Here is a 56,619-nt window from a genome sequence, read left to right on the forward strand (position 1 = left end):
CTGGCGCTGCCCAGGCCGCTGCTGGCCGCGCAAATACGCGCTCACGGACGTAACAGGCGCCCCGAAGCGCCAACTCGGGCAAACGCGAATCGGCTACTCCGAAATTGAACCACCTAAAGCGAGTTCTGCAACAGCCACGACAGTTAAAAGGGACGGGTTAACGCGCTTTTGGGGTCGGACTACCCGCTTCGTTCTGGCGTTGGCCTCCCCCCGGCCCCCGCTCCTTCAGCAAGGGAGAGCCGAACAAATAAAAAGAGCAACGAATCGGAAACCGCCTTAAAAAAGCTGCCCGGCCTTTTAACTCTTCACTTTTAACTTTTAACTGCCCAGGAACTGCCCGGCACTAGCCCGCCGACGAAATAAAGCGGCGAATCAGCCACACTTCCCAAACGTCGGCGGCGGCCAGGGCCAGCTCCTCGTTGGTGCTCTGCCAGGAACACGCGTAGAACAGGCCGCGCTTGACATCGTGCACCCGCAAAGGGCCCACGTGGGTAACCAGGGCGCGGGCCGGCGCGGCGTCCAGGTCGCACGGGTCATACGGGTCGTCGTTGTCGCCGTAGTGGAACAATTCGGTGTACACCAGCAACTGGCCGGGTTCCAACCGGGGCCATTCGCTGCGCTTGCACGGCTGGCAAACGGCAAAGCGCGGCGGCCGGGCGGGCAACTGGTCCACGTTTTCGTCGGTCGTGAACCGGTTGAGGGCAAACACGCAGCAATTGTCGCGCTCTTCGTCCGTCAGCGTCAGCACCTCGTTGATGGATGGGTGCAGCGGGCGCAGGTACTCGCTGGTCTGCGTGTAAGAAGGCAGGCCGCCTTCGCCGGCCAGCAGCCCCGCCTGGGCGGCCTCCACGGTGGCGTGGTAGATGAACAGCGCCAGGGCGTAGGCAAAGCTGTTGGTGCATTCCAGGTTGATTTTCTGGCCGCTGGTGGACGTGTAGCGGACCGAGTAGCGGCCCTCGGCCTGGGTGGCCACGGCCCGCACTACGGCCGGCAGCTCAAGCGCGGCGGCCGCAACCGCCGAAATAAAATCGCGGGGCTGCGGGTGGGGGTCCGCGGAAGCTTTAACCTCAGTTGTACCAGCACCCAGAACCATACGTTATCCGATAAAGCGTGTGTTGCCGTCAAACAGAGCAGCCAAATGTAGACGTTTCCGTTGTCACGCCACAAGTTAAGTTTTTAATTTCCTGCTTTTTGCTCGCACGAAAAGACGAACTTAAAGAACTGCTGAACGCGGCATTCTTCGGCATTGACAGCCGAATTTCGGCCATTCGACGGGTGCGGGCAGATGCGCGCCGGGCGGCGTTTCGCGCGGCCAACAACGAGCTGCGCCTGGGCCCCTACCCTGTCCATTGCCAGTCCCCCATCAGCCGCCTTTCGGTCGCGGGCAGGGCAAGACCAACGCCCCGCCTACCGCCGCGGGCCGCGCACGAGCGGGAACAGCTTGATGCGCACCGGCTGGGTCGTGGTGTCCGTCACGAGCTGGTCCTGAATCACGAAGCCGGGCGCTTCGACGCGCAGGTAGAACGACGCCTCGGCCGGCCGGGGCAGAATAAACTGCCCCTCCGCGTTCGTGGAGGTGGCATTGCTGGGCCGGTCGCGTTGCCAGACACTGGCCCCCGCCACAAATTGCCCGCCGCGGGTCACCACGAAACCGTTCAGCTCCTCCGCAGCGGGGCGCACGGGCGCGGGGCCCGACAGCAGGAACAAGGCCGGAAGCAACAAACTCAACAATTTCATAAGCAGCAGCAAGCCACACAGGCAGCTATTCGCCGCACGAAGCTACGAGTGCAGCCGCGTTCCCTTGTTTAACAAGTGGATTTAGGACTTATGCCGCCGCCGCGCCGCGCCGCGTTGGCAGGAAAGAAGGAAAGAAGTGGGAAACAACGCCGAGCCGGCACGCGGCGTTGGCCAAAGGTGCCGCCGCGTGCCGCCGCGTGCCGCCGCTGAATATTCATCCGCAAGGGTTCACAACCAACGCGTGGCCGCGTGGCGACTGCGGCAAGGGCGTAGGTCCTCAAACCGTTTGGTTTCCGAAATCATTAGCGGGCGTGGCAGGCAAAGGACGCCGCTTTTAGCGCAGCACCTGCGCGCGCCACACGTTGTTGGCCGGGTCGGCGTCGGGCAGCAGCTTGCTGGGGTTGAGGCGGACCAGGGTGAGCGGCGTAGTGGAATTGTAGCGGAAGGTCCAGGTGCCACCGCGCTGCCAGATTTCCACCGGCAGCTGCACGCGGCTGGTTTTGCCGTTGGTTTCGGTCACCTCCGCCGTGACGGGCATGGCGGCTTGGCCGCGGTTTTCGAGGCTGATGAGTGCGCCCTGGGCCGGGTCCTGGTTGACGTAGGCCACGGTGGTCACGGCCTGGTCGAGGGCCCAGTTGTTGTACACCCACGCGCGCCAGAACCAGGTCAGGTCCTCGCCGCTGGCCTCGTGCATGGTCCGAAAAAAGTCCTTGGGCTGCGGGTGCTTGAAGGCCCAGCGGCGGATGTAGGTCCGAAACGCGTAGTCGAACCGCTCGGGGCCCAGCACTTCCTCGCGCAGCAAAAACAGGCCGTAGCCCATCTTGCCGTAAGCCGCGAAGCCCAGGTTGCGGGGCTGCGTCACGTCGGGCACGGTGTAGGGCGGATCGGTGGCCGGGTCCGAGATGCTGCGCACCAGGCCCTCGACCAGCCGCAGCGTGTCCAGGGCTTTGTACTCGCCGTTGTTGAAGTTTCGGGTCGAGAGGATGTTGAGAAAGGTGTTGAAGCCCTCGTCCATCCACGGGTACTTGCGCTCGTTCGAGCCCACCACCATCGGAAACCAGTGGTGGCCGAACTCGTGGTCCGTCACGCCCCACAGGTTGGCCTTGCGGGCCTTGGCGCCGCAGAACACGATGCCCGGATACTCCATGCCGCCCACCACGCCGGCCACGTTGGTGGCCACCGGGTAGCTGTACTCGTACCACTGCTTCGAGTTGTACTCAATGCTCTGCTTCACGTACTCCGTCGAACGGTTCCAGGCCGTGTCCTGGGCCGATTCGGTGGGGTAGAGCGACATGGCCAGCGACTTGCGCCCGCTGGGCAGCTTCATCCGGGCCGCGTCCCACACGAAAGCCGCCGAGGCGGCCCAGGCCACGTCGCGGGCCTGCTGGCAACGAAAATGCCAGGTGAGGCGGCCGCTTTTGCCCGCCGGGCGCGAGCCAGCCTGGGTCACCTCATCGGCCGAACGCAGCAGCACGGTTTTGTCGGAGCCGGCGGCCTGGGCCAGGCGGCTTTGCTGGACGCTGGTCAGCACCTCGGCAGGGTTCACCAGCTCGCCTGAGCCGCCCACCAGGTAGCTGGCCGGCACGTTGAGGGTGTAGTCGTAGTTGCCATAGTCGAGGTAAAACTCGGCCGCGAGGTAGGGCAGCGTGTTCCAGCCCTCCACGTCGTCGTACACGGCCATGCGCGGGTACCACTGCGCCACCTCGAAGATTTCGCCGTGAGTGGTTTTCAGGCGGCCCATGCGGTCGGCGCCGTACTCGGGGATGTTGAAGCCGTAGGCAATGCGGATGACGAGCTTGTCGCCGCCGGGCCGCAGCGCTTCGGGCAGCCGAATTTGCATCCGGGTATCGTACACGTGGTAATCGGCCTTCAGCTTTTTGCCGTGCAGCTCAATGCTCACGGTTTGCAGGCTGTCGCCGCCGCGGAAGCCCCGGGCCGCATTGCCAAAGCGCCCGCCGGCCACGGGCGTCACGGCCGCCCCGCGCGAGTCGGCCCGGAATAGGTTCTGGTCGAGCTGCAGCCACACGAAGGGCAGGCGGTCGGGGCTGTTGTTGGTGTAGGTGATGGCGACGGCGGCCGTCACGCGGGCCGTCTTCTCATCCAGCCGGGCGGCGATGTTGTAGTCGGCCGCGTTCTGCCAATACGCCGCGCCGGGCTGGCCGCCGGCCGTGCGCGTGGGCGTGGCCAACTGCTCGATGAACGAGGGATTGAACAGGGCGCGGGCGTCGTAGGCCGGGCCGGTCGGCACGGGCGCTTGCTGCGCTTCGGCCGCGCCGGCCGTGAGCAGGGCCGCGCTCAGTAAAAAGCAAGGAAGAAAAAGTATTTTCATGCGGACCAGATAGTAAAGATTCTCTGAGCCAAAGGTAGCCGCAAGCAAGGCGCACCCGCTCGTGGTTGAACCGCATCATCAGCGCAGCGAGCTGCGTCCGTAGGGTACGGGGCTTGCCCCACTTGAAAACTTCGGTGACTGGTTCCCAGCGTCCTGCTACCCCGCCCCCGCTACCCCGGCCCGGCCGCCGCCAGGAGCTGGGCGCACTGCCGGGCAATTTCCAGCTCCTCGTTGGTGGGGACGACCAGAATCCGGGCCCGCGCCCCGGGCCCGCTCAGGTCGCGCAGGCCCGGGGCGCGCCGCTGGTTTTGGGCCTCGTCCAGTTCCAGGCCGAAAAACCCCAGGTCCTGGCACACTAGGGCCCGGACCAGCGCGTCGTTCTCGCCCACCCCGGCGGTGAAAACGATGGCGTCGAGCCCGTTGAGCACCGCTGCGTAGGCCCCGATGTACTTGCGGATGCGGTAGGCGTACACGTGGTAGGCCAGCTCGGCGGCGGCATCCCCGGCGGCCAGGGCCTGCCCAATGTCGCGCATGTCGCTGAAGCCGGTAAGGCCCCGCATGCCGCTTTCCTGGTTCAGCAGGGCGCCCACCTGCGCCGCCGAGTAGCCCAGCTCACTCTGGAGGTAAAGCACCACGGCGGGGTCGAGGTCGCCGGAGCGAGTGCCCATCACCAGGCCCGCCAACGGGCTGAAGCCCATGCTGGTGTCGAGGCACCGGCCGGCGCGGACGGCGGCCATGCTGCAGCCGTTGCCCAGGTGGATGGTGATGAGCCGGACGGCCGGGTTGCCCAGCCACGCCGCGGCCTGCGCGGCCACGTACTGGTGGCTGGTGCCGTGAAACCCGTACACGCGCAAGCGGTGCTCGGCGTAGAGGCGCGCGGGCAGGGCATAGCGGAAGGCGTGCTCGGGAATGGTCTGGTGGAAGGCCGTGTCGAACACCGCCACCTGCCGGGCCCGGGGAAACAGGCGCTCGGCCACCTCAATGCCCAGGAGGTTGGCGGGATTGTGCAGCGGGGCCAGGGCAAACAGCGCGCGGATGGCGGCCTTCACCGGGGCATCGACGAGCGTGGTGGCGGCAAACGTTTCGCCGCCGTGCACCACGCGGTGGCCCACCACGTCAATGTCGGCGGGGTCGCGGATGACGCCGCCCGGCTGCTCGGTCAGCAAACGAAGCACTTCGCCAAGGGCGGCCTCGTGGTCGAGAAAAGTGGCCGTGCGCCGTACGACCCTCTCCTGCCCATCAACCAAGGTTTTGTGGGTAACAACGGCATTATCCAGACCGATGCGCTCCACCAAACCGCTGCACACCGGCTGCTCGGCCGGCCAGCGGAACAGTTGGTATTTGAGGGAGCTACTGCCGGAGTTGACGACGAAGATGTTCATGCGGCAGGGTAAGTTTTCATAATCCAGAATCGAATGCGTTGAGGCGGCGGGCTCGTTTAGGCTCCGCTCACCCACGAAGTGAGGACCGAGCGACGTGGAGACGCGTATTCGCGTCTGGTAGTCCGCGCCGTTCGCGCCGCCATCGTTCGACGGCAAGACGCGAGTACGCGTCTCCACATCGCTCGGTCTTCGCTCCGTGGGTGAGCATCCTGCCCGGCTGCACCCACGCTGCAAACCAACTACCGCCTATCCCTGCTGGCTTTGGATGGCGGTAATCATCACCGTGTTGAACACGTCGTCCACGGTGCAGCCGCGGCTGAGGTCGTTCACGGGCTTGTTGAGCCCTTGCAGCACCGGGCCAATGGCCAGGGCCCCGGTTTCGCGCTGCACGGCCTTGTAGGTGTTGTTGCCGGTGTTCAGGTCCGGGAAGATGAGCACGCTGGCCTGGCCGGCCACTTCCGAGTCGGGCAGCTTCCGGCGGCCCACCAGCGGGTCCACGGCCGCGTCGTACTGAATGGGGCCCTCCACTTTCAGGTCGGGGCGCTGCTGCCGCACCAGCTCGGTGGCCCGGCGCACCTTCTCCACGTCGGCCCCCGCGCCGGAGGTGCCCGAGGAGTACGAGAGCATGGCCACGCGCGGCTCGATGCCAAAGGCCCGGCTGCTCTCAGCCGAGGAAATGGCGATTTCGGCCAACTGCTCGGCCGTGGGGTTGGGGTTCACGGCGCAGTCGCCGAACACGGCCACGCGGTCGGGCAGGCACATGAAAAACACCGACGACACCACCGACACGCCCGGCTTGGTTTTGATGAACTGCAGCGCCGGCCGGATGGTGTGCTGCGTGGTGTGCACCGCCCCCGACACCATGCCGTCGGCGTGGCCCTTGTGCACCATCATCGTGCCGAAGTAGGAGCCGTCGCGCAGCAGGTCGCGGGCCATGTCGGGGTTCACGCCCTTGTCCTTGCGCAGCGCGTAAAACGTCTCCACGTAGTCGGCGTAATGCTCCGACGCCACCGGGTCGACGATGCGCAGGTGGCCGGCGGGCAGGCGCAGGCCCAGCCGCTTGGCCGAGGCCGCCACCTCGGCGGGGTCGCCGAGAATGGTGAGGTCCACCACGTCCTGGTGGAGCAGCTGCGCGGCGGCGCGCAGGATGCGGTCGTCGTTGCCTTCGGGCAGCACGATGTGGCGCCGCGCGCGCTTGGCCCACTGCAATAGCCGGTACTGGAACATGTGCGGCGTGAGGCCGGCGGCCTGGAAGCTGACGAGCTTTTCTTCCAGGGCCCGCACGTCCACGTGCCGCTCGAAGGTGGCGAGGGCCAGCTGAATTTTCTTGGGGTTGTCGGGCGTGAGGCGCGACTGGATGGCCCCCACGCGGGTGGCGGTTTCGAAGGTGCCCGCGGGCACGGCCAGGATGGGCACCTCGTTGGGCAGGCCTTCGAGCAGGCGCACGATGGGCGCATCGGGCTCGGAGCCGGCCGTGAGCACGATGCCCGCCACCCGCGGGTAGCTGGCCGACAGGTTGGCCTGCAAGGCGCACACGATGATGTCGCCCCGGTCGCCGGGCGTCACAATCAGCACATTGTCTTTGAGGTGATTCAGAAACTGGGGCACCTGCATGGCCCCAATGATGTAGTTGTCGACCTGCCCGCCCAGGCCCGCTTCGCCGAACAAGAGCTTGCCACCCAGCCCGGCCTGAATCTCGCGCATGGTGGGATGCAGCAGGTTGGGGTCGTCGGGCACCACGGCCAGCAGCACGGCCGGCGGCAACTGGCTGCGCAGCAGGGCCCGCACGTCCTCGGCCTGAGCGGGCGCCACGCGGTTGGCCACGGCCAGCAGCACCGGCACCTCGCGGGCCTCGAAGGTGCGCAGCAGCGTGAGCACCGAGCTCACCACCTGGGCCGTGCTCTTGCCCGCGCCCGACACCACCAGCACCACCGGCACGCCCAGGTTCTTGGCAATCGAGACGTTGGCGTCGAACTCAATGGCCGTGCCCGGTCCCAGAAAGTCGCTACCTTCCACCACCGTGAAGTCGTAGTTGTCCTCCCAGTGCTTAAACTTGCGAATCACCGCGTCAATCAGCTCGCCCTGGGCGTCGGCTTCGAGCAGCCGCAGCGCCTCGGGGCGGGTGTAGGCGTAGGTTTCGGCGTAGGGCAGCGGCAGCCGGAAGTAGCTCGTCACGGCCTCGATGTGCGGGTCGGGCCCCTGGGCGGGGTCGTAGTCGATGATGGGCTTGAAGTAGCCCACCCGGCGGGCCTGGCCCAGCAGCATATTTACCAGGCCCAGCGCAACCAGGGACTTGCCGCTGCTGGGCTCGGCGGCGGCAATGAAAACGGCTTTCGTCATGCGGTGGGTAACGTAGCGGCCGGGCCTGGCGTTGGCCGGCTCGGGGCAGTCAATCAGCTTCTCTACCTTTACCTGCTCTACTGTACTTCATATGACCTCCTACGACTTAACGGAGATACTGCGCAAGCTTCTGGATATGCCCGCTGAATCGGAATTGGTAGAGTTTAAGGAAGCGAATGACGGTTTCGATTCGGATAAGCTGGGCAAGTACTTCAGTGCCCTAAGCAACGAGGCTAATTTGAAAGGTGCAGAAGAAGCTTGGCTGGTATTTGGTGTCAATAACGCGCGGGAAGTGATTGGAACTGCATTTCGCTCGGGCTCCACCAAGTTGCAAAGCCTTACTAAAGAAATTGCCGACCACTGCAACAATCGTCTTACCTTCCGAGGTATTCATGAAGTAACACACAAAGGCAAGCGGGTAATCCTATTTGAAATTCCACCCGCTGCAGTCGGCCATCCTACCGCTTGGAAAGGTCATCACTACGGACGAGACGGAGAAAGCTTGGGTCCACTAAACACCGACGAGCGCCATCGTATTGAGGGCCGGTTTCAATCTCAAATTAATTTTGAACGCGGCATCGCGTACGAAAACGCCAGCATTTCGCACATTTTAGAACTGCTTGACTGTAATAAGTATCTTACCCTTTTCAATTATCCAGCGCCTGCGGATGCCCAGGAAGTCGTCATGCGGCTGGTAAAAGATAAGGCAGTGGTTCGCGCGAATGGCGGCTTACACATCACCAATTTAGGTGCTATTCTATTTGCCAAAGACTTGCGGCAATTCAGGCACTTGGAATACAAGGGAATTCGTATCATTTTGTATGAGGGCACGGGCCGTACAGGTGGCAAGCGCGAACAAACGGGACAGAAAGGGTACGCTGTCGGTTTTCAAGGAGCCCTCGATTGGTTGAACGACCGTCTTCCCAGCAACGAAGAAATCAAAAGCGTACGTCGCGAAGTCGTACCCATGTATCCCACCAGAGCAGTTCGCGAGTTGGTCGCAAATGCCCTGATTCACCAAGACTTCTCCATTACCGGCTCGACCCTGATGATTGAGGTATTTGATAATAGAATTGAAATAACCAACCCTGGCACTCCACTGATTAACGTATTGGAATTTCTGAATCACATACCCGTTAGCCGCAACGAGGCAATAGCTGCTACAATGCACCTGTTCGATTTTTGCGAACGGCGCGGCAGCGGCATTGACCGCACTGTGGAGGAATGCGAAAAACATCACCTACCCGCTCCCAACTTTATTCGCGGCGACAATTATACGCAAGCCATTTTGTACGCACCCCGGCCGCTACGCGAGATGGACCGCCGCGATAAAATCCGAGCCTGTTACCAGCACGCTTGCCTGAAATACGCTAATGGTCAGCAAATGACCAACCAATCGTTTCGGGAGCGAATGGGCATTGCCGAGAAAAACTATTCCATCGCATCCCGAATTATCGCAGATGCTTTAGAAGAAGGCTTGATAAAGCCTCACGACCCGGAGAATAAATCTAAGAAGCATGCTAAGTACATCCCCATTTTTGGGTAGTTCCTGTGTGACGGTTATGTGATTTGCATCAGTAAAAACTTTGCTCATCTTACTGCGGAGGCCGTTTTTTTATGTGATGGCTATGTGATTTCAGTCCTTTAAACGTGCCAGCAAATTCTCCCCTGCCCTACCTCGTGTTCGACTTCGACTCCACCTTCACCCAGGTCGAAGGGCTGGATGAGCTGGCCGACATCGCCCTGCAAGGCCACCCCGACCAGGCCGCCGTGGTGGCCCAAATCCGGGCCCTCACCGACCGGGGCATGGCCGGCGAAATCGGCTTGCAGGAGTCGCTGAGCAAGCGGCTGGCGCTGCTGGGGGCCCACCGCAAGCACCTGCCGCCGCTGGTGGCCCGCCTGCAAACCAAGGTGAGCGAGAGCATCCGGCGCAACGGCGACTTCTTCCGGCGCTTTGCCGACCGGATTTACGTGGTGAGCAGCGGCTTTCGGGAGTTCATCGAGCCGGTGGTGGCCGAGTTCGGCATCGCGCCCGGGCACGTGCTGGCCAACACGTTCACGTTCGACGCGGCCGGCCACATCACCGGTTGCGACCCCCACAACGTGCTGAGCCGCGACGGCGGCAAAATCCGCCAGCTCGTGCTGCTCGATTTGGACGGGCCCGTGTACGTGCTCGGCGACGGCATTACCGACTACCAGATTCGCGAAGCCGGGCTGGCCCACCGCTTCTACGCCTACACCGAAAACGTGGCCCGCCCCACCGTGGTGGCCCGCGCCGACGAAGTGCTGCCGACCTTCGACGAGTTTTTGTACCAACTAAAACTTCCCATGACTCTCTCGTACCCCAAAAACCGCATCAAGGTGCTGCTGCTCGAAAATCCCGACGCCCGCGCCGCCGAGCTGTTCGCCCAGGAAGGCTACCAGGTGGAGGAAGTGCGCGGCGGCCTCGACGAGGACGAGCTGATTGCGCGCATCGAGGGCGTGAGCATCCTCGGCGTTCGGAGCAAGACGCAGGTGACGGCGCGGGTGCTGGAAGCCGCCAACCGGCTCATCGGCATCGGGGCCTTCTGCATCGGCACCAACCAGATTGACCTGCCGGCCGCCATGGCCAAGGGCGTGGCCGTGTTCAACGCGCCCTTCAGCAACACCCGCTCGGTGGTGGAGCTGGCCCTGGGCGAAATCATCGTGCTGGCCCGCCGCATCCCCGTCAAAAACCCCAAGATGCACGCCGGCGAGTGGGACAAGTCGGCCAGCGGCTCGTTCGAGATTCGGGGCAAAACGTTGGGCATCGTGGGCTACGGCAACATCGGCTCGCAGCTCTCGGTGGTGGCCGAGGCCGTGGGCATGAAGGTGGTGTACTTCGACGTGGCCGAAAAGCTGCAGCTCGGCAACGCCGTGAAGTGCCGCACGCTGGCCGAATTGCTGGCCCAGGCCGACGTGGTGACGCTGCACATCGACGGCCGACCCGAGAACCAGGACTTCTTCGGGGCCGAGGAATTTGCCCTCATGAAGCCCGGCGCGCTGTTCCTCAACAACGCCCGCGGCCACGTGGTGGACGTGCCCGCCCTGGCCGCCGCCCTGCGCAGCGGCCACCTCGGCGGCGCGGCCGTCGACGTGTTCCCGCACGAGCCCAAAACCAACCACGAGGGCTTCGAGAACGAGCTGCGCGGCCTGCCCAACGTGCTGCTCACGCCCCACATCGGGGGCAGCACGGCCGAGGCCCAGCGCAACATCGCCGAGTTCGTGCCCGAGCGCCTGATGCAGTACATCAACACGGGCAATACCCAGCAGTCGGTCAATTTCCCCAACATCCAGCTGCCGGTGCAGCAGGCCCACCGCCTCATCCACGTGCACGCCAACGTGCCCGGCGTGCTGGCCGACATCAACAACGTGCTGGCCGCCCACCGCGTCAACATCCTGGGCCAGTACCTGAAAACCAACGAGCTCATCGGCTACGTCATCACCGACGTCAACCAGGAATACGACCAGGACGTGATTCAGGCCCTGCGCGAGGTGGCGCACACCATCAAGTTCCGGGTGCTGTATTAAACGGCTGTCGCATGATACCCCGCATCCTAGTCGTGTTCTTGCACAGAATTACCCGGAGCGGCTACACCTGGGCGTTACTGGCCGGAGGCTTTTTCATCGGTTGCGGCCGGCTGATGGAACATAACGGCGTCCAAGAATTTAGCTACGCCGACAAGTATGGCAAAGCGCAAGGTGGCTCACCCGAATTATTGTATTTCTTGGGCGGCAGCATTCTGGCGGTAACATTGTTGCGCGCCCTTCTCTTTCGAATGGATGAGCTAAAGACCGAACGGGCCAAAGCTGGGGCCAAAGACACGCTGCTTCCCGACGATTAATGAGTCGCTTGCTTCCTGCTTGTCGACAGTTCCTCACATTTGAATCTTACCGTAACCGTCGCTACCCACCAACCGCGCAGCCGCCCACCACGGCGTACTCAACGCCCTCGGCGTGGAATAGGCGCAGCAGATTTAAGTACTTGTCCTCCATCGGTAGTTAGCGGCGGGTTGGCGGGGTTGGCTGCGTAGATGGCCTGGGCCTGTTGGTTGAGGCGCACGGCCAGGGCCAGCCGCTCGTACGGGGTCAGGCCCCAGTAGTAGCGGCGCTGCTGTTCGTCGATGGCAGCTTTGTCGCGGGATTTAAAGACGGGGCGCATGGCGCAAGTTATGCAGCTACCCTTGCTCACAGTTGTTCGCGCACCTGGCGCCGCTCCACTTCATTGCGCACGGCATGGGGCCGGACTCATTGCGTAACTTGCTTTCCGTAGCCAAACCCCAGTTGTCATGTCCCAGCTCACCATCAACCTCGACGATAACCTGCTGGTGGCCGCGCAAGCTTACGCCCACCAAAAAGGCCAGGACCTGGACGCCCTCGTGGCCGACTTGCTGCAAACCGCCGTGCAAGCGGCTGCGTTTTCAACGCAACCCACGCGGCCGTTGTCGCCGCGCGTACAGCGCTTGTTTGGCTCCCTCAAAGTGTCCCCCGATTTTAACTACAAAGCCGAGTTGGGCAAGGCGCTGGATGAGCGTTTCGGGGTATGAAGCGCTTTCTTCTCGATACCAATGTCGTGTTGGATTTCCTAATCCGGCGCGAGCCGTTTGCGGCCGTGGCGGCCGACTTATTTCAACTGGCAGAAGAAGGTCGCGTGAAATTGCATGTCAGCAGCCTGTCGTTCAGCCACGTGTTTTATCTGTTGCGCAAATCGGTCGGTACCACCACCACCCGCAGCCTGTTAGTTGACCTCTCGGAAGTTGTCGCCGTGGCCCTAGTTGATTCCCGTATGGTGAACGACGCGCTGCGGTCGTCCTTTCCCGACTTTGAAGACGCTGTTCAGTACTTCGCGGCGGCCGACATTCCCGACCTGGCCGCCATTGTCACCCGCGACCCCAAAGGCTTCGCAGCCGGTCAGCTACCGGTGCTATCTCCGGCCGAGGCCTTGCGGCTGATTAGCTAACCCCCGCTCCCCTCACAGCCGCGCGCGCACCTGGCGCAGCACCCGCTCCACCTCGTTGCGCATGGGGTAGCTGTCCACCACGTGGTTGTTGTTGAAAAAGCTGAAGGCCACCAGCCGGCCGCTTTTGGTGCGTAGGTAGCCGCACACGTTGAGGTTGTTGCTGAGCGTGCCGGTTTTGCCCCACACCCAGGGGCCGGCCGCGTCGTGGTAGCGCTTGCGCAGGGTGCCTTGATGGCCGCCGGCGGCCAGCAGGCTGAGCAGGCGCGGCTCAGGCACTTCCCGGTGCAGCTTGAGCAGCAAGGCGGTGAGCGTGCGCGGGGTGATGAGGTTGAGACGCGAGAGCCCCGAGCCGTCGACCCACACCACCGGGTCGGGCAGGCCGGTGAGGAACTGCTGGCGGACGTAGCGGATAACGCGGCCGGTGCTGAGCGAGTCGCGGTAGCCCACGCGCGTGGAGCACATGAGCAGCAACTGCTCGGCCAAGAAATTGTCGCTCACGCGCAGCATCCGGCGGTAGAGCGAGTCCACGCGCAGGCCGTGTAGCGTGCGGATGGAGTCCAGCCCCGGCCGCGGGCGCCACACGGCCCCGGCCATGGCCCGGCGCAGGGTGTCGCCCAGCAGCCGCAGCAACAGCCCGCGGCTGGTGATGAAGGGCGTTTCATCAACCCATTTTTTGTTGGCGCGCAGCACGTGGAAGCGGTTGGCCAGCGGGTCGCGCAGCACGTGGGTGTCCTTGTCGAGGCCGGGCGTGAGCAGGTCGGGCGTGGCCGGGCTCACCAGCGGCGCGAAGTGGCGGGGCAGCACCCGCACTTTGGGCAGCGGCGGCACCGCCGGGTGCACGGCAGCGGCCCCGCCGGCGCGGGGCCGGGCCGGCGGCACGGGCGCCGCGGCATAGAAGCGCACGGTGTGCCCGTAAATTGGAAACGCGCCCCGCTCGGGCTGAAAGTAGTAGCCGTAGTCGTCCCAGGTCCAGCTCGGGCCGAAAGGTGTGACGCACTTGATGGCGCAGTAGGCCAGCTTTTTTTCGGGCCGGGTGGCCAGAAACGCGTAGGCCCGGCGGCTGGGCACGTCGCCGTGCAGCAGGGTGGGGTCGCCGGTGCCCTGGAAAAACAGCGTGTCGCCGCGGCTGAAGTAGCGCAGGCTGGGCAGCGAATCGCCGAGCAGGTGCAGGCCGGCGTAGAGGCTGAACAGCTTCATGGTGCTGGCCGGGGTGAAGTACTTGGCGTCCTGGTAGCCGAACAAATCTTCGCCAGTGGCGGCGTCGGCCAGGCTCAGCCCCACCTGGTGCTGGCGCAGAATGGCCGAGCCGTTGAGCAGGGAGTCAAGCCAGGGCAGCGACCGGGCCGTTGGCGGGGCCGGCGGGGCGACGGGCGGTTTGTCCGGGACTTGGGCACAGGCCCGGAGTTGGGCGGCACCCAGGGTGAGCGACAACAGGTAGCAGAGGGAACGTAGCAGCACGGGACGCAACTTTGGCAACGTGGGGGGCCGACGTACTCGCGGCCCAACAAAGCTAATTGGCGGGCCGGCCTTTAAAGTCCGCTACCTTTGACTCCCGAAATGCCAGACCGCACCCCCTCCCCCACGCCCGCCGCCGCCAAGTACATTTTTGTTACCGGCGGCGTCACCTCCTCCCTCGGCAAGGGCATCATTTCGGCCTCCCTCGCCAAACTCCTGCAGGCCCGCGGCTTCCGCGTCACCATCCAGAAGTTCGACCCCTACATCAACATCGACCCCGGCACGCTCAACCCCTACGAGCACGGCGAGTGCTACGTGACCGACGACGGCGCCGAAACCGACCTCGACCTGGGCCACTACGAGCGGTTCCTGAACACGCCCACCTCGCAGGCCAACAACGTGACCACCGGCCGCATCTACGACACCGTGATTCGGCGGGAGCGCGAGGGCGCTTTCCTGGGTAAAACCGTGCAGGTTGTGCCCCACATCACCGACGAAATCAAGCGGCGCATGCTGCTGCTGGGCCAGAGCGGCGAGTTCGACGTGGTCATCACCGAAATCGGCGGCTGCATTGGCGACATCGAGAGCCTGCCCTTCGTGGAAGCCGTGCGCCAGCTGCGCTGGGAGCTGGCCGATTCCGATTCGCTGGTCATTCACCTCACGCTGCTGCCCTACCTCAAGGCGGCCGGCGAGCTGAAGACCAAGCCCACCCAGCACTCGGTGCGCGACCTGCGCGAGGCCGGCCTGCAACCCGACATCCTGGTGTGCCGCTCCGAGCACCCCATTCCGGCCGAGATGCGCCGCAAAATTGCGCTGTTCTGCAACGTGAAAATCAACTCCGTCATCGAGAGCCTCGACGCCGACAGCATCTACTCGGTGCCGCTGCTCATGCGCAAGGAAGGGCTCGACGAGCGGGTTATCAAGCGCTTGAAACTCACCGGCGGCGCGGCCCAGCCCGATTTGGAAGCCTGGAAAGATTTCCTCGGCAAGCTCAAAAACCCCACCGAGGAAGTGACCATCGCGCTGGTGGGCAAGTACGTGGAGCTGCCCGACGCCTACAAGTCCATCAACGAAGCCTTCGTGCACGCCGGCGCCCAGAACGAGTGCAAGGTCACGGTGCGCAGCATTCAGAGCGAGCACATCACGCCCGAAAACATCGCCGGCCTGCTCCATGGCTGCGACGGCGTGCTGGTGGCCCCCGGCTTCGGCGAGCGCGGCTTCGAGGGCAAGATTGCGGCCGTGCGCTACGTGCGGGAAAACAACATTCCGTTCTTCGGCATCTGCCTGGGCATGCAGGTGGCCGTGGTGGAATACGCCCGCCACGTGCTGGGCCTGCCCCACGCCAACTCCACCGAGATGGACGCCCTCACGCCCAACCCCGTCATCGCCATGATGGAGGAGCAAAAGAACGTCACCATGAAGGGCGGCACCATGCGCCTGGGCGCCTACGCCTGCGACCTGCGCCGCGGCTCCCGCGCCGCCAAGGCCTACGGGCGCAACCACATCAGCGAGCGGCACCGCCACCGCTACGAGTTCAACAATCAGTTCCTGGCCCAGTTCGAGGAGGCCGGGATGCAGATGACCGGCACCAACCCCGACACCGGCCTGGTGGAAGTCATCGAGCTGCCCAACCACCCCTGGTTCGTGGCCGGCCAGTTCCACCCCGAGCTGAAAAGCACCGTGGAAAACCCGCACCCGCTCTTCACCCGCTTCGTGCGCGCCGCCATCCAGCACCGCAAAGGGTAGGACGCTGCGCTTAATGAGGAATGAAGAATGAAGAATGAGGAATTATGGCCGTTGGGTCTGAAACTTCTCATTCCTCATTCCTCATTCTTCATTCCTCATTCTTCATTAAGCGCAGCGTACCTCCCGTACCTTTGGGTATTCGCAACCTCATTTTGTAATGGATAAAAATTCAGCAACCGGCCTATTTCTGATTTCGGCCTTGCTCCTCGTGTACCTGTTCTTCTTCAGCCCGAAGAAGCCGGAGGAAAAGGCCGCTGGCAAAACGCCCGCCGCCACCACGGCCGCCCCCGCCCCGGCCGCGACACCTGCCGCCGTGCCCACCCTGGCGCCCGAAGCGGCCCTTGACACCACGGCCGGCGTGGCCAAGGACGTGACCGTGGCCAACGCCAACCTCAACATTACCTTCTCGACCCGCGGCGGCCGCGTCACGGCCGTGCGCCTGCTCAAGTACCAGACGTTTTTTGGCAAGCCGCTCGATTTGTTCGACGCCAAGAGCGCGCGCATGGACACCCGCTTCCGCACCCTGGACGGCAAAACGGTGAAATTCTCGGACTTGGTGTTCCAGTCGGTGGCCGTGCAGGGCGCGGGCGGCGCGTCGGTCGTCACCTTCACGGCGCCGGTGGCCGGCGGCAGCATCGTGCAGACCTACACGCTGCCCGCCAACAGCTACGAGCTGGCCTACACCCTGCGCCTGAACGGCCTGGAGCGCGCCGTGGCCCAGGAGCCGCTCACCTTCACCTTCGTGGACCGCGTGCGGCAGACTGAGCAGGACCTGCAGCAAAACCGCAACCACACCACCATCAACCACTACCTGGCCGCCGGCGACCAGGGCTCGCTGGCCGAAGCCAGCGAGAACCCCGAGGAGTACAAGGCCACCGGCCCGGTGAAGTGGGCGGCCCACAAGCACGACTTCTTCGTGGCCGGCCTCATTGCCGACCAGCAGCCCTTCGCTGGTGGTGCCTTCAACTCCAACGTGAACCTGGCCGACTCGTCGACCATCAAAACGCTGAGCACCACGCTTACCTTGCCGGTGAACGAGGTGACGCAGGGCCGCGGGCAGTACCGCTTCTTCTTCGGCCCGAACTCGTTCAACTTGCTGAAAAACGTGGCGCCGGAATTCGACCGCAACGTGTACCTGGGCTGGGGCCTGTTCCGGTGGGTGAACCGCTTCGTAGTGCTGCCCGTGTTTCACTTCCTGGAGCAGTACATCGGCTCCTACGGCCTCATCATTGCCCTGCTGGTGCTCCTGATTAAGCTCGTGACCTGGCCGCTGACCTACAAAACCTATGAGGGCCAGGCCCGCATGAAGGTGCTGAAGCCGGAAATTGACGAGCTGAAGGAAAAGTACGGCGACGACGCCACCAAGGTGCAGCAGGAGACCATGAAGCTCTACCAGACCTTCGGCGTTTCGCCCTTGGGCGGCTGCGTGCCCACGCTGCTCACGCTGCCCATCCTGTTCGCCATGTTCCAGTTTTTCCCCAACGCCATCGAGCTGCGGCAGCAGAGCTTTTTGTGGGCCAAAGACCTGAGCAGCTACGACGTGTTTGCCCGGCTGCCCATCTACGTGAAGTGGTACGGCGACCACATCAGCATGTTCACGCTACTGATGACGGCCTCCACCCTGCTCATGACCTGGCAGAGCAACCAGACCAACACGGCCATGCAGGGCCCGATGAAGACCTACAGCTACCTGATGCCCATCATCTTCCTGTTCGTGCTGAACAGCTTCGCCGCGGGCCTTACCTGGTACTACTTCGTGTCGAACGTCATCACGTTCGCCCAGCAGGCCGTTACCAAAGCCTTCGTCGACGACACCAAAATCCGGGCCCAGCTCGACGCCAACAAAATCAAGAACAAGGACAAGAAGCCCGGCGGCATCCAGGGCCGCATCGCCGAAGCCATGAAAGCCGCGCAGGAGCGCGAGGCGCAGGCCAAGAAAAAGCAGTCGTAGATGACCAACAGAACGCCGGGCTCAGCTCGCCCGCTTCGGCAAGCGGACGCTGGCTGAGCCCGGCGTTTCTTTAAGACCGCGCCCCATCCGACAGAATGAGAACCCCAGGCACGGTTTTCGTTTTGTCGGTTTTTCGTTAGCCAATTTTGGTCCTCTTGTTTTCAACGCCTTTGCTTAACGCTTTTGCCATGCGCCACCTCGCATTCCTCCTGCTTCTGGTTTCGTGCGCGTTTGCACTGCCGGCCTGCGCCCAGAAAGCCACTGCCCAAAAAACCAGTAGAGCCAGCAAGAGAGAGGCCGCGGCCCGGGCCGCGAAAGCGAAGAACGACCCCGGCCCCGTGCTCACGTTCGAGCGCACGCCCTGCTTCGGTTTTTGCCCGGCATACACCATGCAGGTGTTTGCCGACGGGCGCGTGGCCTACGAAGGGCGCCGGGCCGTGCCCCTGATGGGCCAGAAAGAATTCAGGCTGCCCGCCGGCACCGTGGCCGACATGCTGCGCACGGCCAAAGAAGCGCATTTCGAACAGTTCCAGGACCGGTATTCGCGCAATACCTCCGACTTGCCCAGCACCGTGGTGGCCGTGCGCCAGCCCGACGGCCAGCTCAAAACCGTGACCGTGGAAGAAGGCGCGCCCGAAAACGTGCAGATGCTGCTGAACTACCTCGGCAATCAGTTCGACGCCCTGGCCGAGCTGAAAGCCGACAGATAGGCGCCTAAACTGCCGTTACCGAAACGGCTTAGCTGCTTAGCTGCTTAGAGCCTATCCGAAAAATAAATTGAACGTCATGCTGAGCTTGCCGAAGCATCTCGCCCGCTTCGCTGGACGGTTTTGGCGAAGCGAGCGAGATGCTTCGGCTGCGCTCAGCATGACGGGCTTTCAGCAGCAAAAATATTTTTCGGACGGGCCCTTAATATGCTTGGCCCAGTGTACCCGACTAGTCCTTCCGCACCCGCTCCAGCAGCAGCTGGTTCATGGGGTTGGGCGCCAGGCCCCGCACGTTGTTCTGGGTGAGGCGCACCACTTCGTCGTAATACAGGCTGATAACGGGGCTTTCGGCCACCACTATCCGGTCCATGGCTTGGTAGAGCGCCGTGCGGCGGGTCACGTCCAGGGTACGGCGGGCTTCGTCGTAGAGCCGGTCGTAGGCCGCGCTTTTAAAATGGGTTTTGTCGGGGCCGGCGGGGCTGAAGTTGGGGCTGTAGAACAGGGCCAGGTAGTTTTCGGCGTCGGGGTAGTCGCCCAGCCAGCTTTTGGCGAAGAAGGCCACCCGGCCGTTGTCGACCAAATCCTGCTGGGCGGCGCTCTGGTTGATGTCAATCTGGACCTGCACGCCCACATCGGCCCACTGCTTCTGCAGGTACTCACCGATTTCCTTGCGTTCCAGCACCGTGCTCAGGCGCAGGCGCAGCGGCCGCGGGGGCCCGTAGCCGGCGGCGCGCAGCAGCTGCCGGGCCCGCTGCGGCTGGTAAGTGTAGCCGGGCACCTCCTTCTCGGAGAACGAGGGCAGGGCCGTGGGCACGAAGCCCGACGTGCCCGCGTGGCCCACCCGGTTGAGGAGGTAGGTGAGCATTTCGGGCTTGTTCAGGGCGTAGTTCAGCGCCTGGCGCACCCGTCGGTCCCGTAGCGCCCGGCCCTGCACCGCCTGCTCGCCGCTCAGGTTGGCCGAATCGAGCTGAAAGCCCAGGTACTCCGTGTTCAAATACGGCACCTTTTCCACCCGAAACTTGCCCTTGAAATCTTCCCGAATGGTACCGTCCGGGTGCATAATCAAGTCGCGTGAGCCGGCCCGAATGCCCGACAGGAAATCCAGCTTACCCTGCTGAAAGGTCAGAAACTCGGTTTTGCGGTCGGCCAAAAAGCTCACGGCCACGGCGTCGAGGTAGGGCAGCGGCCGGCCCTGCCGGTCGCGCCGCCAGTAGGTGGGGTTGCGCGCGAATAGCAGCACGTTGCCCTCGTCCCAGCGCTTGAACCGAAACGGCCCCGTGCCCACCGGGTGCTCCCGGAAGTCCTTGCCGTAGCGCGTCACGGCCTCGCGCGGCACCACATAGGCGTAGTGCATGGTGAGAATGCCCAGAAACGGAATGAACGGCTCCTTGAGGTGCACGCGCAGCGTGGAGTCATTTGCCGCCACAAAAGCCGTGTCGCTGGGGCTGCCGTCGGCCTTTTCCAGCACCTTGCCCCGAAAAATCCAGCCGCCCGAGCTGGCCGTGGCCGCGTCCAGAATCCGTCGAAAAGAATACACGAAGTCGGCGGCCGTCACCACGCGGCCTTTGCCGCCGGGAAAAACCTCGCTGTCGTGAAACCGCACGCCTGGCCGCAGCACGAAAGTGTAAAGCCGCCCGTCGGGCGACACCGTGAACCGCCGGGCCAGCGCCGGGGCCGGCAGCAGGGTCGAATCCAGCTCCAGCAGGCCGTTGAAGAGCTGCTCGTCGGCCCAACGGTTGGCCTGGTTGCGGGCAAAGGCGGGGTCGAGTGAAGTAAGGGCTTCGGGCTGGTTGTAGCGGAACACCCGGCGCTCGTCGGCGGGCCGCCGGGCCGCGTCGCGGCAGCTGGCCAGCGCCAATAGCACCGCCCCGAATCCAAACGCTTTAGCCAAAAAGCCAGCCCAACGAGCCAAAAAAGGGGGCATGCGAACAGGGAAAGAATGTATCTTTGTGCAATGCTACGGCAAAAGTTATTAGTTCTTGGTTGTCAGTTATTCGTTGTCGGTTGTTAGTCGAAAGGTCCGGGAAAGGCCACTAACTGACGCTGAAGCACTGAGCCGCTGACAACTGACAACGAACAACTGACAACGACAAAGACCCATGGGAAAAATCATCGCGGTAGCCAACCAAAAAGGCGGGGTGGGCAAAACCACCACCTCCATCAACCTCGCGGCGTCCCTAGCCGCCCTGGACTACCGGACCCTGCTCGTCGACGCCGACCCCCAGGCCAACGCCACCTCCGGCGTGGGCTACGACCCCAAGGACATCCAGAACAGCATCTACGAGTGCATGGTGGACGGCATCAACGCCCAGGACATCATCCTGCCCACCAACATCCTGCCCCACCTCGACCTCATGCCCTCCCACATCGACTTGGTGGGCGCCGAAGTGGAGATGATAAACCTACCCAACCGCGAAGAGAAGATGAAGGAGGCCCTGCGCCCCCTCGCCGAGCAGTACGACTTCATCATCATCGACTGCTCGCCCTCGCTGGGCCTCATTACGGTCAACGCCCTCACGGCCGCGCACTCGGTCATCATCCCGGTGCAGTGCGAGTACTTCGCCCTCGAAGGCCTGGGCAAGCTGCTGAACACCATCAAAATCATCCAGAGCCGCCTCAACACCGAGCTGGAAATTGAAGGCATCCTGCTCACGATGTACGACGTGCGCCTGCGCCTGAGCAACCAGGTGGTGGAGGAAGTGCGCATGCACTTCCAGCAGCTGGCCTTCGACACCATCATCCCGCGCAACGTGAAGCTGAGCGAGTCGCCCAGCTTCGGCATCCCCGTCATCCTGCACGACGCCGAGAGCAAAGGCTCCATCAGCTACCTCAACCTGGCCCGCGAAATCGTGGAAAAGAACAGCGTGGAAGCCCGCCCCGAGGAAACGGCCGAGGACGAGCGGATTTAGGCTTTTGACTTTATTACGGTTCAGGTTATGATTAACCAGCATACCGACCCCGCTGCCTGGGCGCTTCTCATGTATGAGTTGGAAGATGCTGAAGACGGGCTTAAAAGTCTATTCAAGGATATTGCCGAAGACCCTGAATTTGGCGAAGTAGAATTCAGAATACACATGGCCCACATCTATGTTCATCTAAACCGTGCTTGGAATTCGCGCAACGCAACAGCAGAGCAACAGAGTGATGATGTGTTATGGAAAAAATGGGGCCGGTTTCCAGTTGACATCGAACCTTTATAAAAGTATTGTGGGATGTACACCTTTGCTAACCATCCATTAATCGGTGTTGACCCCGAAATACGTTTTGGCCGGGCGTGCATTATTGGTACCCGCATCAGTGTGGATGACGTGCTGGGCTGGCTGGGCAATGGCATGAGCAATGCTGACATCGTCAAAGATTTTCCAGAATTGAGCGAAGAGTTGATTAGGGCCTGCTTGCACTACGCGGCCAATACGAGAGCTTGATTCCAAGCCAAGCCACTCGCCCCAAACTTCCCGGCTTGCCCTTCGCCCAACAATCCGTAAATTTGGAGTCCCGTATGCGCCGACCTTTCGGCCAACCGGACCTTGCCGAGATGACCCCAGAGAAGAACGACGAGAAAAACACGCTGCCCACCCCGTCCCAACTCGTGCCCAAGCGCAAGATTGGCGGCCTGGGCCGGGGCCTGAACGCCCTGATTGAGGGTAGCTACGAGAAAAAAGGCGACCGCCAGGGCGACCGGCTCGTGTCGCACCCCGTCAACTCGGTGGGCTTTATCTCCGTCGAGCACATCGAGGCCAACCCCTACCAGCCCCGCACCCACTTCGACCAGCAAGCCCTGCAGGAGCTGGCCGAGAGCATCAAAATCCAGGGCATCATCCAGCCCGTGACCCTGCGCCAGCTCGGCACCAACTCCTACCAGCTCATCGCCGGCGAGCGCCGCCTGCAAGCTTCCCGGTTGGCCGGCCTGGAGACGATTCCGGCCTACATCCGCAAGGCCGACGACCAGCAGATGCTGGAAATGGCCCTGATTGAGAACATCCAGCGCGAAAACCTCAACGCCATCGAAATTGCCCTCAGCTACCAGCGCCTGCTGAGCGAGTGCAACCTGCGCCAGGAAGAGCTGGGCGACCGGGTGGGCAAAAACCGCTCGACCGTCACCAACTACCTGCGCCTGCTCAAGCTGCCGCCCGACGTGCAGATTGGCCTGCGCGACGCCGAAATCAGCATGGGCCACGCCCGCGCCCTCATCGGGCTCGACGACGCCAAGGCGCAAGTGGACCTGTTCCGCAAGATTGTGGCCGAGGAATTGTCCGTGCGCCGGGTGGAAGAATTGGTACGCGGCGGCTTTGGCCGGGCAGCGGCGCCCGCCAGCAACGGCGCCGCAACCAGCGGCCCGGCCGCACCACCCGCCGTGCCCGCCGCCGAGCTGCGCCGCACCGAGCGCCACCTCGCCGACCGGTTCGGCTCGCGCGTGCAGGTGCGACCCGGCCCCAAGGGCAGCGGCGAAATCAAGATTGCTTTCGATTCGGTGGAGGATATGCAGCGCATTCTGCACATTCTGCAGCCGTCTTAGCCCGTCCGCAAGTGGTGGGGTGGCCCGGCAGGAAGCGCGCTGAATGGCGCGAATTCAACGCTTCTTTCGGCAGCATCTACGCTAAACCACTGAAAATATCGTTGGCGGGTCAGCTATGAAAAAAATACGTTTTCTCTTTGCCTCGTTGCTGGCGCTGACGAGCGTGCTGCTCACCAGCCGCAGCCAGGCGCAGGTTTTTGACCCGACCGCTCCCCCCAACCCCGCCGTGGTGCTGTCCGATACGGCCGAAGCCCGGCAAGTGGTGGAGTCGCCCGAAGCCCGGCGCCGCAAGGCCGCCGCCGACTCGGCCAAGCGCACCGAGCGCATGTTCCGCGCTTTCGGCTACCAGGGCATTCGCCTCACGCGCCCGGGCAAGGCTGCCCTGCTGGCCGCCCTGCTGCCCGGCGCGGGCCAGATTTACAACCGGCGCTGGTGGAAGCTGCCGCTGGTGTACGGGTCGCTGGGCGGGGTGATATATGGAGAAGTTTTCTATCAAAAAATCTATCGTGAGTTCGCCGATGCCTACAACCTTGTCCAGGCCGACCCTACCAAACTTCAAAATCCGATTTTTTTAGGGGAGAATGCAGCACAGGTCAGAAGTCTGAATGGTCTTAACAGTAACGTAATTCGTTTCCGTGGCTACCGCGACATTTTTTATCTCTACATCGGCCTCGCCTACGGCCTGCAAATCGTGGATGCGCTGGTCGACGCCCACCTCAAAGACTTCGACGTGAGCGACGACCTGAGCCTGCACTGGCACCCCACCATGCTGGCCGTACCCGGCCGGGCCCTGGCCGTGCCCACCGCCCCGGGCGTGCTGTTCGCGTTGCGGGTGAAATAACAGTTGCTCGTTGCTGGTCGCTGGTTGTTGTTTAATGCAGAACCAAGTCGCTGGAAACGAGCCACTAGAAACAAGCCACCGGAAATCATGAACATCCTCTTGATAGGCTACGGCAAAATGGGCCAGGCCATTGCCGCGCTGGCTACCAAGCGCGGCCACCAGATTACCGGCATCGTGGACCGCAACGCGGGCGCGCTGACCATCGCCGACTTCTCGCCCGCCACCGTGGACGTAGCCATCGAATTCACCCACCCCGATTCGGCGTTTGCCAACGTCACGGCCTGCCTGCGCCAGGGCCTGCCGGTGGTGTGCGGCTCCACGGGCTGGCTGCACCACTTCGACGAGGCCCAGGCCCTGGCCCGGGAGCTGCGCGGCAGCTTGTTCTACGCATCCAACTACAGTGTGGGCGTGAACCTGTTCTTCCACTTCAACGAGTACCTGGCCGCCAAAATGCACCAGTTTGGGGGCTACGACGTGGCGGTGCGCGAAATTCACCACCTCCAGAAAATCGACCAGCCCAGCGGCACGGCCCTCACCACGGCCGAGGCCATTATCCGCCACTTTCCCAGCAAAACCACCTGGCGCAACGCCCCCGCCGAAACCCCCGCCGAGCTGGCCGTGCTCAGCGAGCGCACCGGCGCCGTAGTGGGCACCCACGTCGTCACCTACTCGTCGGCCGTCGACACCCTGGAGTTGAAGCACGAGGCCCACAGCCGCGAAGGCTTTGCCCTGGGCGCCCTGCTGGCGGCCGAATGGCTGCCCGGCCGGCCGGGCGTGTTCGGAATGAAAGAGCTGCTGGATTTGTAAACGCTCCAGCGGTTCGGGCGGCGGCGGGCCCGCCGGTGTGCTGCTGCGTTTCTTTGCCTGATTTTAAGAACCTATCCGAAAAATACTTCAGCTGTGCAGACGCCCGTCATGCTGAGCTTGCCGAAGCATCTCGCCCGCTTCATATGAGCCATTCAACAGAGCGGTAGAGATGCTTCGACTGCGCTCAGCATGACGTTCAATTTATTTTTCGGATAGGTCCTAAGTTATCGTTCCGTGGTTGTCAGTGGTTGAAGTTTATTTAAATAGCTGACTGGTAACTGACAATCAGCAACTGACAACTCGTTTACTTTTGCCTGATTTTAATTGCCAAGCCCCCGCTGGTCTTCCCCATGCCTTTGTTCAAAACCGACCGCACCGCCGCCGCCAAAGCGCCCAAGTCCAAGTCCCGCGAGTGGGCCGACTCGCTGATTTTTGCCGTCGTCGCGGCCACGCTCATCCGCTGGGCCACGTTCGAGGCCTACACCATTCCCTCGCCCAGCATGGAAAATTCCCTGCTGGTGGGCGACTACCTGTTCGTGAGCAAGCTGCACTACGGCCCCATCACGCCCCAGACGCCGCTGCAGGTGCCCCTCACCCACCAAACCGTGTGGGGCACGGGCCTCCAGAGCTACTCCGAGCTGCTCCAGCTACCCACCTACCGGCTGCCGGGCTTCTCCGAAATCAAGCGCAACGACGTGGTGGTCTTCCACGTGCCCCACGAAACCCAGTACCCCGCCGACCTGCGCACCAACTACATCAAGCGCTGCGTGGCCGTGGCCGGCGACACCCTCGAAATCAAAGACGGCCAGGTCTACCTCAACGGCCGGCCCGGCGTGACGCCCCCCGGCCTCCAAACCACTTACTTCATGCAGGTCGACAGCCCCAACGACGAGGTGCTGGCCGCCCTGCGCGCCCAGGGCGTGGTGGAATACGGCGCGCCCGACGGCGCCCCCCAGGTCCGCCCTGACGCCAACGGCAAGTTTGGCTACGAAATCAGCTGCACCAAAGCCGCGGCCGACTACTTCCGCCGGCAGCCCTACGTGCGGAGCCTGACCGTGACCGAGCCCCCGGTGCGGCTTTTTCCCGACGCCGCCGACTTCACCAACTCCGGTGCCAGCAGCGCCACCCCGCGCAACTGGTCGCTGGACAGCTACGGCCCGCTGCCCATTCCCAAAAAAGGCCAGACCATTGCCCTCTCCCCCGCCAACGCCGCCATCTACTTCAAAATCGTGGCCCGCTACGAGCACAACGAGGGCGTGACCTGGAAGGAAGGCATGATATACCAGAACGGCAAAATGCTCACTAGCTACACCATCAAGCAGAATTACTACATGATGATGGGCGACAACCGCCACAACTCCGAAGACTCGCGCTTCTGGGGCTTCGTGCCCGAAGACCACGTCGTGGGCAAGGCCGTGCTCATCTGGCTCTCCATCGACCCCAACGCCGACTTCTGGCACAGAATCCGGTGGAGTCGCCTGTTCGACATCATCCACTAAGCAGTCGTGCTCAAGTGAGCACAGTCAAATAATACAGCACGTCATTCCGAGCCTGCCGAGGAATCTCGCCCGGTTTATCCGCGCCGCCTAACAGCGCGAGCGAGATTCCTCGGCAGGCTTAGAATAACGTGCTGCTTGATTCGTTCTACATTGTGCGCGAACTTATTCAACCGCAACCGCTCCAATCCAACGCAAAACACCCTTCGTCACCCCCAAAACACTCTTTGCGTAACGCAAAACACCATTCGACACTGCCACAACGTCATTTACGCCTTCCTAAACGGCATTGCGACTAGACAAAACGTCATTTCGCATTCTCAAAACGGCATTGGGCATAGACAAAACGTCATTTCGGGCTCGCAAAACACCCTTCGTCACCCGCAAAACACCCCTTGACCGTCACCAAACACCATTGGCCTGTTCCAAAACACCCTTCGTCCTTCTCAAACACCCCTTGGCATCATCCATTCTTTACCACTCCACGGGCTCCAGCCCCTTGCTCGCCAGCCAAGCGTTGGCTTTGCTGAAGGGCTTGCTGCCGAAGAACCCCTTGTCGGCCGCGAACGGGGAAGGGTGCACCGACTTCAAAACCAAGTGCTTCTGCTCGTCGATTAGTTCTGATTTCTTGCCGGCGTAGGCACCCCAGAGGATGAACACGACGTGCTCCTCGCCTTCCGACACCTTGCGAATCACGGCGTCGGTGAATTCTTCCCAGCCTTTTTTCTGGTGCGAGGCGGGCTCGCTGGCGCGCACCGTGAGGGTGGCGTTCAGGAGCAGCACGCCCTGCCGGGCCCAGCGGTCGAGGTTGCCGTTGGCGGCGGGCGCCGTGCCGGGAATATCGTCCTGCAACTCCTTGAAAATATTGCGGAGCGACGGCGGAGCGGCTTGTCCTTCCTGCACCGAAAACGACAGCCCGTGCGCCTGATTGCGCCCGTGGTAAGGGTCCTGACCCAGAATCACGACCTTGACTTGGCCAAACGGCGTGGCCTCGAACGCGCGAAAAATGTGGGCGCCGGCCGGGTACACGGTGGCCGTGGCGTACTCGCCCTTCACGAAGGCGATAAGTCGCTGAAAATAGGGCTTTTCGAATTCGTCGGCCAACACGGGCCGCCAGCTCTCGGCTATCTTTACCATTGCGGTTTTTGAGAAAAAATAAACGAACTTCGTCGGCGTTCAATGCCCGATTTCGCGTAAAACCAATTTTGGCGGGCCGCTGTTACGCCCGCAGCTACTTCTTAGCTCCGCCGCCCATGCCCACCACCACTACGCAAGGCGTCACCGTTTCGGTTACGACCAACTACTTGCCCGATTACTCCAGCCCCGGCCAGGAGCATTTCGTGTTCGCCTACAAAATTGACATTCGCAACAACAGCGAATTCACGGTGAAGCTGCTGCGCCGCCACTGGCACATCCACGACGCCAACGGCGTGGTGCGCGAGGTGGAGGGTGAAGGCGTGGTGGGCCGCCAGCCCGTGCTGGAGCCCGGCGAGGCGCACCAGTACGTGAGCGGCTGCAACCTCAAGTCGGGCGTGGGCAAGATGCGCGGCACCTACCTCATGGAGCGCTTAGCCAACGGCCAGGAATTCACGGTCGACATCCCCGAGTTTACCCTCATGGTGCCCTATCGGCTGAACTAGGGCCTCTTGGTTGCTTGTTGTCAGTTGCTTGTTGTCAGTTGTTAGTTTGTAGCGCAGTTGTCGGTCTGCCCAGTTTCTGACAACCGACAACTAGCAACTGACAACTCCTTGTTTCAACTCCTCGCGTACTTCCGCTTCTGGCTCCGTTCGGGCAATGCCCACGGGCTGCATTCGCCGTTCGTGTTCGGCCTCTACACGGCCGTCGTTCGGCACACCGGCACTTTCGGGGCGTATGCGGGCATTGAGGCGCGGCGGCGGGAACTGCTCGCCAGTCCAGCCAGCGTAAGCGTTACCGATTTTGGGGCGGGCTCCCGCACCGGCGCGGGCCAGCAGCGCCGCGTGGCCGACATTGCCCGCACCGCCGCCAAGCCGCCGCGCCTCGCACAACTGCTGTTTAGACTGGTCAACTACTGCCGGCCGGCCACTATTCTGGAGCTGGGCACCTCGCTGGGCCTCACCACCGCCTACCTGGCCGCCGCCGACTCGCGCCACCGCGTCCTCACTTTCGAAGGTTGCCCCAACGTGGCCGCGTTGGCCCGCGAAACCTTCGCCGCGCTGCACCTGAGCAATATTGCCGTCGTGGAGGGCAACATCGACCACACCCTGGCCCCGGCCCTGGCGGCCCTGGCCGCGCCCCTGGACTTCGCTTTTTTCGACGGCAACCACCGCTACGAGCCGACGCTGCGCTACTTTGAGCTGTGCCTGGCGCACCGCACCGACGACTCCGTGTTCGTATTCGACGACATCCACTGGTCGGCCGACATGGAGCGGGCCTGGGAAGTCATCAAGGCCCACCCCGACGTGCGGCTGACGGTGGACCTGTTCCACATTGGGCTGGTGTTCTTCCGAAAGAATCAGCCCAAGCAGCATTTCTGGCTGCGGATATGACCCGCAGCAAACCTACAGGTTGGCAATTGCCTCCCTGACCAATCCTTCCCGTTCGGGCTGCTCCGCGCCCCGCATGGCCAAAATAAATTCGGCAAACCGCATAGTGTCGATGCTGACCAGGCCTAACGAAATGTTCAACTCCTGAAAACCAAACTCTTTGTTTAAGCTGGCTACTCCCTGCCTGAACTTGTTTTTCTTGCGGGAAGGCTCAAATGCTTCGTCCACCACCAAGCAGATGAATTTTTGCCGGTTCACCGCAATCAAGTAAACGTCCTGGATGATTTCCCAGTTGATGAATTCGTGGTGCGTGGTGCGGTCGAATACGCCGAATTCGTTCACGATTATCTGCGGCCGGCGGTCGAGCAGTTGGTAGAGTCCAAAGAGGAACCCGAGGCCGAAAAAGCCGATACTCAGCCAGGCTATCCCTTGCGGGGCGTCCGGGCGGCCCAGCATAAAATACCCCAGGCCGACGAATACTGAGCACAGCAGCACCATCCTGAGCACTTTTCCGCGCGACCGGTACAGGCGAACTTCAGTCATCGTTGCGGTGCTTGCGCTCAACTCGAAACGGATTTACGCCTCTAGCCCTTGCGGGTCGATGCCGCCGGTCGGCCGGATGGCGTCCCGCACCCGCGTCAGCTTCCCCAGCAGCGCTTCGAGTTGGTCGAGCGGCAGCATGTTGGCGCCGTCGGACAGGGCGGTGGCGGGCGTGGGGTGGGTTTCGATGAACAGGCCGTCGGCGCCCACGGCAATGGCGGCTTTGGCAATGGTTTCGATGAGGGCGGGCTGGCCGCCGGTGACGCCGCTGGCCTGGTTGGGCTGCTGCAGGGAGTGGGTCACGTCCATCACCACGGGCACGCCGAAGCGGCGCATGGCGGGCAGGTTGCGGAAGTCCACCACCAGCTCGGAATAGCCGAAGGAGTTGCCGCGCTCGGTAAGAATGACGTGCTCGTTACCCGACTGGTGCACCTTGTCCACGGCAAATTGCATGGCCTCGCCGCTCAGAAACTGGCCTTTTTTAATGTTCACCACCTTGCCGGTCTGCGCCGCGGCGATGAGCAAGTCCGTCTGGCGGCACAGGAAGGCCGGGATTTGCAGCACGTCGACGAACTCAGCCGCCAGCGCGGCTTCGCTCGATTCGTGGATGTCGGTGACGGTAGGCACGCCAATTTCTCGCCCAACCTTTTGCAGGATGCGCAGCGCCGTTTCGTCGCCAATGCCGGTGAAGGAGTCCAGCCGCGAGCGGTTAGCCTTGCGGTAGGAGCCCTTGAAAATAAACGGAATCTGCAGCTTGTCGGTGATGTGCTTGATGCGCTCGGCAATGCGCAGGGCCATGTCTTCGCCCTCAATGACGCAGGGGCCGGCCATGAGGAAAAACTGGCCGGAGTTGGTGTGCCGGAAATGCGGCAGGGTGTTGGCGAGGGCGGTGAGCATGGCGCGGCGTGACCCCAAGCGGGTGCTTGGGGAGTGGAAAATTCAAGGGAATTCGCACGAAGCCGGAGCCTGATGCTATTTTTTCTTCAAGCAGATAAATAACTCCCGGCCCTGCCGGGGCTGGAGCGAATTGGCGGCGGTTTCGAAATGCCTGAAATCAAAATACGGCGCGAAATAGCTCCGGTATTCTTCCTTGGAGCCCCCGAACGGCGGCTCTTGGGCCGGCCCGAAATCAGTATCGAACAGCAGCCCCATCAGCGTGCCCCCGGGCCGCAGCAGGGCCGCGCACTGCCGGGCGTAGGCTGGGCGCAGCGCGGGGTTCAGCGCGCAGAAAAACGTTTGCTCCACAATTAAGTCGTACGGCTCCACGTTGGGCAGGGCAAAGAAATCAGCCAATAACAGGTGCTCGGCCGGGAAATCGGGCACGCGGGCCGCCAGTGCTTGCAGCGGCTCCGGGGCAAGGTCGGCCACGAACACCTGCCCAAAACCCAGCCGGTGCAAGTGCTCCGCCTCGTAGGCGCGGCCGGCGCCGGGAACGAGGATGCGCGGCTGCCCGGCCACGGCCAGCTGGTCGAAATAAGCGCGCAGCGGCGGGGTCACGGCGTGGGCGTCCCAGCCGTCGCGCCCGGCCGCGTAACGGCCTTGCCAATAGGCGGAATCGAAGGCGGGTAGAACCGTTTGCATTCCGTGAAAGTATAGGGGAAACTTGCCAGGGCCCGGAAGTCCCCTATTTTTACGCCCAAAGGTACGCGCCGCCTTGCGGCAAACACCTCGAATTTTTCACCCTTCCCTCGCTTAACCACTCCCGTATGGACCCCAACGAAACCCCCGAACCCCGCTCCAACAACAGCCGTGTCCTGCTTTGGGTAGCCCTCGTGGCTGTACTGCTCGGCATCAACGGCGTTCTGTTTTACCTCAACCAGCAGAAAGGCGACAAGAACGAGGAGCTGACCACGGAGGTGCGCGCCAAGGACAGCAAGCTGCAAGAACAAATCAAGCAGTACGAAGCCCTGAAGGGCGATTTTGAGCGGCAAAGCCAGGAGCTGCAAGCGCTGGGCCTGAGCAACGACTCGCTCGAAGCCAAGATTGCCGGCGTCAACGCCGACCTGCTGCGGCTGCGCTCCTTCAAGGCCGGCAGCTTTTCCATTGCCCAGCAGAAACTGTTCAAGCAGCGCGCCCAAAACCTGGAGAGCCAGCTGCGGAAAAAGGACGACGACATTGCCCAGCTCAAGAAGGACAACGAAACCCTTTACACCGAAACCACTACGCTAAAAGAGCGGCAAAACCAACTGAGCGACACCATCAGCACCATCGCGCGCACCAACCAGGAGCTGACGGATAAAGTCGGCGTCGCGTCGCGCCTGCAGTCCGAGAACATCAAAGTGGCCATCATCACCTCCAAAAATAAGGAGAAGGACGACGACCAGGACGAGTTCAAGGCCAAGCGCGTGGAAAAGGTGAAAGTGACCTGCAACCTGGCCCGCAACGACGTGTCGCCGAAAGAAACCAAAGCTATTTACCTGCGCATTCTGGAGCCCGACGGCGCCGCCCTCTACAACCTGAGCACCGGCGGCGGCACCTTCACCGTGGAAGGCCAGGAGGCCTTTTATACCCAGAAGCAGGACGTGGTGTACGACAACAGCAAGCAAAAGCTGGAGTTCGTGTACGCCAAAGGGGCCGAATATAAAAAGGGCCAGCACACGGTGGAGCTGTACGAAAGCGGCCAACTGATGGGCAAAGCCAAGTTTACGCTGAAGTAGTCTGAACTGCGGATTCATCAGATTCAGCGAATTGGTCGGATTCTGTCGACGGCATAATTTCCGTTAACACCGACAGATTACCAACATGCAAAAAGGCCACTCGATGAGTGGCCTTTTTCGTGGTAGGCGCGGTACCGAGTCCTACGCGAGCCGGCCGCATTTCCACGCCTACTCTACCGCCAGGCGCCGGGCCGGGCCGGCGCCGCGCAGCAGGTAGAGGCCGGCGGGCAGCCCGCCCAGGTCCAGGACCGTTTCGGGTCCGGCCGGGGCAGGGTAGCGGCGCACGGCCCGGCCCAGCGCATCGGTGAGGGTGAGCGGGGCGCCGGGCGTGCCGGTGGGCAGGCGCAGGGTGGCCGTGTGGCGGGCGGGGTTAGGAAACAGGGCCGCCGGCTCGCGGGGCCCAGCGGTGGCGGTGGCCGTCAGGGTGGGGTCGGTGAGGGAGGCGAGGAAGCCGAGAATAGTATTGGTGTTCGGGTTGGAGATGGTGGTGGCGCCGAAGCTGGCGGTGGGGCTGTTAAAATATCCTGCCACGTACACATTGCTGCCGCTCAAAGCCAGCGCGAAGGCATATTCGTTGCCCGCCCCGCCGCCCCGCTGCGCCCAGGCAAAGCTGCCCGTGGGGCCCGCGTCGGCAAGCTTGGCCACGTACGCGTCGGCAGAGCCACCGGCAGTGTTCGCATTGGCCAGGGTAGTGGCGCCAAAGGCTGCTGTAGAGCTGATAAAAGCCCCCGATACATACACGCTCGTCCCGTTCACAGCCAAGGCATCGGCGCGGTCGTTGCCCGTGCCGCCGGCCCGCTGGGCCCACACGAAACTACTAGTGCTGCCCGCGTCGGCAAGCTTGGCCACGTACGCGTCGGCAGAGTTACCGGTAGTGTTCGCATTAACCAGGGTAGTGGTACCAAAGCCCGCCGTGAGCCCGCCAAAATACCCCGCCACGTACACGTTATTGCCGCTCACGGCCAGCGCGTTGGCTTGATCGTCACCGATGCTGCCGGCCCGTTGCGCCCACACGAAACTACTAGTGCTGCCCGCGTCGGTTAGCTTGGCCACGTACGCGTCGTTTATCCCGGTGTTGGTCAGGTTCGTACTGCCAAAGCCCACCGAGGAGCTGCGAAATTCTCCGGCCATGTACACGCTCGCACCGTTCACGGCCAGCGCGTCGGCGCTGTCGTTGTCTTGGCCGCCGGCCCGCTGCGCCCAGGCAAAGCTGCCCGTGGGGCCCGCGTCCGTGAGCTTGGCCACGTACGCGTCGGAAGTGAATGCAGCGGTTCTCACATTAATCAGAATGGTGGCGCCAAAGCTGGCTGTGAAGCTGCGAAATTCCCCGGCCACGTACACGCTCGTTCCTCTCACAGCCAGGGCGGTGGCGAGGTCGTTATCCAGGCCGCCGGCCCGTTGCGCCCAGGTAAAGCTGCTAGTGCTGCCCGCGTCGGTGAGCTTGGCCACGAACACATCGGCAGAGCCCGCATTGGCCAGGGTGGTGGCTCCGAAGCTGGCCGTAGGGCTGCGAAATTCCCCGGCCAAGTACACACTCGTCCCGTTCACGGCCAGCGCGTTGGCTTGGTCGTCGCTGCTGCCACCGGCCCGCCGCGCCCACACAAATTGATTACTGACGGGGCTAAACTTAGCCACGAACACATCATCGCCCCCGACACTGGTGAGCGTAGTGCCGCCCAGCACCACGCTGTTCGCGAAGTACCCCGCCAAGTACACGTTGCCCGCCGCATCGACAGCCGTAGCCCTCACATAAGAAAAATTTCCCGTTACAGCCGCTGTGGCCGCCGCTACCACGCGGGCCGATTGCCAAGCCGGGGCTTGGGCGGCGGTCGGGGAAGCCAGGGCGAAGAACAGGCCGGCCAGCAGGCCCGCCATGCGCAGGGAGAAGACGTGCTTCATACAAAGAGGGAATGGAAGTTAGACCGGCGCCGGACATCGGCCCAACCAAAGATAAGCGCGGGCTGCCGCAGCCGGTCACTCCGCCCCCTCCCCACTGAGAAGAGGGCTAGGGGGCCGCGGTCGCCGCCTCGAACTCGTCCAACCGCTTCAGCGTCCGAGCAATGTCTTCCGTGAGCAGCACCACTACTGCCCCTTCGGGCGCCGTTTTCAGCACGTGTTCCACGGCGTCCATCTCCCCCTCGATGTAGATAACGGGCAGGTCGGGCTTGTCGAGGCGCAGGCCGCGCTCCATGATTTCGCGCAGGAACTCGGCCGACTTGCCGCGCAGGTCGTCGTTCTGGCGCAGCACCACTTCGTCGAAGATGCGGCCGGCGATGCGGGCAAAGGCCAGCGTGTCCTCGTCGCGCCGGTCGCCGAGGCCCGACACCACCCCGATTTTGCGGGTGGCCGGCGTGGCGTCCATGAACTCGGCGAATTTGGCGATGCCCGCCGTGTTGTGGGCGTAGTCCACGATGACCTCGAATTGGGGAAACTTGTAGGAGTTCATCCGGCCCGGCGTCTTGGAAGCCGACGGCACGAAGGTGCGGAAGGCGGTTTTGATGTCGTCCTTGTCGAAGCCAGCCAGGAACCCGGCCAGGGCCGCCGCCAGGCTGTTTTCGATGTTGAAGCCCGCCCGGCCGCCGAAGGTGACCGGAAACTCGGCCGCCCGGTCGATGCGCAGCTTGTAGCTGTTGCGGTAAATCGTGACGTAGCCTTCCTCGTACACCGCGGCCACGCCGCCGGCCTCCACGTGCTCCAGGATGTGCGGGTTGTGCTCGTTCATGCTGAAAAGGCCCACCCGGCAGTCCACGGTGCGGGCCATGGCGTACACCAGGTCGTCGTCGGCGTTGAGCACGGCCCAGCCGTTTTTGCGCACCGTGCGGGGCAGCACGCCCTTCACGGCGGCCATCTCCTCCACGGTGTAGATGTCGCGCAGGCCCAGGTGGTCAGCGGCCACGTTGGTCACCACCGCAATGTCGCAGGTGTGGAAGCCCAGGCCCGAGCGCAGCATGCCGCCGCGGGCCGTTTCAAGCACGGCGTAGTCGATGGTGGGGTCGCGCAGCACAAACTCGGCGCTGACGCCCCCGGTGCAGTCGCCCTGCTGCAACTGCACGCCCTGGATGTAGATGCCGTCGGTGGTGGTGAAGCCCACTTTGTAGCCCTTGCTGGCCACGAGATGGGCAATGAGCCGGGTAGTGGTGGTTTTGCCGTTGGTGCCCGTCACGGCGATGATGGGCACGCGGGCCGTACTGCCGGGCGGGAAGAGCATGTCCACGACCGGGGCGGCCACGTTGCGCGGCAGGCCCTCGGTGGGCGCGATGTGCATGCGGAAGCCCGGCGCGGCGTTCACCTCAATCACGGCGCCGCGGCTTTCGTTGAGCGGCACGGCAATATCGGTGGCCATCAGGTCGATGCCGCAGATGTCGAGGCCCACGATGCCGGCCACCCGCTCGGCCAGCAGCACGTTGTAGGGGTGCATCTGGTCGGTCACGTCGGTGGCCGTGCCGCCGGTGCTGATGTTGGCCGTGCTCTTCAGGTAGAGGACTTCGTCGGCGGGCAGCACCGACTTCAGGGTTAGCTTCCGGCTCTTCAGGATGTCGAGCGTGTGCTTGTCGGCCTTGATGCTGGTGAGCACCTTTTCGTGGCCGATGCCGCGGCGGGGGTCCTCGTTGACTTTAGCAATCAACTGCTGGATGCTGCTTTTGCCGTCGCCCTTCACCGCCGCCGGGGTGCGCTTGGCCGCGGCAATGAGCTTGCCGTTCACCACCAGCAGCCGGAAATCGAAGCCTTCGATGAACTGCTCCACAATCACGGCCCGTGAATACGCCTGCGCCGCCACCAGGCCGGCGGCGGCGCCTTTCCAGTTCATGATGCGGATGGTGGCGCCCTTGCCGTGGTTGCCGTCGAGCGGCTTGGTCACGATGGGAAAGCCCAGCTCGTCGATGGCCTCGCGCAGGCCGGCCTCGGAGTACACGGTGGTGCCGCGCGGCACGGGCACGCCCGCGTCGTGGAGCATGGCCTTGGTGCGGTTCTTGTTGCCGGCCACTTCCACGCCCGCGTGCGAGGTCAGGCTGGTGGTGGTGGCCCAGATGCGGCGCTGGTTCACGCCGTAGCCCAGCTGAATAATCGACGTGTTTTTGAGCTGGATGTAGGGAATGTTGCGCGAGGCGGCCTCGGCCACGATGCTGTAGGTGCTCGGCCCAAAAAACTCGTCTTCCCGGATTTCGTGCAGCTCGGTGATGACGGGCTTCAGGTCCACTTTCTCCTTTTTACACAGGGCTTCCACCACGTCCACGGCGGCCGCAGCGGCGCGGCGGCCGGCACGCTCCTCCTGGTAGGCAAACACCACGTACTCCACGCCGTCTTCCCGCGCCGGGTAGCTCCTGCCCCAGAACACGGGCATGGCGGCCTGCCGCTGCAGCTCCAGCGCCACGTGCTGAATGACGTGGCCCAGCGGCTCGCCGTCGTTGAGCTGCTCCAGGCCCAGGGGCGGGTGCTTGGCCGCCTGCTTGCCGCTTACGCCGCCCGGTTGCACCTGCCCAATGTTGGGAAACAGCTTCATCAGCCGCCCGGCGAAGCCCGGGATGGTATTTGACCACCGGCCGGCAAACTCCTGCAAGTCAACTTTGGCCACGATGAGCTTGTGGTGTTTGACCGACCAGTAGCTCGGCCCGCGCATGGTGCGGAGGTCAACAATTTTCATAAACGAACGGAAGGGGAAAAGAAACAGCAACGGCCGCTGGTACGGCCCACCGCCCAGCTTGGCCACGAAATGTAGGCACAATGTGGCCCAAAACCCGCAGTTACCCGCGCGGACCCAAAAAAAGCCCCGCCGGCCAAATGGCGAGCGGGGCTTCCTGGTTGGTAATCAGAGGTGACGGGCGGATTCGAACCGCCGTAGGAGGTTTTGCAGACCTCTACCTAGCCACTCGGTCACGTCACCAGTAGTGGGCTTTTGGGAGCGCAAAGGTACGCAGCCCAACCGGGGCAGGCAAGGTGGGCCGCCATTAAAAGTTTACGGCACTGCACCCTGCCCCTTTTCCGCCCCCCTACCCCACTTGCCGCGCGGCTTCGATGAGGAAGCCCGCCACGGCGGTCGGCTGCGAGAAAATGGGCAGGTGGCCAGATGCCACGGAGCGCGTGGTGGCCCCAATCTGTTGGGCCATAGCCCGCTGCAGGTCCGGGTGCAGGGTCCGGTCATTTTCGGTAACGAGGTACCAGCTGGGCTTGGTCTGCCAGGCCGCGGCCCCCACTGGTTCGCCCTGCGAAGCCGCGGCCAGCGGGTGCTGGGTCGCAAACAGCAGCCGGCGCTCGGCTTCGACCACGTCGGGGCCCAAATCCTCGTCCAGCCCCTGGCGGGTGATGCGCACGAAACCCGCCGCGTCGGCGGTGAAGTGCCGCCCGCCGGCCGCCGCGGGCCCCCGCGCCGAAACATCAACCAAGGACTCCCCCGGGCTGGGCGCGAACGCGCACACATAGGCCAATCCGGCTACAGCGGGGTGCGTGCCCGCCTCGGTAATGACCACGCCGCCCCACGAGTGGCCTACCAGTAGCGCAGGGCCGTCTTGCAGCGCCAGCGCGCGGGTGGCGGCGGCCACGTCGTCGGCCAGGCCCGTCAGCGGGTTTTGCACGGCCGTTACCTCCAGGCCCTGGGCTTCCAGCAGCGGAATGACCTTGGCCCAGCTGGAGCCGTCGACCAGCCCGCCGTGGACGAGTACAATGTTCTTGACCATCTTATCGAGAGCGTTTGCGGGGGTTAGTTCGCGGCTTTGTCGGCCAGATTGGCCAGTGCCTTGTCGATGGCCGCGGCCACCGCACTCAACTCGGGCTTGTTGTACTGGGCCATCACCGGGCCAATTTGGTCGTAGGTGACCTGCGTGGTGCCCTCACTGTCTTCGTACACGTAAATCTTGGTGGGCAGGTACAAGCCCACTTCGGGCCCACCCGCTTCGAGCAGCTTCTTGGCAGTGAGGGGATTGCCAATCACGAACAGCACGGCCTTCATGCCGAGGGGTACCCGCGACATCACCTTGCCCCAGTTGAGCAGGGCCACGTTGATGAAGTTGCTGCGGCCCGCCAGAAATTCCATTTCCTGCGTAAACTCCGCAAAATCCTTGCTCGCGCTGAGCCTGTCGCCCAGCACGTCGGCGCTGGCCCGGCCCATCTCGGCCTGAATGTCCTTGATGGCCTGCGTGAAGGGTTTGGTCGACGAGATGACGACGTGGGTGTTGGTGAATTCCGTATTGGGCATGGTCAAAAAAGGGGGCGGATGGAAGTTATGTGCAAAGCTTGATGCCTTGAAAATAGCAGCGCGGCGGCGCAAAAAAGGGTTGGTACTTTTCCGGCTGAGCGCAGCAACCCGCCACCCACCGTTATTACCGACCCATGCCTTACCGTTCCGACCTAAACTCGGCGAACCAGACCAAAGTTTAGGCGCACAAAAAAACCCCGACGCACGCGCCGGGGCTTCTTCTCAAACCAAGCTAAGCGTTAGGCTTTGGCTTCGTCGTCCTTCTTCTGGTCGGCGGCATCGTCGTCGCCGGCAATCAGGTCCTTGGCTTTGTCAACCACGTCACTAACTGCTTCCGAAGCCTTGGTGAAAGCTTCCGAGTGAGTCACGGCGTCCACGGCATCGGTTGCGGCGTGCTTCACCTTGTCGAAGGTTTCGTTGTTCGAAACGGCTTCGGCAGCATCGGCAGCCACTTCCTTCACCTTGTCGAAGGCCGCGGTTGCGGCACCAGCGATGCCGGCGAGCAGGCCAGCTTCAGCGGCGGGGGCTTCCTCAGCAGCGGGAGCATCGGCTTTGGCGGCCTTGGCCTTGGGGGCCTTGACCGCGGGGGCTTCGACGGCCGGAGCTTCGGCGGCAACTTCCGCAGCGGGGGCTTCGGTAACGGGCGCATCAGCGGCGGGTGCGTCGGCGGGCTTGGGGGCCGCGGCTTTCAGCTTCTGCTCGCCGGCCTTGCGCTCGTTGCCCATCATCTGGTCGCGCAGGGCGCTCAGGGCGTCGAGGTCGCCCAGGGTCGATTTCTCGTCTGTTGGCTTCTTCAGGTCGCTCATCTTGCCTTCGCCCTGGGGCTCACCGCCCTTGGCGTTGGTCTTCTTCTTGAACTTCGAGTTGCGGTTGTCGTCCTCGGCCGCGGCTTCTTTGTTGAAGATGGCCGTATGCGAGAGCACAATGCGGCGGTCGTCCTTCGAGAATTCCGTGACGCGGAAGTCCAGCGCCTCGCCGTTCTCGGCGCTGCTGCCGTCCTCTTTCACCAACGACTTGGGATAGGCGAAGCCCTCGATGCCGTACGGCAATTCGAGCACCGCGCCCCGCTCCGACTTCTCGGTGATGGTGGCCCGGTGCACCGAGCCGGGGGTGAACACCGACTGGAACGTATCCCAGGGGTTTTCTTCCAACTGCTTGTGACCCAGGGCCAGGCGCCGGGCGCCGAGGTCCAGCTCCAACACCACCACGTCGAGGCGGTCGCCCACCTTCACCATTTCCGAAGGGTGCTTGATTTTCTTGGTCCACGACAGGTCCGACACGTGCACGAGGCCGTCCACGCCTTCTTCCAGCTCTACGAACAGGCCGAAGTTGGTCAGGTTGCGCACTAGGCCGTTGTGCTTGGAGCCCACGGCGTACTTGCCGCCGAAGTCGCCACGGGTCCACGGGTCTTCGCTGAGCTGCTTGATGCCGAGGCTCATCTTGCGGTCTTCGCGGTCGAGCGTCAGAATCTGCGCTTCCACCGTGTCGCCCTGCTTGATGAAGTCCTGCGGGTTGCGCAGGTGCTGGCTCCAGCTCATTTCCGACACGTGGATGAGGCCTTCCACACCGGGCACCACTTCCATGAAGGCGCCGTAGTCGGCCACGTTCACGATGCGGCCCGATACTTTCGAGCCCGGCTGCAGGTCGGCCGGCAGCGAATCCCACGGGTGGGGCGTCAGCTGCTTCAGGCCGAGGCTGATGCGCTTCTTGGCTTCGTCGAAGTCCAGCACCACGATGTTCAGCTTCTGGTCCAGGGTCAGCACTTCGCTCGGGTGAGCGATGCGGCCCCACGAGATGTCCGTGATGTGCAGCAGACCGTCAACCCCACCGAGGTCGATGAACACGCCGAAATTGGTCATGTTCTTGATGTTGCCTTCCAGAATCTGGCCTTTCTCCAGGTTGTTCAGGATGGCCTCGCGCTGCTTCTCGAGGTCTTTCTCGATAAGTACTTTGTGCGAAACCACCACGTTGTCGAACGCGGAGTTGATTTTCACCACCTTCACTTCCATGCGACGGCCGACGTAAATATCGAAGTCGCGGATGGGCTTCACGTCGATTTGTGAGCCGGGCAGGAAGGCTTCCACGCCGTCAAGCTCCATGATGAGGCCGCCTTTGGTGCGACGCTTCACCACGCCTTCGAGGATGGTGTCCAGCTCCAAGGCATCGTAAATGGCCTTCCAGGCCTGCTTGATTTTGGCTTTCTTGCGGCTCAGGATGAGCTGGCCGTTGGCGTCTTCCTGGTCTTCGATGAAGACCTCCACCTCGTCGCCGATTTTCAGGTCGGGCAGGTCGCGGAATTCGGTAATCGACACCAGACCATCGGATTTAAAACCGATGTTCAGAATCACATCGCGGTCGGTGATGCCCACCACGGTGCCCTTCACTACTTCTTCTTCCTGGACGGTCGTGAGCGTGTCGCCGTACATCTGCTCCATCTCGGCGCGCTGGTCAGCCGAGTAGTTTCCACCGAAACCAGTGGCTCCGACATTATCCCAGTCGAAATCGTCAATCAATTCTGCCATAAAACAGCGGTTGGGCACCTCTTGGATAAACGTAACGGCCGATGCCCGGGCCCCTACGCGGTTCTGGTTGAACACCTTGCCGTTAGTTGGCAAGGCCCGCCACCCTGGCGGGGGCGCAAAGGTACGGGATTTGAAACAGGTTAGCTAATTTCGTTTGCCGTTTTGTACTGTGAATAATCGTCTAGTCAATGAGAGCTTTTCTTTTGCTTTCGCTATTTCTAAGCGGTTGTACCATTCTGGCTACCAAGTCAAAATTCGCTGGTAAGCCCTCTGTCGCTCCTGGCACTTTAGTAGCGCTAACTACTACTAGAGTTTCCGTGCCAACAGGCCGTGGTATAGAGCACGACACGCTTTTCGCTGCTGACAGCTTATTCGCTAAAAAGTTGACTGTTCAACTTGCCGCTGCTACCGGATGGCGAGTCATTTATGTAGGCGAAGCAAGAAATTTCAAAAAGCTTTACCCTACTTCAGAAACATTTAATCTTGCTAGGTTGTACGGACAATTAGTTTTGCGTTCGTGAAGGAATTAGACGAAATCAGTGACCGCACGTGGGCGTTGTTGGCCCCGCACCTAGCGGGCAAAGCTGGAGACGTGGGCCGCACGGCCGGCGACAACCGCCTGTTTTTGAACGCCGTGCTCTGGATTGCCCGCCACGGGGCCGCGTGGCGGGCGCTGCCGGCCCGCTTCGGCAAGGCCGACACGCAGCGCAAGCGCTGCCGGCGCTGTGCGCAAACGGGCGTGTGGAAACGGCTGTTTGAGGCCGTGCAGGAGCCGGATTTGGACTGGGTCATGCTCGACTCGACCGTCGTGCGGGCCCACGCGCAGGCGGCGGGCAGCCGAAAAAAAGCCGCGTCGGCGACGAGGCCCTCGGCCGCAGCCGCGGCGGGTTGACGACCAAGGTGCACGCCCTGGTCGATGCGTTGGGCAATCCGCTGCGCCTGGTGCTCGGCCCGGGCCAGCAAGCGGATTGCCGCCGGGCCGCCGAGTTGCTGGCCGGGGCCCGGGGGACCGGCAACGTACTGGCGGACAAAGCCTACGACGCCGACAGCATCGTGGCCCTGGTCGAAGAACTCGGCGCGGCGGCGGTCATTCCCAGCAAGAAAAACCGCCTCGTCCACCGCGTGATTGACCGCAACCTGTACCGCGACCGCAACAAAGTGGAGCGCTTTTTCAGCCGACTCAAGCAATTTCGCCGCCTGGCCACGCGCTACGACAAGACGGCCAGCAGCTTTTTGGGCATGCTCCATTTCGTTTCCGCTTTACTTTGGTTGCGTTAATTGTCCGTACAACCTAGTCCTCAGTATCAATTATTTGTTCATGCCCAATTGGATGCTGTGCAATACGGCATCCAGGAAGGAGAGCGCCATTATGAGGTCTGGACAAAGATGTGTGTGTGGAAATTTCCTGAGAATAAATGGCTCGGCGAAAGCCGTTTTAATACATTAATGGGCAAACCTTACAACTATCATCCCACCATTGAAGAGGCCGTCGGCTACAGCGTAGTTGGGTTGTTGCTACCTTGAAAAAAAGCAGTTCATCGATAGATGGAAGTTGCTGACACTTTTACGGATTCCGCCGCCGACACCACGTATACCTGTAAGAGTCGGGCGTAGATGTACACACAAAGTAGTTACTTTGTACGTACATTTATGTTATGCACACCCGCCTTATTCGCATAGGAAACTCCCAGGGAATCGTTTTGCCCAAGAAGCTTTTGCAACAATACCGCCTCAACGGCGAAGTGGAGTTGCACCCCACGCCCGAGGGCTTGCTCATTAAGCCAATAGCTAGCCTCGCCCGGCAGGGTTGGGATGCCCAGATGCAAACCGCTCTGGCGGCTGGGCAAGCGCCGGAGGGCGAGCTGCTGGAAGGATTTTCGGACGCGGCCTTTGAGGAAACGGAGTGGCAGTGGTAGCCACACCCCAGCGTTTCGAAGTGTGGCTGGTGAATCTGGACCCGACCCAAGGCAGCGAAATTAATAAGACGCGGCCGTGCGTGGTTATTTCGCCCGATGAGTTGAACCGGTATCTGCGCACGGTCACGGTGGCAGCGCTGACGGGCACGGCGCGCAGCTACCCGTCACGAGTAGATTGCCAGTTCCAGGGCAAGGTCGGGCAGGTGGCGCTGGACCACATTCGGTCGGTTGATAAGTCGCGGCTGGTGCGCAGACTGGGGGTGCTTTCGGCGGCGACTGCCCAGGAAGTATGTGCCCGTCTCCTCGAGCTGTTTCAGTACTGATTGTCGCAACCTACTCGCTTATTATCGCAAACCGCAATCTTAACAGTACGAGGCGCAACCTAGCCCAGTGTCATGCAGTAAAGTGGGAGGTCAATTCACCAATAACTTCTCTTTCGCATGGCTTACATCAAAGCAGGCAACGACACCGCCGGCAATCCGGTCAACATTTTCTACGAGGACTGGGGGCAGGGCAACCCGGTGGTGCTCATCCACGGCTGGCCGCTGGACCACACCATGTGGGAGCACCAGGCCATTGGGTTGGCCAAGGGCGGCTTGCGCGTTATCGCCTACGACCGGCGCGGTTTCGGCCGCTCCTCGCGGCCCTGGACGGGCTACGATTACGACACCTTTGCGGCGGACCTCAACGCGCTGCTCGAAGAGCTGGACCTGAACAACGTGACGCTGGCGGGCTTCTCGATGGGCGGCGGCGAAATAGCCCGCTACCTGGGCACTTACGGCGACGCCCGCATTGCCCGCGTGGCCTTCGTCAGCGCCGTGCCGCCGTTCCTGCTCCAGACGGACAGCAACCCCAACGGCGTGCCCCAGTCGGTGTTCGACGGCATGCAGGAAGGCATCATAAAAGACCGGTTCGACTTTTTGCAGGGTTTCTCGAAAAGCTTCTACGGCGTGGGCATGATTAGCCACCCCGTGAGCCAGGGCGTGCTGGATTGGACGTTTACCGTGGCCGGCCTGGCGGCGCCCAACGCCACCCGCGACTGCGTGACGGCGTTCAGCGCCACCGATTTCCGGGCCGACCTGCAGGGCGTGAAGGTGCCGACGCTGGTCATTCACGGCGACAAGGACGCTACGGTGCCGTTCGAGGTCAGCGGCGAACTAACGGCGAAAATGATACCGCACGCCGAATTGAAGGTATACAAGGGCGCACCCCACGGCTTGTTCTTCACCGACAAAGACCAACTGACGGCGGACTTGCTGGCGTTTGCCGGCCGATAATATATGGTACGGTGGGACCGTCATGCTTGGATAAGCTCGGCAAGACGGTCCAACCATCGCGTAAATGCAACAAAAAGCCCCGACGCAACTGCGCCGGGGCTTTTCGGTTGGGGGGGCAGCTCGTTATGCGGCGCGGCCCATCTGGCGCAGGAAGCCCACGTGCGAGGCAATGGCCGAGCGGGTGCGGGCGTAGTTGTTGTATTTCACGTCGAACTCGTCGCAGACCTGCTGCACAATCTTGCTGATGGCGGGGTAGTGCACGTGCGAAATCTTGGGGAACAGGTGATGCTCAATCTGGAAGTTGAGGCCGCCCACAAGCCAGCTCACCACTTTGTTGTCAGTGGCAAAGTTGGCGGTGGTGCGCACCTGGTGGATGGCCCACTCGTCTTCGAGCTTGCCGGTGGTGGCGTGGGGCACGGGGAACGCGGCGTCTTCCACGGTGTGAGCAAGCTGGAACACCATGCTCAGCACCAAGCCGGCCACGGCCGTGCTCAACATGAAGCCGGCGAACCAGGGCAGGAGGCCGACCATGTAGATGGGCAGCGCCACGTAGAGGGCCAGATTCAGCACTTTAAACGCCCAGAAGCTCACGTGCTCGCCCACGTTCATGGGCTTGAGGTCGATGGCCCCGATTTGGCGGGTGAAGTACTTCTGGTAGTCCATGGCAAAAATCCAGGACGTGTAGAGCATGCAGTAGAGCATCCAGAAGTAGAAGTGCTGATAGCGGTGCAGCGGGTGCTTGGGCTGGTCGGGCGTCATGCGCATCCAGGGCTGGATGTTGATGTCGTCGTCGTGGCCTTCGATGTTGGTATAGGTGTGGTGGATGAGGTTGTGCTTGGAGTTCCACATGTAGGGGCTGCCGCCGAGCACGCCCAGGGTGTAAGCGGCCATCCGGTTCACCCAGGAAAACTGCGAGAAGCTACCGTGGGCGCCGTCGTGCATCACGTTGAAGCCAATGGCGGCAATGGTGCAGCCCAACAAAGCACACTCCAACAAAGCCCAACCCGTGGCCGGCGTGAAAAACACCAAATGCACGTACAGGGCCGCCATGATGCTCACCAGTAACACGGCCTTGAACAAGAGGCTGAAGTTGCCGGTCATCGGCTGGCCCGATTCCTCAAAATACTGATTGATGCGGGTTTTGAGCTCGGTGTGAAACGAGCGGGTAGCGGCAAACTTGGGTAAGGCCATGGGCGGGTTTTGAAGGGGAGCGACAAAGGTACCCTGCTCCAACGCCTTAGTCCCCCACTTAGTTTAGATACGCGTGCCAGTTCTGGTCGATGGTGCCCGCCGAAAGCTTGAGAAACCCGGCCAGCGTGGGCTTTTTGGGCTGCTGTCGGATGGTGAGGCCGGCCTCGTTGGGGGTGTGGTGGCCCTTGGCGTGGTTGCAGCGGGCGCAGGCCGTGAGCAGGTTGGTCCAGCTCGACTCGCCGCCGCGGGAGCGGGGCACCACGTGGTCCAGCGTCAGGTTTTTAGTCGAGCCGCAGTACTGGCACTCAAAATGGTCGCGCTTGAAGATGTTGTGGCGGCTGAGGGCAATACCTTTATAGGGCACGCGCACGTAGCGTTGCAAGCGGATGATGCTGGGCTTGGGGTAGGCGTGCGAGACGGTGCGCAGCGTGCCGTGCTCCGACTTGGCCACCATTTCCGCTTTGTCGAGGAACAGAAGCACAAATGCTTTTTGCACACTGCACAGGGTGATGGCGGTATAGTCGCCATTCAGCACTAATACTTTTTGGTCCATACACGATGGGGGGGCTCGGATAACCCGCCGAAAGCTAGCGGTTTCCCGCCGCATAAACAAGCCCTGGGGGGTTAAGTTCAGTAGCTAGCGGTCGATAAACAGCACGTCATGTCGAGCGCAGCCGAGACATCTCGCCCGCGTCGTTCCACTTTTTTGATTACTTGCCCAAGCGAGATGTCTCGGCTGCGCTCGACATCACGGCTTGGTATCCGCCAGATGTCTTCCCTATTCCGGCAGCAGGCGCTTGAGCAAGCGCAGCTTGTGGGAGTAACGCTGCCGGTCGCGGTTGAAGATGCCGTTGTGGTCGAGCGGGTCGAGACGCACTTCGCCGTGGGCGTGCAGGATTTGGCCTTCGTCCAGCACCATGCCCACGTGCACGATGCGGCCCTCGGCGTTGTCGAAAAAGGCAAGGTCGCCGGGCCGGGCCTGGGCCACGAAATGCACGGGGCGGCCGTGGTCAATCTGCTGGCGGGCATCCCGCGGGAGCTGAATGCCCACCAGGCCGTAAAGCTGCTGGGCCAGGCCGGAACAATCGAGGCCGAAGACACTTTTGCCGCCCCACACGTAGGGCGCTTTCAGGTACATGAGAGCCGTTTTGCGCAGCAGGGCGGCCTGGCGGGCGGCGTCGGGCGCGGCGGCGGGGTTGGTGGCCGCGCCGTTGAAGAAGTAGCTGCGCTCGCCCACGCGCACGTTCATGCCGTCGAAAAACGGCAGGCGGCAGCCCAGGGTGAGCGGGATTTTGGTGGTCGCGTCGCTCACGGCCTGCACCACGTCGAGGGCGCGGGGGTGGTCCTGGGCGCACCACTCGGCGTAGTAGCCGGCCGAAACCGGCGTATGCTGCTTAAAATCGACCCAGCCCACGTAGCCGTCAGCGGCGAGCTGCACCTGCAGCCAATGGTCTTGCGTGAGCAAAATCTGGTAGCACTCGCCGAAGAGCAGTTGGGTAACCAGCTCGGCCCGGTCGTTGGGCTCGGCGCGGACGGGGACGGCGCTCAGCGCGCAGATGCCGGGATTCAAATTGATGTGCTGATTAGGTGATGTGCTGGGGCAAAGAACGGCGCCGCCTGTCATTGCGAGCGCAGCGCGGCAATCCTTCTTTGCTTAGCCATTTTCCCTTTAAGACGTGATAAACCCTTTATCTGGCAACCCCTTCTAATTTTTAAAACAAGCGCTGAGACTGCGTAGGGTCATGGCTCGTCACATTATCAGGATTGTCACCTTTATAAGGAAGGATTGCCGCGCTGCGCTCGCAATGACAAGCGGGCTACATTCTTTCCATGTCGCGCTTCTGGGCTTTTTCTTTGAGGTCGTTGCGCTTGTCGTAGAGCTTTTTGCCCTGAGCGAGGGCAATTTCGATTTTGGCGAAGCCGCGGTCGGTCACGAACAGGCGCAGGGGGATGATGGTGAGGCCCTGGTCGACGCTTTTGCCGGCCAGCTGCTTGAGCTCGCGCTTGTTGAGCAGGAGCTTGCGCTCGCGCATGGCGTCGTGATTGTTGTAAGTGCCCAGCGAGTAGGGCGCGATGCGGATGGAGTGAATCCAGAGGCTGCCGTCGGTGTGGAACAGGCAGTAGCCGTCGGTCAGGTTCACGTTGCCTTCGCGCACGCTTTTGATTTCGGTGCCTTGCAGCATCACGCCCGCGTCGTACTTGGCCAGGAAGCTGTATTCGTGGCTGGCGCGGCGGTTCTTGATGTTGATGATGGCGGGTTTATCGTCTTTGGCCATGCTTACATAGTTGTCAGTTGCTCGTTGTCAGTTGTCGGCCAGGCCAAGGAAGTGGTACGGACCAGAAGGTGCGGGGGCCGCGGCTTGCAGGGCGGCGAAATGGGCCGCCCGGCGGGCGCGGGCCCCGATGTGCTGCCCCGTGGTGCCGGTAGCCACGAGACGCGGCCCCACGCGGGCTTCTACGGCGCAGCACAAATTTGCGCCGTGGAGGGCGTCAAAGGTAACCGTCACCACTACGGTTTCGCTGGCAAAAGCGGGCGCGTGGTGCCAGATGAACAGCTCGGTGCCGACGCCTACCCCGTCGGCTCCTTTCATCTCGGGCACAAATAGACGGGCGGCCCACTCCATCTCGCAACCCAGGGCAAAGGTGCTGAGGACTTTATGCACCGGGCCACCGGCGGCGGGGCTGAAGTCGGCCCGGTCGGCGGGGCCGACCATGTAGCAGGGGATTGTGACAGCGCCGGGGCGAAAGAGGTTGGCCATGAGCAGTGAACAAAGTGGGCTCCAAGCCGCCCCGGGCCCTACCTTGGACGCAGCAGACCGCTGGGTTAGGGGTGTGCCCGTACTATTCGGATGGAGCCGTCATTTGTTTTTTCCAATCAGCCGGCCTGGCGCTGGTGGCGGCACGGCGCGCTGCTGGCCGCGCTGTTCGTGTATTTTTTCGTCACCCTGGTCACGTTCGGCCGCGGCCCGGGGGCCCGGGTGAGCGACTACGACTATGTCCGGCTGGGTTTGCTCGACGCCGCCGGGCGCACGTTGCTAACCGTCCTGTTGCTGTATCCGCTGCTGTATTACTACCTGCCGCGGCTGTTTCGGGGCGGGCCCACGCTGGTGCTGGCGGGCGCGGTGGCGGCCACGGGCCTGGCCGGCTACGGGCTGACCCGGTACGTGATTTACCCGTTCCAGGCCCTGATTGGTTACGACGCCGCGCCGCCCACGCTGGCCTTTGGGAGCATCCACGCCTTGTCGCGCATCAGCTTTGCCGTGGTGCTGGGCCTGGTGGTGAAGCTGAGCAAGAGTTGGTTTCTGACCCAGGCCGCGCGGCAGCAGGCCGAGCAGACCCGGACGGCGGCCGAGCTGCAGGTGCTCAAGGCCCAGCTGCAGCCCCATTTTCTGTTCAACACCCTCAACAACCTCTACGCCGAAACGCTGGGCAAAGCCGACGCTGCCGCGGAGATGATACTAAAGCTGAGCGACGTGCTGGGCTACGTGCTCTACGAAAGCCACCGGCCCCGGGTGCCCCTGGCGGCCGAAATCCGGCTGCTGAAAAACTACCTGGCGCTGGAGCGCCTGCGCTACGGCGACCGGCTCGACCTGACGTTTGCCGTGCGCGGGGCCATCAACGGCCAGCAGGTACCGCCCTTGCTGCTGCTGCCGCTGGTCGAAAACGCCTTTAAGCACGGCGCCAGCGAGGCGCTGGAAGCACGCACCTGGCTCCGCATCGACGTGGACGTAAGTTCCGACTGCCTGCGCCTGGCCGTGCGCAACCCCTGCCCGCCGCCGGGCACGCCCACCCGCCCAAGCACCGCGGCGGCCGGCGGCCTGGGCCTGCGCAACCTCCGGCAGCAACTGGCGTTGCTCTACGGCCCGGCCGCCGACCTCGCTGCGCAACGGGGCCCCGACGACGTATTCACCGCTGATTTACGCATTCCGCTATGACGACTGCTGCCCTGCCCGCCGCGACGGCCCCCGCGTTGCGCTGCCTGGTCGTGGACGACGAACCGCTGGCCATCCGCGTGCTCGAACGGTTTATTGCCGCCGCGCCCGGCCTGGAACTGGCGGCCACGGCCCGCCACGCTATCGAAGCTTTTGAGCTGTTGCACCGGCAGAAAATCGACGTGCTGTTTCTCGACATCAACCTGCCCCGGCTCTCGGGGCTGGACTTTGTGAAGGCCTTGAAAAACCCGCCGTCGGTCATCTTCACCACTGCCCACCGCGAATTTGCCGCCGACGGCTTCGAACTAGACGCCGTGGATTACCTCGTCAAGCCGATTGCATTCGAGCGGTTTGCGCGGGCTGTCGCCAAGCTGCCGCGGCCCGCCCCGCCCGCCCCGGCACCCGAGCCGGCCCCGGCTACGCACCTGTTCGTCCACCTCGGCCGCCAGCTGGTGAAGGTGCCCCTCGACGAGCTGCTTTACGCCGAGAGCCGCAAAGACTACGTCCGGCTCGTGACCCGGGCGCGCAGTCTATTAGTCAAGCAAGGCCTCGGAGCCCTGGCCGAGCAGCTGCTGCCGAACCGCTTCTGCCGCATCCACCGCTCGTTTTTGGTGAACCTGGCGCACGTTGAGGCCCACGGCCGCACGGCCGTCACGGTGGGCGGAACCCGGCTGCCGCTCGGCCGGCTCTACCGCGCCGCGGCCCTGCGGCAACTGGCGGTGGCCTGCGCCCCTACAGCTTAACTTTCAACTGGTTCAGCGGGATGGAATAAATGTCTTCGCGCACAAGCTGACCGTCTTTGCGGATGTTGCGGGCAAAGTACAGCGTCTGGGTGCGTTGGTCGACAAAGGGGCAGAACTCCCCGTCCGGCGTGTTCACCTCCGGCCCCAGATTGACGGGCTCCGACCACTGGTCGCCGGGCCGGCGGCGGCTCAGGTACAGGTCCACGTCGCCGAAGCCGCCGGGCCGGTCGGCGAAGAACAGCAGGTACGACTCGTCGGGAGCGACGTAGGGATTGGAGTCCGACTCGGCGGTGTTGATGGGCGGCCCGAGGTTGACCGGCGCCTCGTAGGCCCCCTGACTGAGGCGGGCCCGGTACACGTCGATTTTGCCGGCGCCGCCGGGCCGGTCGGAGGCAAAGTACAGGTTGCCGTTGGTGGCCTGGGTGGCGTAGAAGTCGGAAGCGGGCGAATTCACGCCCGCACCGCCCAGCGGGTAAGACCGGCCGGCCACCGCGCCGCGCGGGTCCAGGTCCACGGCCCACACGTTGAAGTCGGTGCGAGTGCTGTCGCCGGGGTGGTGCGTCGAGTTGAAAATGAGCCGTCGGCCGTCGGCCGTCGCGAAGGGGTCGATGTTGCGCACACGGGCGGGAAGGCCCAGCGGCACGGGCGTGGGCAGCTGCCAGCGCCCGCCCCGGCGGGTCGATTCGAGCAGCACAAGGGTGTCGCGCTTGGGCGTGGCCCGCACGAAGTAGGCGTGCTGCCCGTTGGGCGCGAGCGTAAAGCCAAAATTTTGGCCGCGCGAAATCACGCCGGGCTCGAATACCGTGGCCTGGGCATACGCCAGCGGGGCGGCCAGCACCAGAAAGACGGTTGAGCCCAGGGCCCGATTACGTGCGGGGGAAGCGCCGGGAGCAAAGCTAAGGTTGTGGGTCATGGGTTCGTTGCGTATTGAGAAACGCAAAGAGAATCCCAACCATTAGCGACGGCGGGCAAATGACCCCGCAAGTGCGTTTTGAGTCGGCAGACAACCGAACCGGCCTCAAATTCCCGCCGCAGCGGCCCGAAACGGCCGTTCGTCGCCCGCAACCGGTTGTTGGTTGCGGCGGCAGCTCCTGCCCTACGTCAGCTTCAGGCGCGGGTCGGGGCTGGTGAGCTGGGTGGCGAAGTCGCCGGCTTCGTACTGGAAATGCGCGGTCATGGCCACCATGGCGGCGTTGTCGGTGCAAAAGGCGAAGTCCGGGATGAACACCTGCCAGCCCTGGGCCCCGGCTTCGGCTTCGAGGGCGGCGCGCAGGCCGGAGTTGGCGGCCACGCCGCCGGCCAGGGCCACTTGGGTGAGGCCGGTGTCGGCGGCGGCGCGGCGAAGCTGGCGCAACAGCGTGGCCACGATGGTGTGCTGGATGCTGGCGCAGAGGTCGGCCAGGTTCTCGGCCACAAAATCGGGGCGGGCGGCGGTTTCTTTTTTCAGAAAGTAGAGCACCGCCGTTTTCAGGCCGCTGAAGGAGAAGTCGTAGCCCGGCATGGCGCCCACCGGGAAAACGAAGCGCAGCGGGTTGCCCGCCCGGGCCAGCCGGTCGAGGTGCGGGCCGCCGGGGTACGGCAGGTCGAGCAGCTTGGCGGTTTTATCAAAAGCCTCGCCGGCGGCGTCGTCGATGGTCTGGCCCATTACCTCCATGGCCATGGCCGACTTCACCACCACCAACTGGGTGTGGCCGCCGCTCACGGTGAGGCAGAGAAACGGAAACGCGGGCTTGGGGTCGCGCAGGAAATGGGCCAGGACGTGGGCGCGCATGTGGTTGACGGCCAGCAGCGGCTTCCCCAAAGCCAGGGCCAGGGTTTTGGCAAACATGCCGCCCACTAGCAAGGAGCCCAGCAAGCCCGGCCCTTGGGTCACGGCCACCGCGTCGAGGTCGGCTTTGGTGAGGCCAGCTTCTTTGAGCGCCGCCGTGACGACGGGCAACAGGTGCTGCTGGTGGGCGCGCGAAGCCAGCTCGGGCACCACGCCGCCGTACTGCTCGTGTACTTTTTGGGTGGCCACCACGTTGCTCAGCAACTGGCCGCCGGCCAGCACGGCCGCGCCGGTGTCGTCGCACGAAGATTCAATGGCAAGGATGATGGGGTGGGCGGGCATGGGCGGACAATGGTTAGGCGGGGCGCTCCGGCCGCGGTGCCGGGCACGTGCGGCCCGGCCGAGCCGCTTAAACCCGCTGCGTTACCAAGCCTCAAAGGTAGTGGCGCGAGCCGGGGCGCCGGCCACGGAAACGCGGCGAGCCGGGCGGCTGGGCCAGTGCCGGGGGTCGAAACACCCCCGGGAACTGGCCGGCTGCCCCGCCGGGCCAGGGCATAAAGGAGTTGAACCCCCGCTTACCCGTGGCCGTTCCCTTGGCTTGATGCTTGGCTACGCCGACCTGCGGTTGCCGGTAACGGCTAAAAAACCGCAACTTTGCGGATTCACCCGCGTTTCCTGCTCACATCTCCTGCTCTGGTGCGTCGTTTTTTCTCCATTGTGCTGAAAGTGCTGCTGGGCCTCGGGCTGCTGGCGGTGCTGGCCGTGGTGGCGGCGCTGGTGGCCCTGCGGGTGCCGAGCGTGCAGACCCGGCTGGCCCACAGGGCGGCCGACGTGCTCACGGAAAAGCTGGGCCAGCGGGTCATCATCGGGCGGGTAGACGTGCGGCCCTTCACGCGGGTGCTGCTGGATGGGGTGCGGGTGCTGGACCGGCGCGGCGGCGAGCTGCTGAGCATCGGGCGGGCCGACGCCAACATTGCCCTGTTCTCGGTGTTTGACCCGCGGCACCTGCACATCAGCACGCTTACGCTCAATGAGCCGCGGTTTGCGCTGAAGAACCTGCCGGGCCAGCCCGACTCCACCACCTTCAGCCAGCTGACGGCGGCGGTGCGGCGGCTGCTGGGGCCGTCCACCGACACGACTAAAAAGGCGCCGTTCGATTTTCAGATTGCGGCCGTGGCCCTGCGCAACGGCCACTTCGCCATCGAGAAAGCCGACGAGCCGCGCGACAAAAACTACGGCAAGAGCGTCGACTACGACCACCTGCGGGTGGACAGCATCTACGCCGACATCTCGCGGGTGCGGCTGGGCGACACCCTGGGCCTGCGCATCAGCCAGCTGCACGCCGTGGAGACGCCCTCGGGCACGCAGCTGCGCGAAATCTCGGCCGACATGCGCTACCGCGCCGGGCATTTCTGGGAATTCCGGGACCTGAGCCTGCGCGTGGGCCGCAGTCAGATTAAGAATTATTTGCGGTTTGAATTCCGGGAGTTTGGCAACTTTTCGGACTACAACGACTCGGTGCGGACCATCGCCCGGCTGCGCGGCGCGCGGGTGTACACCGACGACATCGCCAAGTTTGCCCCCGACCTGGCCACGCTGCACGAGTCGGTCACCCTGTCCGGCGACGCTTCGGGCTACGTGCGCGACTTCAAAGTGAACAACCTGGACGTGCGCTACGGACGGGGCACGCACATCGTGGCCAAGCGCGCCCACGCGGACAACCTGCCCAACTTTCGCGAGGCGTTTGTCGACCTGCGTTTGCTGCCCTCGGTGGTGCTCACCAGCGACTTGAAAAAGTGGCTGCCGGCCTCGGCCAACAAACTGGTGCAGCGCCTGGGCCGCGTGCAGCTGCAGGGCCAGGTGCTAGGTTTCTACAACGACTTCGTGGCCAACGCCTCGTTCGACACCGCCCTGGGCTTCGTGGCCACCGACGTGAACCTCAAGACCAAAACCGACCTGACGCACGCGGTGTACGCGGGCACCGTGCGCAGCAATGCCTTCCAGGTGGGCCGGTTCATTGGGGACGAGTCGGTGGTTCGGGACGTGACCCTGAACGGGCGCGTGGCCGGGGTGGGCTTCGAGCCGCGGCTGGCGCAGGGCCGGGCCACCATCGCGGTGCCCGCCATCTGGCTGCGGGGCCACCGCTACCGCAACATCGGGTTCGACGGCGACTTCCGGCCCCAGCACTTCAACGGCCACCTGAGCGTGAACGACCCCGCCGTGCGCCTCGTGGCCGACGGCCGCGTCGACCTGGAGCGCCAGCACGAAAACATCGACGTGAAGACGACCGTTGCCCACGCCGACCTGCGCGCCCTGGGCCTCACCCAGCAGCCGCTGACCGTGGCCACCACGGCCGTCCTCAAGTTCAAGGGCGTGCAGCTCGACTCGCTCATCGGCTACGCCCGCCTGCGCCGGTCGCGCTTCACGCTGGCCGGCCGCCAGCTGCGCCTCGACACCCTGGACGCGACGAGCACCCGCAACAGCCGCAACGAGCGGCGCGTGACCGTGCGCTCGGAAGCCGTGGACGCCCGCCTGGCCGGCACCTTCAACACCTCCGACGTGGTGCGCGACGTGCAGACGCTGCTCACCGAGTACCGGCTCAACTTCGAGAGCAACGCCACGGCCACCGCCAACTACTACCGCCAGAAGCGCCAGCGGGCCCTGCCGGTGTACCAGGTAGACTTGGTGCTGAATTTGAAAAAGCCCAACCCGGTGCTGGCCTTGTTCGTGCCCGAGCTGCAAGTGGCCAACGGCAGCCGCATCGACGGCTCGTTCCGCAACGGTGAAACCTCGATTTTGCAGCTCGGCGGCCACCTCGACAGCCTGCGCTACGGCCCCGTGCAGACGATAAACAACGACTTCGACTTCCTGACCTCGAAGCTGCCCTACAAGCCCGAGGTGCTGGCCCAGGCCAGCATCACGAGCGAGCGGCAGGTGCTGCCCGGGCTGGGGCGCACCGAAAAGTTTTTCGTGGAAGGCGTGTGGGACAACCAGCGCATCAACTTCTCCACGGCCCTGGCCCAGACGGGCACTACCAACAAGGCCACCATCAACGGCTCGCTGGGGTTCCTGCCGCGGGCGGTGGAGGTGGTGTTTCGCCAGTCGGGCCTGCACCTGCTGGACAAAGACTGGACGATTGCGGCCGACAACGCGGTGCGCATTTCCGACTACGGCCGCGAGTTCGACATTCAGAACCTGACCTTTAGCAACGGCGTGCAGTTTGTGGGGGCGCAGGGCTTCATCTCCGCCGATGCCAGCAAGCCGCCGCTGCAGCTCCAGGTGAAAGATTTCGAGCTGGGCACCCTCAACAGCCTGACCGGGCAGCAGTTGGGCGGCCGCGTGAACGCGCAGGGCACCGTGAGCGGCGTGTACGGCCCGCTCACCATCGAGAGCACCCTGGGCGTGGATTCGCTGAGCTACGACGGCACGCTGATTGGGCAGGTGGCCGGGCAAGGCAACTGGGACAACGCCGCCGGCAAGCTGCGCGTGAACCTCGACGTGGCCCGCGCCGGGCAGTCGGTGCTCACGGTGCTGGGCGACCTGGCGCCGAAGGACGCCACCAACCAGTTCAACCTGACGGGCACGCTCAACGACGCGCCCATTGTGCTGGCCCAGCCGTTTCTGGGCTCGTTGTTCAAGAACCTGGGCGGCACCGGCCGGGGCGAGCTGCGGCTCACGGGCCTGTTCGGGGCGCCCAACCTGCTGGGGCACGTGGACGTGCGCAACGGCCGCCTCACCTTCGGCTACCTGGGCACGACCTACACGTTTTCGGACCGCATCAGCTTCACCAACCGCTCCATTGAGTTCCGCAACATCCGCCTGCGCGACGCGCTGGGCAACACCGGCACCGTGGACGGCATCGTGCGCCACCGCGGCTTCAAGGACATGAGCCTGGACATTGCGGCCAGCTTCCGCAAGATGCAGGTGCTCAGCACCACGCGCCGCGACAACGACCTGTACTTCGGCACGGCCTACGCCACAGGCACGGCCCGCGTGACGGGGCCCACCGACGACCTGAACATTACGGTGCGGGCCAGCAGCGAGGCGGGCACCCGCGTGTCGCTGCCGCTCGACAACGCCGCCAAGGCCCAGAAAGCGGGCTACATCAAATTCGTTAACAACAACCCGGTGGGCGACACGGTCATCGTCAAAAAAGCCGTGGCGGTTACGGACAAGGTGGACTTGTCGGGCCTCACGCTCAACATGAACCTGACCATCACGCCGGAGGCCTACCTGGAAATCCTGCTCGACGAAAGCACCGGCGACGTCATTCGCGGCTCGGCGGCCGGGCAGCTGCGCATGGCCATCGACACGCGGGGCGAGTTCAACATGTACGGCCAGGTGGAAATCGTGCGCGGCGCCTACAATTTCACCCTGCAAGGGTTAGTAAACAAGGAGTTTGTGGTGCGGCCGGGCGGCCTCATTTCCTGGAACGGCGACCCGCTGGCCGGCGAAATGAACGTGACGGCGACGTACACCCAGCGCACCTCGCTGGCGCCCGTGCTCCCCGGGGACCGAAGCGCCGCCTCCGTAGTGCCCGTCACGGCCGTGATGACGCTGACCGGGCCGTTGCTGCTGCCGGCCATCCGGCTGGGGCTGGAGTTCAACGACGCGCCGGGCGCGCTGCAGGGCCTGCTGGCGGGCTTCACGACCTCGCTGCGCAACGACGAGCAAGAGCTGAACCGGCAGGTGTTCAGCCTGCTGGTGTTCAAGCAGCTCTCGCCGCTGGGCTCCTTTGGCAACACCATTTCCCTGCGCGGCCAGGACAACACCGTGCAGAACAGCCTGGGCCAGATTTTGAGCACCCAGCTAGGTTTGCTCACCTCGCAAATCGACCAGAACCTGGAAATTGACTTCAACATCAACGGCCTCAGCGCCGAGCAGCTGCAGGCCCTGCAGGTGCGCCTGAGCTACTCGCTGCTCAACGGCCGCCTGCGCGTGACCCGCGAGGGGGGCTTCACCAGCAACGCCAACCTCATCAACGGCACCACCCCGGGCGCGGGCAATACCAACGGCTCCGGCACGGGCAACACCGCCGGCCAGGCTTCGCTGCTGGGCGACCTGAGCTTGGAG

The 56,619-nt window shown here is 63.2% G+C and carries 50 protein-coding genes, 1 tRNA gene and 1 pseudogene (1 of these 52 only partly in view); 27 read left to right on the plus strand and 25 right to left on the minus strand.

What is annotated here, in order from left to right:
* Window positions 1–343: 343 nt before the first annotated feature.
* The 5 genes from RMO51_RS07660 to pta form a co-directional block, all read right to left on the minus strand.
* Window positions 344–1,093: a hypothetical protein gene (locus RMO51_RS07660; protein WP_310393511.1), complete on the minus strand. Its 750-nt coding sequence runs from the start codon at window positions 1,091–1,093 to the stop codon at window positions 344–346.
* Window positions 1,094–1,407: 314 nt separating this feature from the next.
* Window positions 1,408–1,737 (minus strand): carboxypeptidase-like regulatory domain-containing protein, encoded by a 330-nt coding sequence (locus RMO51_RS07665; RefSeq protein ID WP_310393513.1) that lies wholly within the window; start codon window positions 1,735–1,737, stop codon window positions 1,408–1,410.
* Between the two features lie 334 nt (window positions 1,738–2,071).
* Window positions 2,072–4,066 (minus strand): M1 family metallopeptidase, encoded by a 1,995-nt coding sequence (locus RMO51_RS07670; RefSeq protein ID WP_310393515.1) that lies wholly within the window; start codon window positions 4,064–4,066, stop codon window positions 2,072–2,074.
* Between the two features lie 170 nt (window positions 4,067–4,236).
* Window positions 4,237–5,448, minus strand: a complete 1,212-nt coding sequence (locus RMO51_RS07675; protein ID WP_310393517.1) for an acetate kinase — start codon at window positions 5,446–5,448, stop codon at window positions 4,237–4,239.
* Window positions 5,449–5,694: 246 nt separating this feature from the next.
* Window positions 5,695–7,788, minus strand: a complete 2,094-nt coding sequence (pta, locus tag RMO51_RS07680) for a phosphate acetyltransferase (protein WP_310393519.1) — start codon at window positions 7,786–7,788, stop codon at window positions 5,695–5,697.
* A 91-nt stretch (window positions 7,789–7,879) separates the two neighbouring features.
* Between pta and RMO51_RS07685 the strand changes: the two genes are divergently transcribed.
* From RMO51_RS07685 to RMO51_RS07695, 3 genes are all read left to right on the plus strand, one after another.
* A complete protein-coding gene (locus tag RMO51_RS07685) occupies window positions 7,880–9,334 on the plus strand; it encodes an ATP-binding protein (protein ID WP_310393520.1) in 1,455 nt (484 codons plus the stop codon).
* A 104-nt stretch (window positions 9,335–9,438) separates the two neighbouring features.
* Window positions 9,439–11,337, plus strand: a complete 1,899-nt coding sequence (gene serA / locus RMO51_RS07690) for a phosphoglycerate dehydrogenase (RefSeq protein ID WP_310393522.1) — start codon at window positions 9,439–9,441, stop codon at window positions 11,335–11,337.
* A gap of 11 nt (window positions 11,338–11,348) precedes the next feature.
* The gene (locus RMO51_RS07695; RefSeq protein ID WP_310393524.1) at window positions 11,349–11,651 is read left to right on the plus strand and encodes a hypothetical protein; all 303 of its coding nucleotides are present in this window, start codon (window positions 11,349–11,351) and stop codon (window positions 11,649–11,651) included.
* Between the two features lie 98 nt (window positions 11,652–11,749).
* Here RMO51_RS07695 and RMO51_RS07700 read toward each other — a convergent pair whose 3' ends face one another.
* Complete coding sequence (locus tag RMO51_RS07700; RefSeq protein ID WP_310393526.1) at window positions 11,750–11,968, minus strand: hypothetical protein; 219 nt, start codon at window positions 11,966–11,968, stop codon at window positions 11,750–11,752.
* A 127-nt stretch (window positions 11,969–12,095) separates the two neighbouring features.
* On the opposite strand from RMO51_RS07700, the gene RMO51_RS07705 reads away from it, so the two are divergent.
* Together RMO51_RS07705 and RMO51_RS07710 are read left to right on the plus strand one after the other, a co-directional pair.
* Window positions 12,096–12,353, plus strand: a complete 258-nt coding sequence (locus RMO51_RS07705; protein ID WP_310393527.1) for a DUF6364 family protein — start codon at window positions 12,096–12,098, stop codon at window positions 12,351–12,353.
* Window positions 12,350–12,766, plus strand: a complete 417-nt coding sequence (locus RMO51_RS07710; RefSeq protein WP_310393529.1) for a PIN domain-containing protein — start codon at window positions 12,350–12,352, stop codon at window positions 12,764–12,766. Before RMO51_RS07705 ends, RMO51_RS07710 begins: the two co-directional genes overlap by 4 nt.
* 12 nt (window positions 12,767–12,778) lie before the next feature.
* Here the strand turns inward: RMO51_RS07710 and RMO51_RS07715 are convergent, their stop codons facing one another.
* Window positions 12,779–14,224 (minus strand): D-alanyl-D-alanine carboxypeptidase, encoded by a 1,446-nt coding sequence (locus tag RMO51_RS07715; RefSeq protein ID WP_310393530.1) that lies wholly within the window; start codon window positions 14,222–14,224, stop codon window positions 12,779–12,781.
* Between the two features lie 99 nt (window positions 14,225–14,323).
* Between RMO51_RS07715 and RMO51_RS07720 the strand changes: the two genes are divergently transcribed.
* The 3 genes from RMO51_RS07720 (at window position 14,324) to RMO51_RS07730 (ending at window position 18,628) form a co-directional block, all read left to right on the plus strand.
* Entirely contained in the window at window positions 14,324–15,967 is a 1,644-nt protein-coding gene (locus RMO51_RS07720; protein WP_310393531.1) for a CTP synthase, read from the plus strand.
* 157 nt (window positions 15,968–16,124) lie between these two features.
* Window positions 16,125–17,918 (plus strand): membrane protein insertase YidC, encoded by a 1,794-nt coding sequence (yidC, locus tag RMO51_RS07725; RefSeq protein WP_310393533.1) that lies wholly within the window; start codon window positions 16,125–16,127, stop codon window positions 17,916–17,918.
* A 188-nt stretch (window positions 17,919–18,106) separates the two neighbouring features.
* Window positions 18,107–18,628 (plus strand): DUF6438 domain-containing protein, encoded by a 522-nt coding sequence (locus tag RMO51_RS07730; protein ID WP_310393534.1) that lies wholly within the window; start codon window positions 18,107–18,109, stop codon window positions 18,626–18,628.
* Window positions 18,629–18,854: 226 nt separating this feature from the next.
* Here RMO51_RS07730 and RMO51_RS07735 read toward each other — a convergent pair whose 3' ends face one another.
* On the minus strand, window positions 18,855–20,549 hold the full coding sequence (locus RMO51_RS07735) for an ABC transporter substrate-binding protein (RefSeq protein ID WP_310393536.1): 1,695 nt from the start codon (window positions 20,547–20,549) through the stop codon (window positions 18,855–18,857).
* A gap of 175 nt (window positions 20,550–20,724) precedes the next feature.
* On the opposite strand from RMO51_RS07735, the gene RMO51_RS07740 reads away from it, so the two are divergent.
* From RMO51_RS07740 to lepB, 7 genes are all read left to right on the plus strand, one after another.
* Complete coding sequence (locus tag RMO51_RS07740) at window positions 20,725–21,534, plus strand: ParA family protein (protein WP_068193033.1); 810 nt, start codon at window positions 20,725–20,727, stop codon at window positions 21,532–21,534.
* A gap of 27 nt (window positions 21,535–21,561) precedes the next feature.
* Window positions 21,562–21,825: a hypothetical protein gene (locus RMO51_RS07745; RefSeq protein ID WP_310393541.1), complete on the plus strand. Its 264-nt coding sequence runs from the start codon at window positions 21,562–21,564 to the stop codon at window positions 21,823–21,825.
* A gap of 12 nt (window positions 21,826–21,837) precedes the next feature.
* Window positions 21,838–22,050: a DUF433 domain-containing protein gene (locus RMO51_RS07750; protein WP_310393542.1), complete on the plus strand. Its 213-nt coding sequence runs from the start codon at window positions 21,838–21,840 to the stop codon at window positions 22,048–22,050.
* 74 nt (window positions 22,051–22,124) lie between these two features.
* Window positions 22,125–23,141, plus strand: a complete 1,017-nt coding sequence (locus RMO51_RS07755) for a ParB/RepB/Spo0J family partition protein (protein WP_310393544.1) — start codon at window positions 22,125–22,127, stop codon at window positions 23,139–23,141.
* Window positions 23,142–23,256: 115 nt separating this feature from the next.
* Window positions 23,257–23,982 (plus strand): DUF5683 domain-containing protein, encoded by a 726-nt coding sequence (locus RMO51_RS07760; RefSeq protein WP_310393546.1) that lies wholly within the window; start codon window positions 23,257–23,259, stop codon window positions 23,980–23,982.
* 87 nt (window positions 23,983–24,069) lie between these two features.
* Complete coding sequence (gene dapB / locus RMO51_RS07765; protein ID WP_310393547.1) at window positions 24,070–24,789, plus strand: 4-hydroxy-tetrahydrodipicolinate reductase; 720 nt, start codon at window positions 24,070–24,072, stop codon at window positions 24,787–24,789.
* A 350-nt stretch (window positions 24,790–25,139) separates the two neighbouring features.
* Window positions 25,140–26,288, plus strand: a complete 1,149-nt coding sequence (gene lepB / locus RMO51_RS07770; protein WP_310393549.1) for a signal peptidase I — start codon at window positions 25,140–25,142, stop codon at window positions 26,286–26,288.
* 471 nt (window positions 26,289–26,759) lie between these two features.
* On the opposite strand, the gene RMO51_RS07775 is transcribed toward lepB, so the two are convergent.
* Window positions 26,760–27,422 carry a uracil-DNA glycosylase gene (locus RMO51_RS07775; RefSeq protein WP_310393551.1) on the minus strand — a complete coding sequence of 221 codons (663 nt, stop codon included), beginning with the start codon at window positions 27,420–27,422 and terminating at the stop codon, window positions 26,760–26,762.
* 116 nt (window positions 27,423–27,538) lie between these two features.
* Between RMO51_RS07775 and apaG the strand changes: the two genes are divergently transcribed.
* A complete protein-coding gene (apaG, locus tag RMO51_RS07780; protein ID WP_310393553.1) occupies window positions 27,539–27,925 on the plus strand; it encodes a Co2+/Mg2+ efflux protein ApaG in 387 nt (128 codons plus the stop codon).
* Window positions 27,926–28,033: 108 nt separating this feature from the next.
* On the plus strand, window positions 28,034–28,813 hold the full coding sequence (locus tag RMO51_RS07785; RefSeq protein WP_310393555.1) for a class I SAM-dependent methyltransferase: 780 nt from the start codon (window positions 28,034–28,036) through the stop codon (window positions 28,811–28,813).
* Between the two features lie 12 nt (window positions 28,814–28,825).
* Here RMO51_RS07785 and RMO51_RS07790 read toward each other — a convergent pair whose 3' ends face one another.
* The 3 genes from RMO51_RS07790 to RMO51_RS07800 all read right to left on the minus strand — a co-directional run bounded on the left by RMO51_RS07790 (window position 28,826) and on the right by RMO51_RS07800 (window position 30,931).
* Complete coding sequence (locus tag RMO51_RS07790) at window positions 28,826–29,374, minus strand: STM3941 family protein (protein WP_310393557.1); 549 nt, start codon at window positions 29,372–29,374, stop codon at window positions 28,826–28,828.
* Between the two features lie 12 nt (window positions 29,375–29,386).
* Window positions 29,387–30,247 carry a 3-deoxy-8-phosphooctulonate synthase gene (kdsA, locus tag RMO51_RS07795; protein WP_310393559.1) on the minus strand — a complete coding sequence of 287 codons (861 nt, stop codon included), beginning with the start codon at window positions 30,245–30,247 and terminating at the stop codon, window positions 29,387–29,389.
* A gap of 75 nt (window positions 30,248–30,322) precedes the next feature.
* Entirely contained in the window at window positions 30,323–30,931 is a 609-nt protein-coding gene (locus tag RMO51_RS07800) for a methyltransferase domain-containing protein (RefSeq protein ID WP_310393561.1), read from the minus strand.
* Window positions 30,932–31,056: 125 nt separating this feature from the next.
* Between RMO51_RS07800 and RMO51_RS07805 the strand changes: the two genes are divergently transcribed.
* Window positions 31,057–32,007 carry a hypothetical protein gene (locus RMO51_RS07805; RefSeq protein ID WP_310393562.1) on the plus strand — a complete coding sequence of 317 codons (951 nt, stop codon included), beginning with the start codon at window positions 31,057–31,059 and terminating at the stop codon, window positions 32,005–32,007.
* A gap of 168 nt (window positions 32,008–32,175) precedes the next feature.
* On the opposite strand, the gene RMO51_RS07810 is transcribed toward RMO51_RS07805, so the two are convergent.
* The 6 genes and pseudogenes from RMO51_RS07810 to rpsA all read right to left on the minus strand — a co-directional run.
* Window positions 32,176–33,906 (minus strand): T9SS type A sorting domain-containing protein, encoded by a 1,731-nt coding sequence (locus RMO51_RS07810; protein WP_310393564.1) that lies wholly within the window; start codon window positions 33,904–33,906, stop codon window positions 32,176–32,178.
* Between the two features lie 106 nt (window positions 33,907–34,012).
* On the minus strand, window positions 34,013–36,649 hold the full coding sequence (cphA, locus tag RMO51_RS07815; RefSeq protein ID WP_310393566.1) for a cyanophycin synthetase: 2,637 nt from the start codon (window positions 36,647–36,649) through the stop codon (window positions 34,013–34,015).
* Between the two features lie 169 nt (window positions 36,650–36,818).
* Window positions 36,819–36,889: transfer RNA gene (locus RMO51_RS07820), tRNA-Cys, on the minus strand.
* Window positions 36,890–36,995: 106 nt separating this feature from the next.
* A complete protein-coding gene (locus tag RMO51_RS07825; RefSeq protein ID WP_310393568.1) occupies window positions 36,996–37,679 on the minus strand; it encodes an alpha/beta hydrolase in 684 nt (227 codons plus the stop codon).
* Between the two features lie 23 nt (window positions 37,680–37,702).
* Entirely contained in the window at window positions 37,703–38,197 is a 495-nt protein-coding gene (locus tag RMO51_RS07830) for a DUF302 domain-containing protein (protein WP_310393569.1), read from the minus strand.
* A 710-nt stretch (window positions 38,198–38,907) separates the two neighbouring features.
* Window positions 38,908–40,719 (minus strand): annotated as a pseudogene (gene rpsA, locus RMO51_RS07835) (30S ribosomal protein S1); the annotation flags it as partial.
* Between the two features lie 188 nt (window positions 40,720–40,907).
* On the opposite strand from rpsA, the gene RMO51_RS07840 reads away from it, so the two are divergent.
* From RMO51_RS07840 to RMO51_RS07865, 6 genes are all read left to right on the plus strand, one after another.
* The gene (locus tag RMO51_RS07840; protein ID WP_310393571.1) at window positions 40,908–41,240 is read left to right on the plus strand and encodes a hypothetical protein; all 333 of its coding nucleotides are present in this window, start codon (window positions 40,908–40,910) and stop codon (window positions 41,238–41,240) included.
* A gap of 14 nt (window positions 41,241–41,254) precedes the next feature.
* A protein-coding gene (locus tag RMO51_RS07845; protein WP_310393634.1) for an IS5 family transposase occupies window positions 41,255–41,997 on the plus strand; the annotation gives its coding sequence in 2 pieces (ribosomal slippage) (window positions 41,255–41,578 and window positions 41,581–41,997; 741 coding nt in all).
* Window positions 41,998–42,243, plus strand: coding sequence for a hypothetical protein (locus RMO51_RS07850; protein WP_310393572.1), 246 nt, complete (start codon window positions 41,998–42,000; stop codon window positions 42,241–42,243). It begins immediately after the preceding gene.
* Between the two features lie 191 nt (window positions 42,244–42,434).
* Entirely contained in the window at window positions 42,435–42,635 is a 201-nt protein-coding gene (locus RMO51_RS07855; protein ID WP_409025034.1) for a hypothetical protein, read from the plus strand.
* Window positions 42,629–42,958 (plus strand): type II toxin-antitoxin system PemK/MazF family toxin, encoded by a 330-nt coding sequence (locus RMO51_RS07860; protein WP_409025035.1) that lies wholly within the window; start codon window positions 42,629–42,631, stop codon window positions 42,956–42,958. The genes RMO51_RS07855 and RMO51_RS07860 overlap by 7 nt, the downstream gene beginning before the upstream one ends.
* Window positions 42,959–43,075: 117 nt before the next feature.
* A complete protein-coding gene (locus RMO51_RS07865; RefSeq protein WP_310393575.1) occupies window positions 43,076–43,912 on the plus strand; it encodes an alpha/beta hydrolase in 837 nt (278 codons plus the stop codon).
* Window positions 43,913–44,035: 123 nt separating this feature from the next.
* Here the strand turns inward: RMO51_RS07865 and RMO51_RS07870 are convergent, their stop codons facing one another.
* The 5 genes from RMO51_RS07870 to RMO51_RS07890 all read right to left on the minus strand — a co-directional run bounded on the left by RMO51_RS07870 (window position 44,036) and on the right by RMO51_RS07890 (window position 47,862).
* On the minus strand, window positions 44,036–45,103 hold the full coding sequence (locus tag RMO51_RS07870; RefSeq protein ID WP_310393576.1) for an acyl-CoA desaturase: 1,068 nt from the start codon (window positions 45,101–45,103) through the stop codon (window positions 44,036–44,038).
* Between the two features lie 58 nt (window positions 45,104–45,161).
* Window positions 45,162–45,656, minus strand: a complete 495-nt coding sequence (locus RMO51_RS07875) for an HNH endonuclease (RefSeq protein WP_310393578.1) — start codon at window positions 45,654–45,656, stop codon at window positions 45,162–45,164.
* A 225-nt stretch (window positions 45,657–45,881) separates the two neighbouring features.
* The gene (locus tag RMO51_RS07880; protein ID WP_310393579.1) at window positions 45,882–46,673 is read right to left on the minus strand and encodes a C40 family peptidase; all 792 of its coding nucleotides are present in this window, start codon (window positions 46,671–46,673) and stop codon (window positions 45,882–45,884) included.
* A gap of 247 nt (window positions 46,674–46,920) precedes the next feature.
* Window positions 46,921–47,379 carry an SsrA-binding protein SmpB gene (gene smpB / locus RMO51_RS07885; RefSeq protein WP_310393580.1) on the minus strand — a complete coding sequence of 153 codons (459 nt, stop codon included), beginning with the start codon at window positions 47,377–47,379 and terminating at the stop codon, window positions 46,921–46,923.
* 27 nt (window positions 47,380–47,406) lie between these two features.
* Window positions 47,407–47,862, minus strand: coding sequence for a thioesterase, FlK family (locus RMO51_RS07890; RefSeq protein WP_310393582.1), 456 nt, complete (start codon window positions 47,860–47,862; stop codon window positions 47,407–47,409).
* A gap of 90 nt (window positions 47,863–47,952) precedes the next feature.
* Here RMO51_RS07890 and RMO51_RS07895 point away from each other — a divergent pair, with 90 nt between their 5' ends.
* Both RMO51_RS07895 and RMO51_RS07900 read left to right on the plus strand, forming a co-directional pair.
* The gene (locus RMO51_RS07895) at window positions 47,953–49,038 is read left to right on the plus strand and encodes a sensor histidine kinase (RefSeq protein WP_310393583.1); all 1,086 of its coding nucleotides are present in this window, start codon (window positions 47,953–47,955) and stop codon (window positions 49,036–49,038) included.
* A complete protein-coding gene (locus RMO51_RS07900; protein WP_310393585.1) occupies window positions 49,035–49,778 on the plus strand; it encodes a LytTR family DNA-binding domain-containing protein in 744 nt (247 codons plus the stop codon). The genes RMO51_RS07895 and RMO51_RS07900 overlap by 4 nt, the downstream gene beginning before the upstream one ends.
* Here RMO51_RS07900 and RMO51_RS07905 read toward each other — a convergent pair.
* The gene (locus RMO51_RS07905; protein ID WP_310393587.1) at window positions 49,768–50,691 is read right to left on the minus strand and encodes a hypothetical protein; all 924 of its coding nucleotides are present in this window, start codon (window positions 50,689–50,691) and stop codon (window positions 49,768–49,770) included. The genes RMO51_RS07900 and RMO51_RS07905 overlap by 11 nt on opposite strands.
* A gap of 183 nt (window positions 50,692–50,874) precedes the next feature.
* Window positions 50,875–51,888 carry a tRNA (adenosine(37)-N6)-threonylcarbamoyltransferase complex transferase subunit TsaD gene (tsaD, locus tag RMO51_RS07910; protein WP_310393589.1) on the minus strand — a complete coding sequence of 338 codons (1,014 nt, stop codon included), beginning with the start codon at window positions 51,886–51,888 and terminating at the stop codon, window positions 50,875–50,877.
* A gap of 354 nt (window positions 51,889–52,242) precedes the next feature.
* Between tsaD and RMO51_RS07915 the strand changes: the two genes are divergently transcribed.
* Window positions 52,243–56,619: the 5' portion of a translocation/assembly module TamB domain-containing protein gene (locus RMO51_RS07915; RefSeq protein WP_310393591.1), read on the plus strand. 240 nt of this gene lie beyond the right edge of the window; 4,377 of the gene's 4,617 nt are visible here — the first part of the coding sequence; its start codon is at window positions 52,243–52,245; its stop codon lies beyond the right edge, outside the window.

This window comes from Hymenobacter sp., assembly GCF_031398885.1.
Classification (GTDB): domain Bacteria; phylum Bacteroidota; class Bacteroidia; order Cytophagales; family Hymenobacteraceae; genus Hymenobacter.

Excerpts from the sequence above, each read along its gene's own strand:
- RMO51_RS07810 (WP_310393564.1), bottom strand. The coding sequence starts at position 33,906 with ATGAAGCACGTCTTCTCCCTGCGCATGGCGGGCCTGCTGGCCGGCCTG.
- RMO51_RS07700 (WP_310393526.1), bottom strand. The coding sequence starts at position 11,968 with ATGCGCCCCGTCTTTAAATCCCGCGACAAAGCTGCCATCGACGAACAG.
- tsaD (WP_310393589.1), bottom strand. The coding sequence starts at position 51,888 with ATGCCCGCCCACCCCATCATCCTTGCCATTGAATCTTCGTGCGACGAC.
- RMO51_RS07750 (WP_310393542.1), top strand. The coding sequence starts at position 21,838 with ATGTACACCTTTGCTAACCATCCATTAATCGGTGTTGACCCCGAAATA.
- RMO51_RS07740 (WP_068193033.1), top strand. The coding sequence starts at position 20,725 with ATGGGAAAAATCATCGCGGTAGCCAACCAAAAAGGCGGGGTGGGCAAA.
- pta (WP_310393519.1), bottom strand. The coding sequence starts at position 7,788 with ATGACGAAAGCCGTTTTCATTGCCGCCGCCGAGCCCAGCAGCGGCAAG.
- cphA (WP_310393566.1), bottom strand. The coding sequence starts at position 36,649 with ATGAAAATTGTTGACCTCCGCACCATGCGCGGGCCGAGCTACTGGTCG.
- dapB (WP_310393547.1), top strand. The coding sequence starts at position 24,070 with ATGAACATCCTCTTGATAGGCTACGGCAAAATGGGCCAGGCCATTGCC.
- RMO51_RS07800 (WP_310393561.1), bottom strand. The coding sequence starts at position 30,931 with ATGCAAACGGTTCTACCCGCCTTCGATTCCGCCTATTGGCAAGGCCGT.
- RMO51_RS07660 (WP_310393511.1), bottom strand. The coding sequence starts at position 1,093 with ATGGTTCTGGGTGCTGGTACAACTGAGGTTAAAGCTTCCGCGGACCCC.
- RMO51_RS07760 (WP_310393546.1), top strand. The coding sequence starts at position 23,257 with ATGAAAAAAATACGTTTTCTCTTTGCCTCGTTGCTGGCGCTGACGAGC.
- yidC (WP_310393533.1), top strand. The coding sequence starts at position 16,125 with ATGGATAAAAATTCAGCAACCGGCCTATTTCTGATTTCGGCCTTGCTC.
- RMO51_RS07675 (WP_310393517.1), bottom strand. The coding sequence starts at position 5,448 with ATGAACATCTTCGTCGTCAACTCCGGCAGTAGCTCCCTCAAATACCAA.
- lepB (WP_310393549.1), top strand. The coding sequence starts at position 25,140 with ATGCCTTTGTTCAAAACCGACCGCACCGCCGCCGCCAAAGCGCCCAAG.
- RMO51_RS07905 (WP_310393587.1), bottom strand. The coding sequence starts at position 50,691 with ATGACCCACAACCTTAGCTTTGCTCCCGGCGCTTCCCCCGCACGTAAT.
- RMO51_RS07900 (WP_310393585.1), top strand. The coding sequence starts at position 49,035 with ATGACGACTGCTGCCCTGCCCGCCGCGACGGCCCCCGCGTTGCGCTGC.
- RMO51_RS07735 (WP_310393536.1), bottom strand. The coding sequence starts at position 20,549 with ATGCCCCCTTTTTTGGCTCGTTGGGCTGGCTTTTTGGCTAAAGCGTTT.
- RMO51_RS07875 (WP_310393578.1), bottom strand. The coding sequence starts at position 45,656 with ATGGACCAAAAAGTATTAGTGCTGAATGGCGACTATACCGCCATCACC.
- RMO51_RS07685 (WP_310393520.1), top strand. The coding sequence starts at position 7,880 with ATGACCTCCTACGACTTAACGGAGATACTGCGCAAGCTTCTGGATATG.
- RMO51_RS07665 (WP_310393513.1), bottom strand. The coding sequence starts at position 1,737 with ATGAAATTGTTGAGTTTGTTGCTTCCGGCCTTGTTCCTGCTGTCGGGC.
- RMO51_RS07710 (WP_310393529.1), top strand. The coding sequence starts at position 12,350 with ATGAAGCGCTTTCTTCTCGATACCAATGTCGTGTTGGATTTCCTAATC.
- kdsA (WP_310393559.1), bottom strand. The coding sequence starts at position 30,247 with ATGCTCACCGCCCTCGCCAACACCCTGCCGCATTTCCGGCACACCAAC.
- RMO51_RS07870 (WP_310393576.1), bottom strand. The coding sequence starts at position 45,103 with ATGGCCTTACCCAAGTTTGCCGCTACCCGCTCGTTTCACACCGAGCTC.
- RMO51_RS07745 (WP_310393541.1), top strand. The coding sequence starts at position 21,562 with ATGATTAACCAGCATACCGACCCCGCTGCCTGGGCGCTTCTCATGTAT.
- RMO51_RS07840 (WP_310393571.1), top strand. The coding sequence starts at position 40,908 with ATGAGAGCTTTTCTTTTGCTTTCGCTATTTCTAAGCGGTTGTACCATT.
- RMO51_RS07670 (WP_310393515.1), bottom strand. The coding sequence starts at position 4,066 with ATGAAAATACTTTTTCTTCCTTGCTTTTTACTGAGCGCGGCCCTGCTC.
- RMO51_RS07720 (WP_310393531.1), top strand. The coding sequence starts at position 14,324 with ATGCCAGACCGCACCCCCTCCCCCACGCCCGCCGCCGCCAAGTACATT.
- RMO51_RS07775 (WP_310393551.1), bottom strand. The coding sequence starts at position 27,422 with ATGGTAAAGATAGCCGAGAGCTGGCGGCCCGTGTTGGCCGACGAATTC.
- apaG (WP_310393553.1), top strand. The coding sequence starts at position 27,539 with ATGCCCACCACCACTACGCAAGGCGTCACCGTTTCGGTTACGACCAAC.
- RMO51_RS07865 (WP_310393575.1), top strand. The coding sequence starts at position 43,076 with ATGGCTTACATCAAAGCAGGCAACGACACCGCCGGCAATCCGGTCAAC.
- RMO51_RS07705 (WP_310393527.1), top strand. The coding sequence starts at position 12,096 with ATGTCCCAGCTCACCATCAACCTCGACGATAACCTGCTGGTGGCCGCG.
- RMO51_RS07805 (WP_310393562.1), top strand. The coding sequence starts at position 31,057 with ATGGACCCCAACGAAACCCCCGAACCCCGCTCCAACAACAGCCGTGTC.
- RMO51_RS07895 (WP_310393583.1), top strand. The coding sequence starts at position 47,953 with ATGGAGCCGTCATTTGTTTTTTCCAATCAGCCGGCCTGGCGCTGGTGG.
- RMO51_RS07755 (WP_310393544.1), top strand. The coding sequence starts at position 22,125 with ATGCGCCGACCTTTCGGCCAACCGGACCTTGCCGAGATGACCCCAGAG.
- RMO51_RS07695 (WP_310393524.1), top strand. The coding sequence starts at position 11,349 with ATGATACCCCGCATCCTAGTCGTGTTCTTGCACAGAATTACCCGGAGC.
- RMO51_RS07890 (WP_310393582.1), bottom strand. The coding sequence starts at position 47,862 with ATGGCCAACCTCTTTCGCCCCGGCGCTGTCACAATCCCCTGCTACATG.
- smpB (WP_310393580.1), bottom strand. The coding sequence starts at position 47,379 with ATGGCCAAAGACGATAAACCCGCCATCATCAACATCAAGAACCGCCGC.
- RMO51_RS07830 (WP_310393569.1), bottom strand. The coding sequence starts at position 38,197 with ATGCCCAATACGGAATTCACCAACACCCACGTCGTCATCTCGTCGACC.
- RMO51_RS07825 (WP_310393568.1), bottom strand. The coding sequence starts at position 37,679 with ATGGTCAAGAACATTGTACTCGTCCACGGCGGGCTGGTCGACGGCTCC.
- RMO51_RS07730 (WP_310393534.1), top strand. The coding sequence starts at position 18,107 with ATGCGCCACCTCGCATTCCTCCTGCTTCTGGTTTCGTGCGCGTTTGCA.